At 40.3% G+C, this 57671-nt stretch carries 54 protein-coding genes and 2 pseudogenes (2 of these 56 cut by a window edge); 30 read left to right on the plus strand and 26 right to left on the minus strand.

The features are described 5' to 3' along the window. On the plus strand, positions 1-1204 hold the 3' portion of the coding sequence (locus tag V7L20_RS06175; protein ID WP_334743212.1) for a dihydroorotase. Its footprint begins 92 nt before the window's first position; the window shows 1204 of its 1296 coding nt (coding positions 93-1296); its start codon lies beyond the left edge, outside the window; it ends in the stop codon at positions 1202-1204. Between the two features lie 574 nt (positions 1205-1778). Here the strand turns inward: V7L20_RS06175 and V7L20_RS06180 are convergent. After that, entirely contained in the window at positions 1779-2180 is a 402-nt protein-coding gene (locus V7L20_RS06180; protein WP_334743213.1) for a VOC family protein, read from the minus strand. A 19-nt stretch (positions 2181-2199) separates the two neighbouring features. After that, positions 2200-2997 carry an acetolactate decarboxylase gene (budA, locus tag V7L20_RS06185; RefSeq protein WP_334743214.1) on the minus strand — a complete coding sequence of 266 codons (798 nt, stop codon included), beginning with the start codon at positions 2995-2997 and terminating at the stop codon, positions 2200-2202. Between the two features lie 369 nt (positions 2998-3366). On the opposite strand from budA, the gene V7L20_RS06190 reads away from it, so the two are divergent. From V7L20_RS06190 to hpxZ, 4 genes and pseudogenes are all read left to right on the plus strand, one after another. Then, positions 3367-4314: a zinc-binding dehydrogenase gene (locus tag V7L20_RS06190; RefSeq protein WP_334743215.1), complete on the plus strand. Its 948-nt coding sequence runs from the start codon at positions 3367-3369 to the stop codon at positions 4312-4314. 94 nt (positions 4315-4408) lie between these two features. After that, positions 4409-4510 (plus strand): annotated as a pseudogene (locus V7L20_RS06195) (SDR family oxidoreductase); the annotation flags it as partial. A 230-nt stretch (positions 4511-4740) separates the two neighbouring features. Beyond that, positions 4741-5703: a DMT family transporter gene (locus V7L20_RS06200; protein ID WP_334743216.1), complete on the plus strand. Its 963-nt coding sequence runs from the start codon at positions 4741-4743 to the stop codon at positions 5701-5703. Between the two features lie 192 nt (positions 5704-5895). After that, a complete protein-coding gene (hpxZ, locus tag V7L20_RS06205) occupies positions 5896-6282 on the plus strand; it encodes an oxalurate catabolism protein HpxZ (RefSeq protein ID WP_334743217.1) in 387 nt (128 codons plus the stop codon). Between the two features lie 396 nt (positions 6283-6678). On the opposite strand, the gene V7L20_RS06210 is transcribed toward hpxZ, so the two are convergent. The 4 genes from V7L20_RS06210 to V7L20_RS06225 all read right to left on the minus strand — a co-directional run bounded on the left by V7L20_RS06210 (position 6679) and on the right by V7L20_RS06225 (position 8925). Beyond that, a complete protein-coding gene (locus V7L20_RS06210) occupies positions 6679-6822 on the minus strand; it encodes a hypothetical protein (protein WP_334743218.1) in 144 nt (47 codons plus the stop codon). A gap of 2 nt (positions 6823-6824) precedes the next feature. Beyond that, positions 6825-7361, minus strand: coding sequence for a bifunctional pyr operon transcriptional regulator/uracil phosphoribosyltransferase PyrR (pyrR, locus tag V7L20_RS06215; RefSeq protein WP_334743219.1), 537 nt, complete (start codon positions 7359-7361; stop codon positions 6825-6827). 108 nt (positions 7362-7469) lie between these two features. Continuing rightward, entirely contained in the window at positions 7470-8441 is a 972-nt protein-coding gene (gene cbiB, locus V7L20_RS06220) for an adenosylcobinamide-phosphate synthase CbiB (protein WP_334743220.1), read from the minus strand. A 43-nt stretch (positions 8442-8484) separates the two neighbouring features. Next, positions 8485-8925, minus strand: coding sequence for an Rrf2 family transcriptional regulator (locus tag V7L20_RS06225; RefSeq protein WP_334743221.1), 441 nt, complete (start codon positions 8923-8925; stop codon positions 8485-8487). 490 nt (positions 8926-9415) lie between these two features. Here V7L20_RS06225 and V7L20_RS06230 point away from each other — a divergent pair, with 490 nt between their 5' ends. Next, a complete protein-coding gene (locus tag V7L20_RS06230; protein ID WP_334743222.1) occupies positions 9416-9829 on the plus strand; it encodes an AbrB family transcriptional regulator in 414 nt (137 codons plus the stop codon). Positions 9830-9942: 113 nt separating this feature from the next. Here the strand turns inward: V7L20_RS06230 and V7L20_RS06235 are convergent, their stop codons facing one another. Further along, a complete protein-coding gene (locus tag V7L20_RS06235) occupies positions 9943-11847 on the minus strand; it encodes a chloride channel protein (RefSeq protein WP_334743223.1) in 1905 nt (634 codons plus the stop codon). A gap of 592 nt (positions 11848-12439) precedes the next feature. On the opposite strand from V7L20_RS06235, the gene V7L20_RS06240 reads away from it, so the two are divergent. The 4 genes from V7L20_RS06240 (at position 12440) to V7L20_RS06255 (ending at position 15263) form a co-directional block, all read left to right on the plus strand. Continuing rightward, positions 12440-12826, plus strand: a complete 387-nt coding sequence (locus V7L20_RS06240) for a hypothetical protein (RefSeq protein ID WP_334743224.1) — start codon at positions 12440-12442, stop codon at positions 12824-12826. 295 nt (positions 12827-13121) lie between these two features. Beyond that, positions 13122-13277, plus strand: coding sequence for a transposase (locus V7L20_RS06245; protein ID WP_334743225.1), 156 nt, complete (start codon positions 13122-13124; stop codon positions 13275-13277). A gap of 444 nt (positions 13278-13721) precedes the next feature. Continuing rightward, entirely contained in the window at positions 13722-14606 is an 885-nt protein-coding gene (locus V7L20_RS06250) for a lipid kinase (protein WP_334743273.1), read from the plus strand. Positions 14607-14657: 51 nt separating this feature from the next. After that, the gene (locus V7L20_RS06255) at positions 14658-15263 is read left to right on the plus strand and encodes an exopolysaccharide biosynthesis protein (protein ID WP_334743226.1); all 606 of its coding nucleotides are present in this window, start codon (positions 14658-14660) and stop codon (positions 15261-15263) included. A gap of 254 nt (positions 15264-15517) precedes the next feature. Here V7L20_RS06255 and V7L20_RS06260 read toward each other — a convergent pair whose 3' ends face one another. Beyond that, positions 15518-15763 (minus strand): hypothetical protein, encoded by a 246-nt coding sequence (locus V7L20_RS06260; protein ID WP_334743227.1) that lies wholly within the window; start codon positions 15761-15763, stop codon positions 15518-15520. A 386-nt stretch (positions 15764-16149) separates the two neighbouring features. Between V7L20_RS06260 and V7L20_RS06265 the strand changes: the two genes are divergently transcribed. Beyond that, the gene (locus V7L20_RS06265; protein WP_334743228.1) at positions 16150-16872 is read left to right on the plus strand and encodes an FHA domain-containing protein; all 723 of its coding nucleotides are present in this window, start codon (positions 16150-16152) and stop codon (positions 16870-16872) included. 438 nt (positions 16873-17310) lie between these two features. Here the strand turns inward: V7L20_RS06265 and recA are convergent, their stop codons facing one another. Then, entirely contained in the window at positions 17311-18390 is a 1080-nt protein-coding gene (recA, locus tag V7L20_RS06270) for a recombinase RecA (RefSeq protein ID WP_334743229.1), read from the minus strand. Between the two features lie 501 nt (positions 18391-18891). On the opposite strand from recA, the gene V7L20_RS06275 reads away from it, so the two are divergent. Next, complete coding sequence (locus tag V7L20_RS06275; RefSeq protein WP_334743230.1) at positions 18892-20445, plus strand: HNH endonuclease; 1554 nt, start codon at positions 18892-18894, stop codon at positions 20443-20445. 72 nt (positions 20446-20517) lie between these two features. Here the strand turns inward: V7L20_RS06275 and V7L20_RS06280 are convergent, their stop codons facing one another. Both V7L20_RS06280 and V7L20_RS06285 read right to left on the minus strand, forming a co-directional pair. Beyond that, on the minus strand, positions 20518-20925 hold the full coding sequence (locus tag V7L20_RS06280; protein WP_334743274.1) for a type II toxin-antitoxin system VapC family toxin: 408 nt from the start codon (positions 20923-20925) through the stop codon (positions 20518-20520). 16 nt (positions 20926-20941) lie between these two features. Next, positions 20942-21175 (minus strand): hypothetical protein, encoded by a 234-nt coding sequence (locus tag V7L20_RS06285; RefSeq protein WP_334743231.1) that lies wholly within the window; start codon positions 21173-21175, stop codon positions 20942-20944. Between the two features lie 300 nt (positions 21176-21475). Here V7L20_RS06285 and xseA point away from each other — a divergent pair, with 300 nt between their 5' ends. Both xseA and xseB read left to right on the plus strand, forming a co-directional pair. Continuing rightward, on the plus strand, positions 21476-22744 hold the full coding sequence (gene xseA / locus V7L20_RS06290; protein ID WP_334743232.1) for an exodeoxyribonuclease VII large subunit: 1269 nt from the start codon (positions 21476-21478) through the stop codon (positions 22742-22744). After that, positions 22737-22964: an exodeoxyribonuclease VII small subunit gene (xseB, locus tag V7L20_RS06295; protein WP_334743233.1), complete on the plus strand. Its 228-nt coding sequence runs from the start codon at positions 22737-22739 to the stop codon at positions 22962-22964. Before xseA ends, xseB begins: the two co-directional genes overlap by 8 nt. Before the next feature lie 174 nt (positions 22965-23138). Here the strand turns inward: xseB and V7L20_RS06300 are convergent, their stop codons facing one another. Together V7L20_RS06300 and V7L20_RS06305 are read right to left on the minus strand one after the other, a co-directional pair. Next, positions 23139-24149, minus strand: a complete 1011-nt coding sequence (locus tag V7L20_RS06300) for a chemotaxis protein CheB (RefSeq protein WP_334743234.1) — start codon at positions 24147-24149, stop codon at positions 23139-23141. Positions 24150-24530: 381 nt separating this feature from the next. Further along, a complete protein-coding gene (locus tag V7L20_RS06305; protein WP_334743235.1) occupies positions 24531-24785 on the minus strand; it encodes a hypothetical protein in 255 nt (84 codons plus the stop codon). Between the two features lie 163 nt (positions 24786-24948). Between V7L20_RS06305 and V7L20_RS06310 the strand changes: the two genes are divergently transcribed. Next, positions 24949-25386: a hypothetical protein gene (locus tag V7L20_RS06310; RefSeq protein WP_334743236.1), complete on the plus strand. Its 438-nt coding sequence runs from the start codon at positions 24949-24951 to the stop codon at positions 25384-25386. A 275-nt stretch (positions 25387-25661) separates the two neighbouring features. Here the strand turns inward: V7L20_RS06310 and V7L20_RS06315 are convergent, their stop codons facing one another. The 7 genes from V7L20_RS06315 to V7L20_RS06345 form a co-directional block, all read right to left on the minus strand. Continuing rightward, positions 25662-26276: a Uma2 family endonuclease gene (locus V7L20_RS06315; protein ID WP_334743237.1), complete on the minus strand. Its 615-nt coding sequence runs from the start codon at positions 26274-26276 to the stop codon at positions 25662-25664. A 311-nt stretch (positions 26277-26587) separates the two neighbouring features. Then, entirely contained in the window at positions 26588-27262 is a 675-nt protein-coding gene (locus tag V7L20_RS06320) for a calcium-binding protein (RefSeq protein WP_334743238.1), read from the minus strand. A gap of 530 nt (positions 27263-27792) precedes the next feature. Then, positions 27793-28407 carry a Uma2 family endonuclease gene (locus tag V7L20_RS06325; RefSeq protein WP_334743239.1) on the minus strand — a complete coding sequence of 205 codons (615 nt, stop codon included), beginning with the start codon at positions 28405-28407 and terminating at the stop codon, positions 27793-27795. 70 nt (positions 28408-28477) lie between these two features. Then, on the minus strand, positions 28478-29107 hold the full coding sequence (locus tag V7L20_RS06330; RefSeq protein ID WP_334743240.1) for a restriction endonuclease subunit R: 630 nt from the start codon (positions 29105-29107) through the stop codon (positions 28478-28480). A 151-nt stretch (positions 29108-29258) separates the two neighbouring features. Further along, positions 29259-29807 (minus strand): GNAT family N-acetyltransferase, encoded by a 549-nt coding sequence (locus V7L20_RS06335; RefSeq protein WP_334743241.1) that lies wholly within the window; start codon positions 29805-29807, stop codon positions 29259-29261. Next, complete coding sequence (map, locus tag V7L20_RS06340; protein WP_334743242.1) at positions 29804-30589, minus strand: type I methionyl aminopeptidase; 786 nt, start codon at positions 30587-30589, stop codon at positions 29804-29806. Before map ends, V7L20_RS06335 begins: the two co-directional genes overlap by 4 nt. 10 nt (positions 30590-30599) lie before the next feature. Further along, complete coding sequence (locus V7L20_RS06345) at positions 30600-31610, minus strand: Gfo/Idh/MocA family protein (protein ID WP_334743243.1); 1011 nt, start codon at positions 31608-31610, stop codon at positions 30600-30602. Positions 31611-32286: 676 nt separating this feature from the next. Between V7L20_RS06345 and V7L20_RS06350 the strand changes: the two genes are divergently transcribed. After that, entirely contained in the window at positions 32287-32586 is a 300-nt protein-coding gene (locus V7L20_RS06350) for a ferredoxin (protein ID WP_334743244.1), read from the plus strand. Positions 32587-32785: 199 nt separating this feature from the next. On the opposite strand, the gene V7L20_RS06355 is transcribed toward V7L20_RS06350, so the two are convergent. Beyond that, entirely contained in the window at positions 32786-34525 is a 1740-nt protein-coding gene (locus V7L20_RS06355; RefSeq protein ID WP_334743245.1) for a SpoIID/LytB domain-containing protein, read from the minus strand. 112 nt (positions 34526-34637) lie between these two features. On the opposite strand from V7L20_RS06355, the gene V7L20_RS06360 reads away from it, so the two are divergent. The 4 genes from V7L20_RS06360 (at position 34638) to V7L20_RS06375 (ending at position 37239) form a co-directional block, all read left to right on the plus strand. Then, positions 34638-34901 carry a ParB N-terminal domain-containing protein gene (locus V7L20_RS06360; protein ID WP_012410090.1) on the plus strand — a complete coding sequence of 88 codons (264 nt, stop codon included), beginning with the start codon at positions 34638-34640 and terminating at the stop codon, positions 34899-34901. 155 nt (positions 34902-35056) lie between these two features. Continuing rightward, positions 35057-35548, plus strand: coding sequence for a Dps family protein (locus V7L20_RS06365; RefSeq protein ID WP_334743246.1), 492 nt, complete (start codon positions 35057-35059; stop codon positions 35546-35548). A gap of 106 nt (positions 35549-35654) precedes the next feature. Then, on the plus strand, positions 35655-36329 hold the full coding sequence (gene grpE / locus V7L20_RS06370; protein ID WP_334743275.1) for a nucleotide exchange factor GrpE: 675 nt from the start codon (positions 35655-35657) through the stop codon (positions 36327-36329). Between the two features lie 583 nt (positions 36330-36912). Beyond that, positions 36913-37239 (plus strand): STAS domain-containing protein, encoded by a 327-nt coding sequence (locus V7L20_RS06375; protein ID WP_334743247.1) that lies wholly within the window; start codon positions 36913-36915, stop codon positions 37237-37239. On the opposite strand, the gene V7L20_RS06380 is transcribed toward V7L20_RS06375, so the two are convergent. From V7L20_RS06380 to V7L20_RS06390, 3 genes are all read right to left on the minus strand, one after another. Next, the gene (locus tag V7L20_RS06380; protein ID WP_334743248.1) at positions 37240-38376 is read right to left on the minus strand and encodes a PP2C family protein-serine/threonine phosphatase; all 1137 of its coding nucleotides are present in this window, start codon (positions 38374-38376) and stop codon (positions 37240-37242) included. It abuts the gene before it with no gap. A 154-nt stretch (positions 38377-38530) separates the two neighbouring features. Further along, positions 38531-39298 carry a DUF1350 family protein gene (locus V7L20_RS06385; protein ID WP_334743249.1) on the minus strand — a complete coding sequence of 256 codons (768 nt, stop codon included), beginning with the start codon at positions 39296-39298 and terminating at the stop codon, positions 38531-38533. Positions 39299-39646: 348 nt separating this feature from the next. Further along, positions 39647-40366: a hypothetical protein gene (locus V7L20_RS06390; protein ID WP_334743250.1), complete on the minus strand. Its 720-nt coding sequence runs from the start codon at positions 40364-40366 to the stop codon at positions 39647-39649. Positions 40367-41440: 1074 nt separating this feature from the next. Between V7L20_RS06390 and V7L20_RS06395 the strand changes: the two genes are divergently transcribed. From V7L20_RS06395 to V7L20_RS06435, 9 genes are all read left to right on the plus strand, one after another. Continuing rightward, positions 41441-42004 (plus strand): pentapeptide repeat-containing protein, encoded by a 564-nt coding sequence (locus tag V7L20_RS06395; protein ID WP_334743251.1) that lies wholly within the window; start codon positions 41441-41443, stop codon positions 42002-42004. Between the two features lie 159 nt (positions 42005-42163). Next, positions 42164-43348, plus strand: coding sequence for a M20 family metallopeptidase (locus V7L20_RS06400; RefSeq protein ID WP_334743252.1), 1185 nt, complete (start codon positions 42164-42166; stop codon positions 43346-43348). A 1225-nt stretch (positions 43349-44573) separates the two neighbouring features. Beyond that, positions 44574-46364 (plus strand): translational GTPase TypA, encoded by a 1791-nt coding sequence (gene typA, locus V7L20_RS06405; protein ID WP_334743253.1) that lies wholly within the window; start codon positions 44574-44576, stop codon positions 46362-46364. A 218-nt stretch (positions 46365-46582) separates the two neighbouring features. After that, positions 46583-48247, plus strand: a complete 1665-nt coding sequence (locus V7L20_RS06410; RefSeq protein ID WP_334743254.1) for a DUF4435 domain-containing protein — start codon at positions 46583-46585, stop codon at positions 48245-48247. 366 nt (positions 48248-48613) lie between these two features. Then, positions 48614-49201 (plus strand): Uma2 family endonuclease, encoded by a 588-nt coding sequence (locus V7L20_RS06415; protein WP_334743255.1) that lies wholly within the window; start codon positions 48614-48616, stop codon positions 49199-49201. Between the two features lie 339 nt (positions 49202-49540). Continuing rightward, positions 49541-49951: a hypothetical protein gene (locus V7L20_RS06420; protein WP_334743256.1), complete on the plus strand. Its 411-nt coding sequence runs from the start codon at positions 49541-49543 to the stop codon at positions 49949-49951. A 573-nt stretch (positions 49952-50524) separates the two neighbouring features. Then, positions 50525-51976, plus strand: coding sequence for a glycoside hydrolase 100 family protein (locus V7L20_RS06425; RefSeq protein WP_334743276.1), 1452 nt, complete (start codon positions 50525-50527; stop codon positions 51974-51976). A gap of 188 nt (positions 51977-52164) precedes the next feature. Beyond that, positions 52165-53601: a 16S rRNA (cytosine(967)-C(5))-methyltransferase gene (locus V7L20_RS06430; RefSeq protein WP_334743257.1), complete on the plus strand. Its 1437-nt coding sequence runs from the start codon at positions 52165-52167 to the stop codon at positions 53599-53601. Between the two features lie 57 nt (positions 53602-53658). Continuing rightward, positions 53659-54081 carry a tellurite resistance TerB family protein gene (locus tag V7L20_RS06435; protein WP_334743258.1) on the plus strand — a complete coding sequence of 141 codons (423 nt, stop codon included), beginning with the start codon at positions 53659-53661 and terminating at the stop codon, positions 54079-54081. Between the two features lie 54 nt (positions 54082-54135). Here V7L20_RS06435 and psb35 read toward each other — a convergent pair whose 3' ends face one another. Then, positions 54136-54363, minus strand: a complete 228-nt coding sequence (gene psb35, locus V7L20_RS06440) for a photosystem II assembly protein Psb35 (protein WP_229495704.1) — start codon at positions 54361-54363, stop codon at positions 54136-54138. 189 nt (positions 54364-54552) lie between these two features. Then, a pseudogene (locus V7L20_RS06445) lies at positions 54553-56828 on the minus strand (transglycosylase domain-containing protein). A 351-nt stretch (positions 56829-57179) separates the two neighbouring features. Between V7L20_RS06445 and folK the strand changes: the two are divergent. After that, positions 57180-57671, plus strand: partial view of a 2-amino-4-hydroxy-6-hydroxymethyldihydropteridine diphosphokinase gene (gene folK / locus V7L20_RS06450; protein ID WP_334743277.1) — the 5' portion only. It continues 42 nt past the right edge of the window; 492 of the gene's 534 nt are visible here — the first part of the coding sequence; its start codon is at positions 57180-57182; its stop codon lies off the right edge, out of view.

Raw genomic sequence — 57671 nt, forward strand, 5'->3', positions numbered from 1 at the left:
AGAAGTGGCTTCGCACATTACTGACATCAGCCCCGATACTCCAATCAGAGATTGTCGGGGATTAGTTATTGGGCCGGGGTTAGTAGATTTGTACAGCCACTCCGGTGAACCAGGCTTTGAAGAACGGGAAACCTTGTTGTCTCTCTTACAATCTGCTACTGCTGGCGGCTTTACCAGAATTAGCATCTTACCCGATACATCCCCAGCTATTGATAACCCTGCACTTGTGACACAGTTGCAGCAAAAGAGACACGGGAAGATGAAAGAGAGAGAGAAAATTAATTCGGCTCCCCCTACCTCTCCTCTCCCCCTGCTTTATCTCTGGGGTGCTATCACCCTAGATGTTGCTGGGAAGCAAATGACGGAATTGGCAGATTTAGCGTCTGCTGGAGTTGTTGGTTTTAGCGATGGTAAGCCCTTAGAAAACTTGGCGCTGGTGCGACGAGTGTTAGAGTATGTCCAGCCGTTGGGTAAACCATTAGCATTTTGGCCAAGCGATCGCCAGTTAGCAGCAAATGGTGTAATGAGAGAAGGGGCAAATGCTCTCCGTTTCGGTTTACCCCCAATACCCGCCAGTGCTGAAACTAGTGCGATCGCAGCTTTATTAGAATTGGTTGCAACTATCGGTACACCAGTCCATATTATGCGCGTCTCCACATCTCGCAGCGTGGAACTAATCGCTTCAGCCAAAGCTGCTGGTTTACCCATTACCGCTAGTACTACCTGGATGCATCTTTTACTAGATACAAAAGCAGTTAAGAGTTATAACACTAGCTTGCATTTAGACCCGCCATTAGGAAATCCTAATGATGTCGCAGCATTGCGTGCAGGAGTGCGTGCAGGTGTGATAGATGCGATCGCTATTGACCACACACCCTACAGCTACGAAGAAAAAGTCCAAGCCTTTGCCGAAGCCCCTCCAGGAGCAATTGGTTTAGAGTTAGCATTACCTTTGTTGTGGCAATATCTCGTTGAAACTGAGGAATTTACAGCTTTAGAATTATGGCGGGCATTGAGTGCCAGTCCAGCCGAGTGTTTGGGGCAAAAAGTCAGTGCGATTCTACCTCATCAACCAGCAGAACTAACTTTATTTGATCCCGAGCAAACCTGGAAAGTCGAACGCAAAAGTCTTTATACACTTTCACAAAATACACCTTGGTTAGGACAACAGTTGAAGGGTCATGTTGTGCAAACATGGTGTTGAAAAATGTGAAATACTTTGAAATTCATAACTTTTAAAGAGGTACTAATACATTGGTATTTCAAACTTATATGGCTGATAATTTGTTCCAATAATTTTAAACAAAGCTTGTGTAGCATACTTGAAAACACTGAATTTAACTGATACCTCTAAACACTATTTTCTTAATTTTGCTTACGAAAATACACCTAAGCTTTATTACTAAATTATGTGGTGCTAGCGGTTAAAAATTTTTGAAAATTATTGTTTTAAACTTAAGATAAATTTACCCTTACTACTTGAATTGCTAAATCAAGAATTGATGTAAAGCAGAAAAGGGTGATAGAAAATTGAAGCCTGTAGCTGTGAAGAAAAAGATTAGTCTAGCTGTGATCGCTATCAATACAGTTCGGTTAAGGTTATTGGTTGGGTGTTGTGGTGTGTAGAGACGTTGCAATTGCTAGTCAAGACAAGCCTTATCGATAGACTTTTTATCTTATCCGAACCGTATTGTGATCGCAATTGATTACGCACCTATACCTAAGTCATACTCCAATTCATGCTTAATTCTGACGGCTGACACCTTTGTTCTTTTTTGTTAAACTTCTCTATCGCCTGTATGTGAAGAAGTTAACGTTAATAGATAGCCGTCCGGCCCGGTCAAGGTAAATGAACTGTGGATTCTGCCTGTTTCAATTTCAGAAACGGTCAATCCCCACTTCTTAAAAGTATCTCTGGTAACAAAAACATCGTCTACCATCAGATCAAAAGGGGCATTGATTCCAGAAGCGATCGTCTCTGAACTTGTTCTCAAAACTAAATGCGTTCCTCCCCGTAATTCTAAAACAGCTAATTGTTCTGATTGCGCGATCGGGCGCAGCCCTATCTGAACAAAAAAATCCCTAGCCTCTGCTACATTACTCACATATAATCTCACATGCCCAATCGCCAACGCGGGACGGGTATCCTTTTCTTTTGCAATAGTTTCTGGTAGTGACATAGCTTTAATCCAAAAATCTTTAGTTACGGTTTAACTCTGTTGACTTCAGCAGGTTTACATCTCCCAAATCAGCTTGGTCAAATTCCGCAGTTGTGGGCAAATTTATCTCAACCTTTGATAAAGTATCAAGTTCTACTTTAGCATTTTGAAATTGTCCATCTAAAATATGTCCTCCAGTTTTCCGATTTACAGTTATGAAATGAAAGTGATAGCCATTAAGGTTTATTCCTTGCATATATTTGGGTGTCCGAAAACCCACTAAAGTACCATTAACATTCCTTAACTCAAAAATTGATTGTTCTTTAACCACCTCTGCCAAAGGTCGATAAGGTGGGGTTTGTTTAGGAACGCTTCTAAATTTTAGATAAGGAAAATTACCTTGAATACGAATAGCATAAGGATAATTTTTAGTCGGTAAGTGCTGATCTAATAATTCCTGCAATTGTTGATAATTAATCTGCCCTCCTAGATTAATTAATATTTGTGGTTTAAAAAAGGTTACTGTAGCAAAAGGGCTTGTCATCGAATCAGGAATAACAGAGGCAACTCCATCAGCTTTTACCTGGTAAAATTTACCATCTAATCCAATCATTTCTCCATCAAGATAATTCACTGTGCCCAAACCGAAATTACCGTATTTTTTCAACTGCCTAAAATTAGTATTTCCCTCATAAATACCTATTGACAAAGCACTAATTGTAGATGTTTGAAATAAAGTCTTTGATAAAGGATGTTGCTGAGTTTTCCCTGGAAGAATGATACCTAATAATGCAGTTATGGTTAAAATAGCGATCCATAAATAACGCTTGATTTTCATAAAATAACAATTATTATTTTTGAATACTCCTGTAGTACGTAGTAATATCCCTATATGCCTGGAAGGCAGCTTATCCTAGAGTAGGAGATTGACAGCAACTAGCTTACAACGTAGCAATAAATGCAAGCATTGATGAAACAAATCTTTTCACTGGGTGTTTGATTCTTTTGTCTGTCTTGTGATAGTTTGCTTTCTACGTCCTTTAAGTACTATAAACTAATCGGATTGCCGTTGTTTATTAAATATCATTAACCTAGTTATAGAGACTTGGGTTAAGAAGGACTAGCCAAATCCATCGAGTTTATTCTTGTAGGTAGTACATCGTAAACCATCGCTCTAGAAATTTATCTCTAAGCCAGGGCATTCTCTATGAGTAAAATACGTGCTGTGATTGTTGATCCGAATGTGGTTGGACGTTTGGCACTGAGTCAAGTGACTGCACCGAAGCCTGCTCCAGATGAGGCACTAGTCAAAGTGGCGGCGATTTCTCTCAATCGGGGAGAGGTGAAACGTTCAACTTCTGCTGAGGCTGGTTGGCAGCCTGGTTGGGACTTGGCAGGTGTAGTGGAAACCTCTGCTGCTGATGGGTCGGGGCCTCCCAAAGGGACGCGTGTCGTTGGCTTGCGCCGCGCCGGTGCTTGGGCAGAACTCGTGTCTGTTCCCACCAACGCCTTAGCAGAAGTGCCGCCATCGGTATCCTTTGCTCAAGCTGCCACACTGCCTGTAGCAGGTTTAACCGCATATCATGCTGTGCTAAAAGGTGGTTCACTGTTAGGTCGCCCAGTTCTGGTTACAGCGGCATCAGGAGGTGTTGGTTACTTTGCTATCCAATTGGCGCAACTGTCAGGGGCGCACGTCGTGGCATATATTCGTCAAGCTGGCTATGAAACTCTAGTTAGAGAAGCAGGGGCACAATCCGTGGTGATTGGCGAAGACCTCTCACCCGCCAGCGAGTATGGCCCCTATGATCTAATTGTAGAGTCAGTAGGTGGCAAGACTTTGGGGGTAGCCCTTGGCTTATTGGCACAGGATGGAAAAACTGTGCTGTATGGAGTATCTGGGGGAGCAGAAGTGACATTCAACGCTGCCCAATTTTTCGGGACTGGTAGTGTGAGTCTGTATGGTTTACGTCTGTTCGATGAATTGAGATTTGAATCAGCATCAGTTGGTCTAAAACGGCTTTTGAGTTTAGTAGAAGCAGGTCAGTTACGTCCTCACATTGATTTAGAAGCTTCTTGGACACAAATAGCTGATGTAGCCCAACAATTACTCGACAGGCGTTTTCCTGGCAAGGCTGTATTGCACATTTCTAATTGAGTATTAATAGATGGCATGGGGGATAGTATTGACTTCTGGTTCAAGCTAGATCAGCTTGTAGCTGCTAGTAACCTCAAAATAGAACGCCCAGCCAGAAGAAATTGCTGCGCTGGCGTTATTTTTGGTATCTGATCTAGCTGCATCAATTACAGGAACAGAGATTATCGTTGATGGCGGCTCTACTCCTGGTATTTAGTAGTATGAAGGCAGTACCTTGGGTGAAAATCTTGGTTTGCCCCGTCCGGTAAACCAGTTCACCACGAAAACTGCTCTGAATCTATGAGTGTCGGTTTCTTGGCATCGTTTTGGTTGAACAACTGGCAGTGTTTTTGAAGCGACGGCTTTGATTTCCTCAAACTTCATCTGGTTTGTTATTCAAGTGGTTTTAACAATACAATCAAGTCGTCTCTAAGGAAACTTTTTATCGTGTTGGGCATCCTGACGGTTCTTCTATCCTCTTTTATTTTGACGTTTCACAACGTTACTGTTCGAGTTTTGTTTTCAGAACATCTCGTACTAGGTTTATTTTTACTCGGTGGATACGTTAAACCGGATTTGCAAAATTCTTTCTTGCTGATGTTCATGCGAATGCTGCTAGTGGTGCCACTCATGGCATCTCTATCATTCAAGCTATATCCAGCTGCTTGGATAGAACTCCAATACTTGTTCACCCGTAAAAATAGGGATGTTCTGATTCAAGCTCTTGGCTGTGGTGTGCTAATGTTCGTGTATATTGCATCACTCTACATTGCTATTGGCTTGATTCCCACAGGTATTGCCTTGACCCTTTTCTTCACTTATCCCGTATTTACAGCGCTGCTGTCTTGGAGATTTTTTGGCGATCGCCCCACATTGTTCCGTTGGCTGGTAATGGCTATTATTCTGGTGGGAAGCGCTTTAACCATTCCCCAATCTTCTGCCACTTACAGCAGTCATGTTATTGCGATCGGCATTTTCGCTAGTTTTGGCGCTGGGATCGTTTATGCCTTTTATTGCATCATTGCTCAAAAATGTTTAGAAAAATTCCATCCAGTTCCCTTTACCTGGATCAGTTTTGCCTCCACTTTACTGCTTTCCGGTGTTAGTTTACTTTTTTGGCCGGCTAAGAGCGGCCAACTTGACTGGACACCTCTATGGATTGGCAGTATCTTTTCAGGCCTTGTCAGCTTTCTCGGACATACTCTAAACAATGTGGGGATTAGGATGGTTGGCGCTTCTACCGCTTCCATAATCGGTTCTAGCAGTCCAGCATTGACGGCACTTGTTGCATGGATAACCATTAGCGAAACTTTAAACGTGATTCAGAGTGTGGGGATTGGTGTTGTCACATTGGGGATCGCATTACTTAGTGCAGAAGGCTTTATTAAATCGCTCAAAATAAGGAGTTAAGGTCATCTCACTGTATCGTCGTCGCTTTGCCATCAAGACCTTTTTAGGGAGTTGTATCAATGGTATTGCGATCATTCCATTTATTTTTGCAGGTCTTATTGCTTGGCATCAAGCTATTTTGATGGCAGTAGGTAGTTCTAACTATTTAAAATAGTACATAATCAGCCATAATACCAAAAATTGGTAACAATAATGATTACTATAAATGACCCTGCTATTGTAGCTGAAGTCACTGATTTGTACCTCAAGTATGAAGAAGCTCTTGGTAATAACAATTTGGAAGTGATGGATAGCTTGTTTTGGGATGCGCCTGAAGTAGTGCGGTTCGGCATCACAGAAAACCTCTATGGTAGTGATGAAATTCGTAATTTTCGCCAGAATCGACCAAGCCCAAAAATAGAGCGAAAAATCTCGAATCTCAAAGTTGTAACCTTTGGGAAGGATGCAGCAACAGTAACTCTAGAGTTTCGCCGGATTATTAATGGTGTAGAACGTTTCGGGCGACAAAGCCAGACTTGGTACAGGTTTACCGAAGGATGGAAGGTAGTTTCAGCCCATGTTTCATTATTGCCAATGTAAGTTTCAAAACTATGGCTAATATTACCGAAATTGCCCCAGATATCTAGGGAGCAATGCAAAAAAGTGAAATCGGGGTTCAATTCTCATTTATATAGCTAGATTTTCAATAAAAACAGATGTTTCGCTGCGATGCCTCATCCTTTAAAATTTCGGCCATATTAGACTTGCAAAAATAATTCATAGTACAATGGTGGGCTTTAAGATTTGCGCTCCATTTGAATCAGACATACTAATGAGGTGATAAAAGTTCTCTGGATCAATTTGGATGTGCATTTTTAAGAAAACCTTTAATCATACCACAAAATAATTTTGCAATAGGTCTATTATTGTATGTAGCCTCTATGACAATTGTGACTGATTTATTCCGAAGAAGTGGGAAATCTGGGTTGAAAATTATTATTGTGGCGATCGCACTGCTACACTATCACCTGGTGTCAAAGGCCATCTCATCGTCAGAATAGTAGAGTCAGACTGAGCAACCCAGCAATGTAGCACACCCGCACACCACAGCACATAATCACCCTCACGAGATAGAATCATCTCTAATGACTAATTAACTCCACTGCATCTCGTTCATCGTAATTTTGTAAGTAAACTTTGACAACTTCTTCTTTAGCAGTAGGTAACTTTTTGCCAATAAAATCTGGGTGAATTGGTAATTCCCTATGACCCCTATCTACCAACACAGCTAAACGAATCACCTCTGGTCTACCGTAGTCGTTGACTGCGTTCAAAGCAGCGCGAATCGTCCGTCCTTTGAAAATCACATCATCCACAAGTACAACAGTTTTCCCCGTCAGGTCAAAAGGAATTTCGCTTTTGGCTGGAGTCCGCAATCCAATTTTGTCGAGGTCATCTCGATAAAATGTAATGTCCAAAGCGCCGACTGACACGGCTACATCTTCTAGCGTCTCAATCTGACGCGCCAACAATTCGGCTAATAAAGCACCTCTGGTATAAATACCAAGAAGCACCAGTTGAGACAAGTCACGCGTCCTTTCCACAATTTGAGAGGCAAGGCGATTCAAGGTACGACGGATTTCTTCTGATGACAGAATTTCAACTACTTTGGCGGACATAGTGAGTGATGAGTTATCAGTGATGAGTTAAGAGTTAGGAGTTTTTATTCTTAACTCCTGTACAGATGCGATTAATCGCGTCTCTAACTCCTAACTTTACATTGATCATTACCTGTTTGGAAGTATTAAGAATATTGCGATCGCTATCCCTAACCATACCAAAAAACAATATCGGGTCAACTGTAAAGCATTCTGAATGGAAGTTGCAGTAATCGGATAAATAGCATCTCCTAGCAGTGGTTTGTACTTAGCTACCCCCCGATACCAATTTGTACCCCCCATCTGCACACCCAAAAATGCAGCATAGGCACACTCACTCCAGCCAGAATTGGGACTAGGATCTTTAATCGCATCCCGACGACAAATTTGCCAAACATGTATCGGTTTACCAGATAACAGCGCCAAAGTCACAACTGTTAACCGACAAGGTAGCCAAGTTAAATAATCTTCCAACCGCGCACAGAACCATCCAAAATAAGTATAAGGTGCTTCTCGATAGCCCACCATTGAATCAAGAGTACTGCTGGCTTTATATGCTAAAGCCAAAGGAGTTGGTCCCACAACTGACACAAAGACACCAACAATTGCATAAAAAAGCGGAGCCATTACCCCATCAGTGGCATTTTCTGCAACCGTTTCTAAAACGGCTCGGTAAATTTCTGCTTGTGAGAGGTTTTGGGTATCTCGACCAACGTAATTACTTAAAATCTTTTGAGCTTTTTGCAAATCTCCTGCTGTTAAAGGTTCTAAAACAGCCCCTGCTGCGGCTCGTAAACTTCTGCCTGCAAAACAACTAGCCAAAAGAATGCTATTTATTGCAATTCCTAATAACGGATGAACCAATTTGGCACTTTGAATCATTAAAAAGCCAACAAGTCCACTACCAATTATGAGCATAATACCTAGTAAAATTCCAGCTAGGCGTTGCCTTAGAGAATTTTTGCACAATTGGAGAGAAAATTTGGTCACATGAGAAATTACCCACCCCATAACTTGCACTGGATGAGGCCAATTCCAAGGATCACCAATTAAGTAATCTAAAAGTGCAGCAATAATTAAGATATAGATGCTATTGATCATAAGTTACGAATCAAAAATCAATATTTGGACTATTGACTTTTGACTAAACCACAAAACTAGCTTCTTCTCCAAGAGCAGCTTGCCAGCTACGAGCATCATAATAAAGGTCTGCCAAAGTAATACTGTACAAAGCTTCTTTGAGCTTTTGGTTGAGTCTCTGCCAGAGGCTAAATGTTACCCAATCTTCAGCTTGTGCAGGTGCTGGGGTGTGATGGGGTAAATGGGTAGTCTCGCCAACTGCTTCTAAAATTTGTCCTATAGATATTTGTGCAGGCTCTCTTGCTAATTGGTATCCGCCGATGCTACCACGAATTGATTTAACTATTGACGCACGACGCATTTCTATTAGTAGTTTTTCGAGGTAAGGAGCTGGGATATCTTGGCGTTTAGCGATCGCTCTTACAGATACAGGGCCATATTTTGGCTGTAAACTCAAATCTAGCAACGCCTTCACACTATAGTGTCCTCTGGTAGTTAGTTTCATTTTGGCAAGCTTTGTTGTTTGTCCTGTGTCATTTCTAAATAACCAATACTTCTCTAATGAGAGGCTACGCTTAGGGCGTAGCTATGCCGCAGGCTTTACGACAACGGCTCCATTGACCGAAGTCGAGATGCATTACAAGTGACCAATAACCAATTATCAACGGCTAAGGATCAGTTTTACTTATCATTTTGTGACTCTGTTATCATCCTCAGCAAGTAAATAACTTTTCGAGCGTCAGTTTAGAAAACTTAAAACTTGTATAGTTTAGCAGTGATTCACTAACTATATATAGATAGTTATCAGCATTGCCAGCATTATCTAAAATAGATTGTCTTAGCAATATTGGTAATGGGATAACAATTGTGCCTATGAGTGTAATATACTTGGCTAGGTTGAGATAAAAACTAAAGGATTATGTTCCTATTAGCTCAACGTCAGCTAAAATAAAATCGATTCCAACATTTCAAACATTCATTTTCGACCTAAGTTGATGCCTAAACAGAAAAAAATTGAACCCCTACTCGGTGAAGAACTGCTCAAAAAAGTCAAAGAGCTAGAGAACGAGAGCAAAGAAGACAAAGCCAAAAAGTGCGGCTACTATACCGTTACCAAAAATGGTATAGAGCGCGTGAATATGATGAAATTCTTAAATGCCCTAATTGATGCCGAAGGCATTCAGTTGGATAGTACACCCAGTGCTAATGGGCGTGGTGGACGTAGTGCTAGCTATAGAATTAGTGTGCAATCGAATGGTAATTTACTTATAGGTTCAGCTTATACAAAACAGATGAATCTGAAACCAGGAGATGAGTTTCTGATCACTTTAGGCAAAAAGCACATTCGTCTGAAACAGGTAGACCCAGAAGATCGGGAAGATGATGAAGTCATAGACGCTACAGCTTAATAAATAGTCATCAGTCACTCATCATTTGTCCTTTGTAAAAACCAATGACTATAAATAGTCATTAGTCAATCGTCATTTGTCTTTTGTAAAAACCAATGACCAATGACAAATGACTAATGACTAATAACTATATCTGTGGTCGGTAAGCCTGGTAAATAGTGACGAAGTGCCTTGCGCGTAACAGCTAAATTGCAGGTTAATGCAATTTGCTCTTTTTCTAGTAAACCTAAAATGCGATCAGGTTTATCTCGTGCTACCACTGGTAATTGATGCAAACCTCTAAGACTCATGCGGTCCAAAGCTTCAGATAATAGTTCATCTTGCCATGCATAGAGGATTTCAGTAGTACAAATGTCTATAAGGGTTTGGCTGGATAAATTATCTGGAATTTCAGTTGGCAAATTTGGGTAAGTTTGCCAAAGAGCAAGGGCGCGGTTAATATCTTCCAAAGAAAGTATACCAACTAGTTGCTCTGCTTCATCAATTACTAAAGCACTGCGAACGCGATCGCGGATCATTTCTACAGCTGCATCTAACACTCCAAGAGTTGCAGGTAACTTTTTTGGGCAGGGATACATGGCATCTTCTACTAAAATTTGCTGCACAATTTCCGCTTTTTCATCTTTCAATTCAGAAAGACCAATTTGTTGTAAGTTAGAGTTAGAGCTAAAAGTTGGTTTAATCCTTTCCACTAACCAAACACTCAAACCCACAGCTGCCATCAACGGTAAAACAATGCGATAGTCACGGGTTAATTCAAACAGCATTAAAATAGACGTTAACGGCGCTCTAACACTACCAGCTAACACAGCTGCCATTCCTACCATTGCGTAAGCTGGAGGAGCCGCCATCTGATCGCAAATAGCCGGGAATGCTACAGCCAAAATTTTCGCATAAGCCGATCCAAAAGAAGCACCTAAAAACATTGCTGGTGCAAACAAACCGCCGATGAAACCACTACCTGTACTAATTGCAGTCATCACTAACTTCACCACCAATAGCACCACCAATAGGTAGAGTGGAAATTCTACATCCTGAAGCATTGCTTCTACAGTTTCATAACCCACGCCCAGAATTTGCGGGAAGTGCAAAGCAACTGCACCAATCATCACACCGCCAATAATTGGATGAATCGGCTCAGGAATTTGTCCTAAAAAGGTGAAACCTGGAACTTTCCCAGCAAAGCAGGCTTTTGCTCCCCGAATTGATTGAGTATAAGCCAGAGAAACTAGGCTGGCCCCTAAACCCAAGCCAAGATAAAGGGGTAATTCTAAGGGACTGCGGACTTGGTAAACAGGTAAATCAAAAGCAGGTTGTGCCCCCAAACCAATTTGGGCAATTAATGCTGCTACCACTGCCGCTAACAGCACCACACTCACAGCAGAAGTAGCGAAAGATGTCGCTCCCATCACCACCTCTAGGGCAAAAAATACTCCAGCGATGGGAGCATTAAATCCAGCCGCAAGTCCAGCCGCCGCGCCAGCACCCAATAGCAAACGTTGTCGTTCTTGAGATACATTCAGGATCACAGACAACAACATCCCAAAATTTGCGCCAATTTCTACACTCGGCCCCTCTGGCCCCAAAGAAGCACCGCTCCCCAAAGAAACAGATGCGGCTAACATTTTCGTAACTGGTCGTAATGGTCGCCTAATCTCTTTTCCCTGAGAGGCGGCGATAAGAGATGAAAGTTCAGGGCCAAAATCTTGAGTGCGCCAGCGCATCAAGCCAACGATTAATCCGCCAAGGGTGGGAACGCAGGCTAAAGTCCAAGCACCCCAGACTCCAATTTGACCCATTAAATTTTCCAGCATTAACTGGTGAATCAGCTGGATTGAATAGTGAAAGGTGACTATACCCATACCCGTACCACCGCCAATGAGCATGGCTAAAAACAGGACAACGGTTTCTGGGGATGGTTGAAAACGATTAATTAGGTAGGCTAAACGAGCGGAAGGTGTAGGAAAGGCAGGTTGTTCCGTTACCTTCCTCAGCTGAGTGGGAGGCAAGAGAGTCATTAAGAGGCGGGGTAAATGTAAGAAAAAATTTAAATTTTTATCTGTTACTTATCATTGTGAGCCATTATTTAGCAACCAGACAAGTAGACTTTATTTGCTTGATTTACAAAGATTTAGTAAAAAATGTCATTGTGCAAGTTTTTATGGGGAGAATGGTTACATGGGAGACAATTATTTAAGGGTCAGCGATGCCTAGTTTGGATGTAGCTGCGGTTAGTGGGGTGGAAGTGAGTGCCAACGCTATTCTTTCTAAAGACAACAAGTTTTTGTGGTCTGGGTGGACGCACCCACAAATATTAACGAGTAGTCCACTAAAGAAACTTTGCGAGGGTTTATGGTAAGAAAATCAAGTTATTTTTTTCCCCTGCTTCCCTTCACCCGTCATTTTTGGGTTGGTCGAGTACTAGGAGTCATTCTTGTCTAAATCTAGCTATACTCGTGTTGCGACCATTGAGACATCCTTGGTAGTAATACAATGTATGTGTGATTTATGGCTGATGTCAGACCATACTTGGAAGTCTGCTAAGTATCGATCAAAATTCAGTATAGCTATTGTTATAGAGCGAGTAAATGGACTAGGCGGACGAGGTACATGAATATACACACCTTTGATAATCATTATGTTACTTGCCCAATTTGCCAAAGAAATAATACGCCCAAACTAGTTAAAACGCGCATGGGCTTGTTTTGCTGTCCCAATTGCCAAGAACGGCTAGTAGTTTGCCAAAGCGGTCATTATGTCCGCGATCCGTTTACTTGGAGACAATTGATGGTTGCTTCGTCGCTACGTCGTCAAAGCCGACCTTTAGCTAGGATTATCAGAGATTTCGTCTTGCTGAAGCGTCCTATGGTGGCCTTGGCTGTAGGAAGTGCTATTTTCTTTAGTGCGATCGCCTTAACTCAAGAAAGAACAAACTACGATCATCAAGCATTACCCACGACAGAAAAAGTTAATAAACCAGGAAATAACTCTCAGTAAATGGATTACTTTGGTATAAATCAAATCTTACTTTGATTTTTGTAATATTATAACTAAATATTTTTATAAAACCGTGTCTTATTGCTCCAATAAGACACGGTTTTACATTATGTTCGCTTAAATACACGTCCTGGGTGCAACAGTCAAGTTATTAGGTGGATGTCCACTCCGTAGTACTACTTCGTCCACTGTTTCTGAATAACTTCGTTAGAAGATTCGTTCATCAGGTGGTATATTTCCTCTAGCTTTCATTCGCTCTCATACATCAGCTTACAGAGTTATTACGGCAAGAGCTATGAAGAATTTCCGGCTTCAAGCTTCTTTTAAAGCAACTTTGAAGATTCAACCGATTTTTCAACCTGCTCATAGCCATCAGCTTAATCCAATTGAGCGATTATGGCAGTTTATTAAACACCAGATCAAAGCAGAAAGCCTTTCTAATTTACAATAACTGCCCCAACAGATTCAACACGAGTTAGCTCAAATGTCTTCTCTGATAATCTCCTCTTTCGACAATTTATAATTGTTCTCATGGAAGCTCTTTTTCATGAAGCTTTATTGTATGCATCTTTATAGATAATTTGTATAAAAATATGTATTTATACCAATAAACAATATCTCATTTTCAGGCATTATATTCTGAGTATTATAATATTGACATCAATTCTCTTTGAAAATACATAAATCTAGTCATTTAGGAAGTATCAACACACCTACAGCTAATAGAGATAAACTAGATAAAATAGAAATTAAAAATTCATAAGCATAATATAGTAACCATTTATGAAATTAATTTTTGATAACTGTCATAACATAAACACTTTTTGATAGCCAACTTGAAGCAGAATACATGGATGCGGATAACTGGACATATCAACTACAAAAGGTAATACCCATGAGTTCTCGCGCACTGCTGTTAGTAAATCGTCATGCCCGCCAAGGAGAAAAGGGTATATCGAAAGCGATTGAATATCTGAAGACACTCGGCTTCGATTTAATTGAAGAGTCTACAGAAGACCCCAAACATCTTGCTGAAGTTATACTTCGCTATCAGCATCAAGTTGACTTGGTAATTATTGGTGGAGGAGATGGGACTCTCAATGCGGCAGTAGATGGTTTAGTTGAGACTCAGTTGCCTTTGGGAATTTTGCCTTTAGGAACTGCCAACGACCTAGCTAGAACTTTGGGAATCCCGAATTCTCTCAGCGAAGCTTGCAAAATTATTTCATATAAAAATGTACAACGCATCGACTTGGGTTGTGTGAATGGCAAGCATTTTTTTAATGTTGCCAGTCTGGGATTGAGTGTAAAAATTACCCAGCGACTTACCAAAGAAGCCAAACGCCGTTGGGGAATATTTGCTTATGCTGCCACTGCATTGGAAGTGATTTTGGAAGCTAGACCTTTTACTGCGGAGATTTTAATCAATAGTGAATCAGTTCGCGTGAAAACAGTGCAAATTGCTGTGGGTAACGGCCGCTATTACGGCGGCGGTATGGCAGTGGCTGAAGATGCGACAATAGATGACCAAAGGCTAGACCTTTATAGTTTAGAGATTAAAAATTGGTGGCAGATTATACTATTACTCCCTACGATGCGACAAGGGCGACATATACATTGGAAGACTGTACGCTCTCTTCAAGGTCAAGAAATAAAGGTACAGACTCGCAAACCTCGCCCTATCAATACAGATGGTGAAATCACTACCTATACACCTGCTCATTTTCGAGTTATACCTAAAGCTATAGCTGTTTTAGTACCCCCAGAAATTAGGAATTAGGAGTTATTCTCTCTCATCTCCCTCTACTAAAAATGTGGGAACTTGTACCAAATGCATCTGAGATTTTCTCAAGATATAAAGTCCTTATTGCAACGCCTAGCAGAACAACCGCTAACTCTAGGTGATATTCTCGCAGAAACCTCAGAACGAGGATTCTGCTTGGTAATTACATTATTAATTTTGCCCTTTTTATTTCCTATGCCACCCGGATTAACTGGCCCTTTTGGTGGTGCTTGTTTATTATTGTCAGCGCAAATGGTTTTAGGGAGGCGATCGCCTTGGCTACCGAAAAGAATTGCCAACTACCAATTTCCTCGTCCCTTTGCCCAGTTCCTTTTGCAAAATTTGGGACGGCTTACCAAAGTCTTACAAAAAATCGCCCGTCCCCGATTGGCAAAAATAGCCCATAATCCTTTGATTTGGCGAATTAATGGGCTTTGTATTTCTTTTTTAACAGTATTACTAATATTACCAATTCCTTTTACAAATCCCATCCCCACTGTAGGTATCTTACTTTTGACTGTTGCTACCATCGAATCTGACGGTTTATTAATTTGCATCAGCTACGGTATTACTGTCCTCATTACCTTGCTCTTTGGATTTATTGGTTACGCAGTATGGTTAGCTCCAAGTTTGCTGCCATCTATATTTAAATAATAAAAGCCTCCAGCTTTAGGCTGAAGGCTGTAATTTATTAGGGTGCATCTACCATTTATTAATCCACTTTATTAATTACTATATCCGGAAAGATTTAACCTATAAGCTTCTTTAAAAATCTCTTATTAACGAGGGTCTGAATCCCCTTTTTAATAAAACCTTCTGCCCTCAGCATAGCTGCCTTCTCAACTGAATTCTTTCAAGGGTGCAACCCGTCATAAACATGGCTCTCTTAGCTTTCTTTAAACTATGCATTAGCTGTATGGATTGATGCACTTGAGATGCTCACAGCCAAAAGCTTGAGTCATCATTGCAGATAGCTGTTGAGAAACTTGACCATCAAGGTTGAATTTGAGCATGATTTGGTCACAGGTTTGTCCCTGCGCTATCAGCTTTGCCATTTGCTCAAACTCTACCCAAGTCAAATCACTCTCAACAAAAGCCTTAGCAACGGTGATTACCAGTTCCTCATAATCATTGTCTTCCAGTTTTGTCATCATCCGGCATTTATGCAACACCCAGGATTGTTATAGCTGGGTTAAACGATAGTCATAGTTCTTGCAAATGTTAGTAAATATCTTATTATCTAGTAATAATACGCAGAGAGTTGGCAATTTTGAATTAAATCTTTATAATAATTATCTGTTACAAATAACAAATAATTATTTACAATAAACAATAAAGCATAATAATTTTTTTTGGATGTTTCCATGCTTTTTACGGCTAGGAACAACAGGGAATCTCAAATTGAAAAATTGTAAAATTTAACGCTCTTAAGCATTCAAGTTTCTAGATGGCAGCAGAAAGTTAAAAATTAATTATCCCTGGTTGTAGGCTGAAGCAGAATATTCAGACCCGAAATGAAGTAATACAAGGTTTACGTATAATGACTGACTTTGCACAAATGGAAATAGAACGGAGATTAACTTTATATCAAGTATTTCTTAAGTTGTATGAACACCACAGCGACCTTCTAGATGAAATTCTTCAGCTAGAAAATCTATCTCAACCGTCGTTGGCGAGAGGAAAGGCATGTTACATACATGGTGTAGTGAATAGTTCTGCTGTTTATTTGATGACTAATTTGTGCGACAATCAGACCCAAAGTTTACGGCAGCCACAGCAAATCTGGACAATAGGTCGTAATCGCAGCAGTGGTATTTGCATTGTTGATAGTTATATGTCTCGTCGCCACGCTGCTATTCAATACATTAACGATCAAGGCTTCTACTTTATAGACTTCAACAGTACCAATGGATCATTTGTCAATGGCGATCGCGCTTTTGGGCCGATCAAGCTCAAAGATGGCGATCGCATCCGTCTAGGTAGTATGACTTTTGATTTTTTCATGGATTCTACGTGCCGCGTTTTGCCAACTGTAGCAATAGAGTTATTGATGCAACTTAGGCATCAAAAAAAGGATAATCTAGTAGAAATACTTAATTATCCCCGTAACAGACCAAAACTTTTGACTGAAAAACCAGATGATAATTCAGAAATTTTCAGAAATTCTCGAATAGTTGAGAAGTTTGAAGATTGCGATGATAACTTCAGTTCAGAACAAAAATCAGAAATTTTAGACCGCTTTTTTAGTAGACAAATACCATAGATAGAATCTCAGCTAAAAAATTGAAAATTAAACTATAAACAATTCGTAGGAGCACAATATTTTTGTGCCCCTACTTTGAGTTAATTCCAACGACAAATGCCATAAAATAATTGCTCGTCATAGAGAACTTCTCTCAAAGTAGGGCTAAAGCCCTTTCTACGAGACGCACTCATATTCACTAAACCTTTAATTGCTTGCATCTTCCTACTTAGTGGTAATCACTTTTTTATGCTTACTATATAGCGGTTTTTGTTTGCATAAAGTACATTTTTAAACCTCACCCCTAGCCTCTCTCCTTGCTAAGGAGAGGGGAGTGCTTGCATCAGCAAATACGGGGTGAGGTTCAGACTGCTATAACTCATCAACACTTTGGAAAAGGTGGGTTAGCTCTCTATGTAACCCACTACAGATTAAAAGTTGCAGATAAATCTGCATTCCTTATTCTTCTGGCTCTAAATCAATTTCTTCCTCTTCATCTTCTTCACTAGTTTTAGCTACAGAATTAGCAGAAACAACAGCACCTTTATCTAGCTTTTCACGCACCAGTTTCTTAATTTCGTCAGCAAATTCGGGCTTTTCTTCTAGATACTTAATAGCGTTATCTCGTCCTTGGGAGATATTATCGCCGTTGTAACTATACCAAGCTCCTTTGCGGATGATAATGCCAGTTTCTTCTGCTAGATCGACGAGACAACCCAAGGTAGAAATACCTTTACCAAAAATAATGTCGAATTCAGCAATTCTAAAAGGCGGCGCTACTTTATTTTTAGCAACTTTGACTTTAACGCGGTTACCAAATTCATCTGTACCTTTTTTCAAGGTTTGAATTCGGCGAATATCCAAGCGCACCGAAGCGTAAAATTTCAATGCGTTACCGCCAGTAGTAGTTTCTGGGCTACCGTAGGTAACACCAATTTTTTGTCGCAACTGGTTGATGAAAATTACTGTACAACCAGATTTACCAATATTGCCAGTAATTTTACGCAAGGCTTGGCTCATTAACCGCGCTTGCAGACCAACGTGGGCATCACCCATATCACCTTCAATTTCAGCACGGGGAACTAGTGCTGCTACTGAGTCAATGACTACAATATCAACCGCAGCAGAGCGAACCAGCTGATCGACAATTTCTAAAGCTGATTCGCCTGTGTCAGGTTGGGAAATCAGCAAATTGTCAATATCTACACCTAATGCCGCAGCATAAGTAGGATCGAGGGCGTGTTCAGCATCAACAAAGGCAGCAATACCGCCATTTCTTTGCACTTCGGCGAGGGCGTGTAGCGCTACTGTAGTCTTACCCGAACTTTCCGGCCCATAAATTTCAATTACCCGCCCCTTGGGTAAACCACCACCCAATGCTAAATCTAGGGTGAGCGCCCCACTAGAAATGGTCTCCACCCGCATCCGCGTAGCATCGCCCAGGCGCATGATTGCTCCTTTACCAAAGCTGCGCTCAATCTGGTTGAGCACCATAGTCAGTGCTTTTTGCTTGCCTGAAGTATCGGTGTTGATAGCCATTCTTGCCTCTAAAATATATGGTTTTAAGGAGTGTTGCTCTGGGAGATTGAGTAGAACAGATATACTATTTTAACCAGAAAATTCTGGAATAGGACTTCTCAAATCAAAAAAAGGGTGTGACAAGATCGTAACTCGATCGCTACCAAATTAGGATAGCTCTGCACAATGATACCAACTTGCATTCAGAGATAGCTTTTTTTAGCTAGGTAAGCAAGGGTTTTCAAGGAAAAAATAAATTACCTAAACAACACTGTCAGTAGAACCATACTCGTGAGCATTTGCAGAGGTTGCTAAATTAGGAGTGATCGCCATGCCAATCAGCATATCATCGATAGCAGCTTCATCGGGTCGGGGTTAGATATAGAAAGCTTCTATGGAAGTAGTAAAGGGATTTTCAATGCTTGATGTGACTTTCAGCCTTGAGAGGCTATGATGTTTAGTCGTACTTGCTGCCTATAAGCTTGACGTATAATTAATTGTACCAATACAGGGGAAAACATCATGGCTAAAGTTAATCTAGATGCTCTGATTCCACGAGAAGATTTTGATGTGGAAGAAAATATTAATCTAGGTAAAAAAAAAGAAACAATTTCTATTGAAGACCTTAAAATTGACTCATTCTTCTTTTCAAACATCAGAAAACCTGATTTTCAAAGAGAAACTAACGAATGGGACAAGAATAGAATTTGTGAATTTATCAAAAGTTTTATTGAGGGTGATTTAATACCAGCAATTATTTTATGGCGGAGTACAGGTGGCTATTTGTTTGTAATTGATGGTAGCCATAGATTGAGTGCTTTATCTGCTTGGGTAAATGATGATTATGGTGATGGAAAAATTTCAAAACTTTTTTATGATGGAGTAATTTCTGATGAACAATTAGAAATTGCTCAAGAAACACGAAAATTAGTAAATAAAACAGTCGGCTCCTATGATGATTTTAGGCTAGCTTCCACACACCCTGATAAAGTTAAACCTGAAGTTATCAAATATGCTAAAAATTTAGCAGCTGTGGCAATTCAGCTTCAATGGGTTGAAGGTGATGCAACTAAAGCAGAAAGTTCATTCTTCAAAATTAATCAACAAGCTGCACCAATTGATAAAACTGAGCTAAAACTCCTTGAATCTAGGAAAAAGCCTAACAGTATTGCGGCACGTGCAATTATCAGAAGTGGTAAAGGGCATAAATATTGGTCATCTTTTTCAGATGAAACGCAATATCAAATACAAGAAATAGCTAAAGAGATTAATGAAATCCTTTTTGCGCCTAAGTTAAAGACTCCGATAAAAACTCTGGACATCCCAGTTGCAGGAAAACTCTATTCATCGCAAACATTACCACTAATTTTTGATTTTTTGAATGTCGTTAACAATCTAGATTTTAATAATAAAGGAATTAATGATGACTTAACTGGTGAAGCAACAATACAGATTTTAAAGAATACCAAAAAGATTGTGTATAGACTAAATAGTAATCATCCCTCATCTTTGGGGTTACATCCAGTTATATACTTTTACTCAAAAGATGGACGACATAGAACAGTATCTTTACTCGCTGTAGTTGATTTTGTAATGGAACTTGATAAAAGAAAAAAAATCAATGACTTCATTAGAGTACGAGAACAGTTTGAAGAATGCCTCATAAAATATGATTACTTGATTCAGCAAATTTATTTGAAATACAGGTCTGTTCAAAAAAGCTACAAAGATGTATCAAAACTATTTCAAAAAATTGTAAGTGATTTACAAACAGAAACAAAAACTAATAATATTATCAATAAAATTATATCTAGTAATGATTTTCAGTATTTGACTATCCGTACAATAAATCAAGAAAATTCTTCATCTGCACAAGACTTCAATACAAATAAAAAAAGTGAAATTTATATAAAAGATGCGTTACAAAATGCACAAAAATGTAAAATTTGTAAGGGTCTTATCCATAGAAACTCAATTTCGATTGATCATATCCAGCGTAGAGAAGATGGCGGATTGGCGAGTGTAGATAACGGACAGATAACGCATCCATACTGTAATACAGGATATAAAAATTAAGTAATAAAATACATCTGTATTAGAGCATTTAGCTAATGGCGAAACTTGATGGTACTTTATCCATTACCCTTGTTACTGTAAACGCCAGTTATCTAGTCTTAGTGAATAATCTAAATCCTGAATCCTTTGATAATGAGATAAATTACCAGTAACTAAAGTTAGATTATGACTGATGGCAATTGCTGCAATCATACAATCAGGATAACCAATTCTTTTTCCGGTTGTCTCTAAATCAGCGTATATTTTTCCTGCTAATACTGCTTCTGTCAAATCAAAGGATAATATCTCCTGTGAATTCACGATAGTTAAAAATTGCTGAAGGCGTTGTTCTTGCTTACGTTTTTGCCAACCTTCTACAATTTCCATAACTGTAATTACAGAAATTGTATATTTATCAAACTGGTTTAAGTAACTATTGGCTTTGGCAATAATATAAGGATTTGCTCGTTTAATAATTTCTGATAGAATATCCGTATCAATTAGGAATTTTTATACTTTATTCATCTGATACAATATATCCTCTTTTTTCCATCGCTTCAGCTACAATTTCATCAACAATTTCTGGAACATCCGCATATAATCCCATTAATGGATCTTTTTTTTCCTGAATTTCTGCTAAACGTTCAATTACATCAGTAATCAATTCTGATAGAGTTGATTGATTGACTATTGCTAAAGTTTTTGCTCGTTCAAAGGTGAGTCTATCTAGTTCAAGTTCTATCTTTTCCATGATGGTTTTAAACTCCCATATAAATTATTAGGGTTTATTATAATGTAACTCAGCATTAATGGTGGTGCAGTGGGGCACCAATATTTGTTAAAAGTGCAAAGTTGTTTGCTTGTAAGGAATAAATCGGTGAATAAGTTTATTATCTACCTATTAAACTTAAGCAATTCCTTGGATGATTTACTAAATTAATTTATGTCTAATGGAATTTTGGAGTATTTACAATTTGATAATTCAACACAATAGCTATCAATTAACGTTATTTGCTAAGATTTGACTAGGTTTTGCCCCCACGCATCTTTAATGACTTTCGACCTTCCCGACTCTCTGATTCTCGATACGGCGCTTTCAGTATCTGGATTAACTGACTATATCCGCTTGCTGTTAGAGCAAGATGAACAATTGCGGCAAGTTTGGGTAACTGGCGAAGTTTCCAGTGCTAACCACCATCGCAGTGGTTTATTTTTCACGCTGCAAGATACCGATCGCACTGCCGGAATTAAGTGTGTAGTATGGAATAGCCAATTGCCAAAACTTGCCCAGATACCCGTTCCCGGTGAGCAGATAATCATTTTAGGTAGTATTCGCCTGTATCCGCAACGGGGAGAGTATCAGTTATCAGTTTGGCAGACTTTACCTGCTGGTGTTGGTTTACAGGCGTTGCGCTATCAACAACTCAAAAATCGCTTGCTGGCTGAGGGATTGTTCGACGCGCAAAGAAAGCGATCGCTCCCCACTCATCCCCAAACGATCGCTGTCGTCACTTCACCAACGGCTGCTGCTTGGGGTGATATTCAAAAAACTCTCAAGCAAAGGTATCCAGGTTTACAGGTTTTATTTTCTCCGGCTACAGTACAAGGTGAGCAAGCGCCGGAATCTATCGTCAAAGCAATTGAGCGGGTGGAAAGAGATGGACGCGCCGAAGTGCTAATTTTATCGCGGGGTGGTGGCGCGGTGGAAGAGTTGGCTTGCTTTAATGATGAACGAGTGGTGCGATCGCTCGCTAGTTGTTCTATTCCTGTAATTACTGGTATTGGTCATCAACGAGATGAATCTTTAGCAGATTTAGTTGCAGATGTATGTGTGCATACACCAACTGCGGCCGCGGAAAGAGTTGTGCCAGCACTTTCAGAGTTGTATACTGAGCATCGGGGGCGAGTTGTGGCTTTACATGAGGCGGTGCATGACTTTGGGGAAAATTCTCTTAATAAACTGCAAGTATTGCAAAATCGTTTGCGACGTTTGCGGTTAGATCGACAAGTGCAGCAGGAGGTGGAAAAGCTAGCTTGGAAGCGTCAGCATTTGGTGCAAATTACGACAGGGCGATCGCAGCAAGCAACGCAGCATTTAGAGTTGTTGCGGCAAAAGTTGGCTAGTCTTGACCCGAAAGCGGTGTTACAGCGTGGTTATGCAGTGGTGAGACGGGAAGATGGGGCGATCGCTCGTTCTGCTGCTGAGTTGGCTGTGGGAGAAGATTTGTTCATTCAGTTGGGGCAGGGTGGGGTTAAAGTGAAGGTTATGGAAGTGAACGAACCGCCAAGACGCCAAGGACGCCAAGAGTTGAATGGTTAAACGTAAGAGTGCTTTTAGTTCTGAGGAAGGTTGGAATTATGAGGCGAAGGTTGCTGAAATAGAGGGAATAATTGCTCGTATTGAGGCGGGTGAGTTGGAATTGTCAGATGTGTTTGAGCAATTCGCAAGTGCTGTTGAGTATTTGCGTCAGTGCGAAAGTTTTTTGCAGCAGCGACAGCAACAGGTAGAGTTGTTGATTGAAACGTTAAGCGATGAGTAGAAGTTAGATAAGCTAAACCACATCTAGTTTGCATAATCTGAAATTGTACATTTATTGTAGGGTGGGCGTCTCGCCCACCCAAGATATGCAAGGTTATTTGTGGAACAGCTTAGAGGCGGCTAGTGCAGTTCTTCGGGTTTAATTACGCGATACAATCCACGCAGATACACACTTTCAATCAACATCTGTGTTTGAATCGTTTTTCAATAGCACTTCTCGAATAAGGGCGGAGCGCTCAAGAGCAGAGTGCGCCTCCTCTTTCAATCTTTGTGCTGCCAATGGTAGGTTGCGAGCCTCCATCCTTGAAGCCATGCGATGTGATAAAGAAGCTTTCTCTTCCAATGCCCTCAAAGCGAGCCATAGCGCATCCTCTATGGCATCAGACTGGGTGGCTAGCAAACTTTTTGCTGAAAAAGCATGACCTGTGCGGCACCGGAAGCGCAACAAATTTCCTTCTTCGGCTTCCCAAAGGATACCGCCGCAGTCAGGACAGGCGAAGACTGATGGTTTACCAGGTCGGTCGCTTTCGTTTTCTACTGCTTTTAAATTCAATTGCACTATTTCAGTTTCAAACTCCATCTTACTAGGTATGGGGTTTTCTGGTTCTATTTCCATTGGCATATTAACTAAACCTATCAAAATAGAAGGAATATCTGAAAGTGGTACAATATGATCAATATCCTCTATATTATCGATCGCATTACGTGGCATATCAGGATACAAAGCATCCTCGGGATTTTGGACAATTGCCACACCGCCTCGCATTTTTACAGCCATTAGTCCGGCAGTGCCGTCGTCAAGCAGACCTGTTAGTAGCACAGCAATGACTCGCTGTCCATAAATTCGGGCTGCACTGCGAAACAATGGATCAATGGCGGGACGAGAACGGTTTTCTTTTGCTCCCCGCGTTAAACGTAAATATCCTTGTTCTACCAGTAAGTGGTGGTCAGATGGAGCGGTATAAATCCAACCATTAACAATAGCTTCCCCATCCTGAGCGTGAGACGCTGGTAAGTTGCCAACGCGACTTAATATTTTTGGCAAAACACTCGTGCTGTGACTAGATATATGAAGAACTATAATCACGGCAGCATTGAGATCGGGCGGCAAATTCTTGACTAGATAAGTTAGCGCTTCAACTCCACCTGCTGATGTTCCAATAACAATAATATTTTGTTCAACCATTAATTAATGTAACCATTCCATTAGTATAGCAGCGTGGGTAACAAAAGCATATTTACTGCCAGTACTTAAGAATAACGCAGCTAAGGAATTTCCTCGCCTAGCTTTGAGATGATTTATTGTTTATTTAAGGAATAAGACTGTCAAATCTGAAATACTTTGTATCCGATTTGGGGTTGAGAGCGATCGCTTAAAATAGTTATGAGCTAGCCCCAATAAAAATCTATGGCTCAAACCTTCTTACATTCGCATTTGTTGATTTGGCGATCAATACCGTTCGGATAAGATCCCCCCGCCTGTGGCGACCCCCTTTTTAAGGGGGTAATTAGAAAAAAGCCCCCCAATTTATCGGGGGGTTGGGGGGATCTTCGAGGAATAAACACCTTAACCGAACCGTATTGATTCAGCATTGGCATTTGTTGATTCGGCGAACGCAATTGTTGATTCGGCGAACGCAATTATTGATTCGGCGAACGCATTTGTTGATTCGGCGAACGCATTTGTTGATTCGGCGAACGCATTTGTTGATTCGGCGAACGCAATTGTTGATTTGGCGAACGCAATTGTTGATTTGGCGAACGCAATTGTTGATTTGGCGAACGCAATTGTTGATTCGGCAAACGCAATTGCTGATTGCACTTATTCTCAAACAACAAATCGATATAAAAAATGAGTATAAACACAGACAAACTCGTAATTATTTCGTTGAACTTTTAATCAAATAAATCCACAAAACTACCCATCTCAGGTAAAAGGATACTCCACTATGTTGAAAAAGGAATTATAAAAAAAAGGATATCTCATGTCTTTAAGAACTCGTGGTTCTGCTGCTGTTGACAAAGCCCAACTTCGTCTCGCCTTGCTTAAATCCGTTGATGAAAATCTGGATTTAGGACATGGATTAACCATTGAAGCCTACAACCACCTGATCAACACTACCCGTGCTGTACTAGAAGCTCATAACACCCTTGTGTCCAATCTTGAAGAATCGCGTAAGACAGTAACCCAGATGGATAAAGCCCTCTCTGAAATGTCAGAACGAATGCTAAGTGGAGTTGCAACTATCTACGGCAGAAACAGTATAGAGTATTCCAAGGCTGGCGGCTCTAATGGAAAAAGAAATAAACAATCTAGTTCAAAAGTTGCTCCAATTGTAGCGGTTCTTGCCAGTCAACCTGCTCAAGCTGGAATTGCCAATGCGTCAACTAACGGTAACGGCAAAACTCCTTTGCTACAATAATCCACTTTCTGCTTGAAGAAGCCCACATTTCTTCAGTCAACTCCACTGTACTTCTGTTTACTTCTTGCATAAGCCAAAAATAAGAACCCCACTTCTAAGAATTTGCTTTTAGAAAGGGGAGTGTTAAAGACTTTTGCAAGAAGTCTATTAAACGATAATATCGCTTGCCACTAGTAGTGGTGATCCTTCAAGCTGAATCTCGAAATAAGCTGTATTGGTGGTTGTGAAGATATTCCTAATAAATTGGGACGATAGTTATAAGACTAGATAAAAAATTAGTTAGCTGCATTAAAAATCTGCTGTGCAGTTAAATTTAATTGGGGAAAGGTAGGTGATGAAATTGTGGTGTTACCTTGAAACGCTATCATTTGATATTCACCATCAACTAATTCGCATACAAAAATAGTAGGTTGCTTGGGATTGCCGATGAACTTTCTTGCACCCAATGCAGTATAATCAGCAATCCAATATTCGGGAATGCCCATTTCTTCATAATCCCTAAATTTATTGTAGTAATCATCTCGCCAATTGGTTGAAACAACTTCAATAACTATTGGAACCGATGCTGCTTGGCTGACTGTTGACTGTTTTTGAAAAAGCGGTTCATTGTCGAGATTATCAAGATTTAGCAGCAACACATCAGGCGAATAAGCGGATTCCGCAGAAGGAGTTTGGATCAATGCAGTTTTGGGGATTCCATAGGGTAAATTAAGACGATCAAACTCCACGGTTAATTTCCGCGACAAAAACGCAACAACTTTTTCATGCGAACCGGTTGGAGGCGGCATTTCAATAATTACTCCTTTGTGCAATTCATAGCGTTTTTCATCGTTGGGATACCATTCGATAAATTCATTAAAGGTTAGTAATTTGGGCAACGCTTGGGTCATAATCTTACCTCCATATATGTTTTACTTTATCATGCAATAAATGTTGATTAGGATTACAAATATATTAAATGGCTTTATGTAAATTCTTGGGGGTTGCCTAAATTCAATCAACGACTGCCCGAATTCAATCAACAACTGTCCAAATTCAATCAACGACTGCCCGAATTCAATATAGGAAGTTAGCGCAAAAACGTTGGGTTTCGCTTTGCTTAACCCAACCTACAGTTAGTATTTCTAACGCAAACGCTCCCCTCCCCTTACCAAGGGGAGGGGTTGGGGGTGGGGTGTTAAGGACTTTTGCAATAAGTCTATTAAACGATAATATCGCTTGCCACTAGTAGTGGTGATCCTTCAAGCTGAATCTCGAAATTAGCCGATAGATTACTATCAGTGTTACCTTGGAGAATATCTTTTGAATAACGGATCTGACCGGGTGCGGTGAATGCGCGAGTTCCAATGTAAGTGAAGGCTTGGTCGCCTTTTATAATTGTGTTAGCGTCTATGCGAGATAAATCGATTCTGTCACCGGGTAAGTTACCGTTTCCAACAAAGTCTTTGATAATATCCCGTGACAAACCAGGTTGACTATCTGAAACTGAGTCAAACTGGAAAACATCGTTGCCAGTATCTCCGTAGAGAATATCAGTGCCACCACCCCCTATTAGGGTATCGTTGCCACCAAGACCAAAGAGGGTATCGTTGTCCTCACCCCCACTGAGGTAATCGTTACCAGCAACACCATCGAAATCATCCCCTATGAGGACATCACCGTTAACACCGCCAACGACTACATCGTTGCCAGCACCCCCAAAAATATTATAAATAGTAAAAATATCTTCCCCACCGATAAGATCGTCACCGCCAAATCCGTTGATGGTAACTAGATTAACTTCAGGAAAGGAGAACGGATAATCATCAGGTAAAGGGCGATTGTAGTCAATTAGAGTGTCAGCATCATTAGTACCGTTAAGAGTTATATATGCCATTAATGAGTTTCTCCTAAACTTACAGGGTAAAAAAATTACCTCATCACTTCCCCATCAGAAAACAGCGTTGCTGATTAAAAGTATGAATTTGGTTTCCTCCAAAGATGCAAAGGAAACAGTTTCAAACATGGAGTTTCACACTTTCATTCAGCAACACCGAGAAAATAAGGTGGAAAAATAACGAGTGGGAAGAGATAACAGAAGCATAAGTAGTCGGACAGAATTAATTACATAATGTCATTGCGAGTGTAACGAAGTGAAACGAAGCAATCGCAAGGGGTTGGGATTGCTTCACTTCGTTCGCAATGACTGTAAATATTTTTGTTCAGCTACTTACCTGATTGGAACAGGTCTTTGCTATTAACTCTGAAGATTTGAGAAGCACTGTTTTGATGATGTTGACATCAAAATAGTGCCAAGAGTCATGTTATATCGTTTTTGCACTTTTCTAACATAACCCCCACTAAATAATTATTAAGCAGTTCAAATACTTATCCTCAGAGAGCGTCACCTGTTCCCCAATCCTAACTCTAGCGACCTGCAACAAATATCTGTTCTGCTGTCAAATTCAGGTCTGGAAATGTTTGGGAGATGAGGCGTTCTGTTCCCCTAAATTGTTGTCCTTGATAAGTTCCATCGACTAATTGATAAATTGTGATTACAGGTTGTTTGGATAAGCCAATGTAGCGTTTGCCTCCTAGCCCTAGATAATCTGCGATCCAATACTCCCCAATGCCTAAAGCTTCGTAGTCTTCCACTTTCCGGGCATAGTCATTCTGCCAATTGGTACTGACAACCTCCACGACCAATTTAACAGATTTGCCTAATGTAATCACTGGCTCAGTTTTCCATAATGGCTCATTCGCCAAAGCCGTCTGATCAAGAATCACAACATCAGGTCTAAAAGCTGAATTTTGACCTAATGGTTTAATCTGGCATTTCATGGGAATAAACCAAGGCAAGTTGAGCAGATCAATTGCTACATTGAGCTTACGATTAATTAACCCAGCTACCTGTTGATGAAGTCCAGTGGCTTCCAAGTCGATTAGTTCTCCGTCAATTAACTCGTAGCGTACATCATCCAGATAGCCAGCAACGAATGCCTCAGAGCTAATATTGCCTGTATTAATAGTGGCTGAAACCATAGATATTTATCCTTCCAGGTTCAGAACTAGAGCAGGTATTGCTGCTCTTAATTATTTTAACTAGCTTTGATCAGGCAAAAGTCAATTGACTAATACGCTTCAAAATCCGCAGTACATTATATAACTCATTACCACGATTACGGACATCAAAAATATCTGAAGTGGCATAGCGAGGAGGATGACCTTTGAGCAGTTTAATAAACATAAAACTGCCACCAGAAGTAATCATGCCAAATACTACATCTTGTGACTGGGGAGCAGCCAGCATATATGCCAAAATTTGGTCAAGTCCTGCTTCTACAGAATAAGCAACTTGTTTAGACTCAATAACTGTTACCCAGAATTTTTGATTTAGAAGTAAGAAGTCAATTCGTCCTTTGATGATAGTTTGTTTGTCTGGTGTTTCAATCTCGATAGATTTCTCTAATTTGAGGTGAAAAGGAGGTAAATAAAACTTGCCAATGAATAGCAGTGGCGATAAAACAATCGTGTTAACTGTATTTTCTAATAAAGGCGGATAGTTTCGTAAATTTATGTAACCTGCCTTTATTTGATCCAATAGTTGTTTTTCTAAGCTTGTCAGTTCTGGTAGGTCATCTTGCCACTCTTGAAAGAATTCTTCCGAATCAACTAACTCTAATCCATAGAGTAATATTAATTGCTCAAGTGTGACGTTTTCCGCAGCAAGAGTTTGAGTCATTATGTTAATCAAGTAGTAAAAAATCTACTTAATATTTGGGAGAGATTTTCATCAACCTATTGTTCTTCCTTCCTATTTAGCAAGGCCAGCTTTTTTAAGCATAATCTATTCGACAAAAGTCTAAGTTAAATGCCTATTAGATAGCCCCTCCCTATAAAGGGCGTTGCCAGGGTGAACTAAACTGGCGATAACCGACATCTTGGAAGGCTCTAATCATTGGTGCATTCAGGATATCTGTATCACAAAATATCTGCCAAACACCAATTTTTTGCAGAAGATGGGTGGCTTGGCACAGGAGGTCGTAAATGTAACGCTTCCCTCGCTGCTTGGGGACAACACCAATATAGTAGATTGTGCCTTCTTCCAGATTCTCTCTGCGGCATCCACGATATATTACTGGTTGGATAAACCCCACTAGTTCACCTATATTGTTGTAGCCAAGTTGCCACCATTGTGGTTCATAATCAAAGTCATTGATTACTTGTGCCATTAACTTTGCCACTGCCTGATCTGCTCCCAATTCTCTAACTGTCTTTTGATCACTTCGGTCTAATGATGAACTGATAGTACAGCTAACGGCAGCAGTAAAATCTTCTATACTGACATCGTTGAGTGAACGAAATATAAGTCTTTCAGGTACTGGGATTAATGGCTTTGGTTCCTCCCAAACGAAAGGAATTTTTTCATATTGTGTTGTCATACACCATAGTAATTCTCGCCTTCAGGTAAGGTGAGGATTTCAACGCCATCTTCAGTTACAGCTAAGGTATGCTCACATTGAGCAGAAAGCTTGCGATCGCGCGTGACCGCAGTCCATTTATCAGCCAGAACCTCGACTTCGTAAGTACCTTCGTTAATCATTGGCTCAATAGTAAAAACCATCCCTGGTCTAAGGCGCTTACCCTTACCTCGTGTACCATAGTGCGGAACATCCGGCGCAGTGTGAAAAACGTTACTGATACCGTGTCCAACGAAATCTCGCACTACAGAAAAGCCTTGTCCTTCAGCATACTCTTGAATAGCTGCACCAATATCGCCAATGCGTCCCCCAGGTTTAACTTCAGCAATACCCAAGCGCAAACACTCTTCTGTCACCTCTACCAACTTTCTCGTTTTTGGGGAAGGAATACCGACAAAGAATGTCTTGGATGTATCGCCGTGATAACCTTCAATAATTGGCGTTACATCAATATTAATAATGTCACCATCCTTGAGAATTTGTTTGGCATTGGGAATGCCGTGACAAATTACCTCATTTACACTGGTGCAAATTGATTTAGGATAGCCCTTATAACCAAGGGGGGCGCTTTTTGCTCCATGTGCTTGCGTCCAACGTTCGGCTTCATCATTTAGTTCAAGAGTGCTAACCCCTGGCTTCACGAACGGTTCGAGATGCTGGAGAAGTTTAGCTGCTAAACGCCCAGCTTGACGCATTTTGTCTAATTCTCGTTGGGATAAAATAACAATTAGTTCGGTTTTCATTAACTTTTATCTAGATATCTTCCATAAACATAGTTAACCCTGTTTGTGCAGCTCTTTGTGCAGCATCAGCAACATGCAGGGTATACAAGCTCTCCTCTGGTGTAACATACAAAGGAGTTCCATCAAAAAGATGGTCTAAAACCATACTTGTGTCTTTGGCGAATAAACCCCGGCGAGGGGCAACCTCTATAGGTGTTGTTTCCCCTGGCTGGATAAATATTCCGGTGTCACCATCAAAAATTAAACCACCTTTTTCACCGTGAACTTCAAACTTGCGTTCTGATTGCCAAATACTTTCGCCTTTGCCATAGACTACTTGGGCTAAAAGTCCACTGTTAAAGCAAAGTTGACTTGTACACAAACAGGTTTGGTAATATTCCGGTTCTACTTCCCAATATCGCTGGTGACAGTTAACACTAAATACTTTGCCAAATAAATCTGTGAGACGATGTAGCCGAGACAGCGCTCCCATTAAGGGAAAACCGAACAACTCGTGGTTATAAGTCCATTTGCGGGGTGCAGGATTCTGGGGATTTATGGTGCTGTAGCGAACATAAAAAACTTCACCAATTTTGGCTAAGTTTTGCTTCAAAGCTTGATGCAAACCACCCAAAAGTTCCAGGTGTTCAACGTGCAGGAGTTTTTGTTGTGCTTTGGCTAAGGCAATCAGTTCTTCAGCTTCGACTACATCCAACGAAAGAGGATATTCTACAATCACATGTTTGCCGTTAGTCAGTGCTGCACGAGCGATCATACCATGATCTCGATTGATAGTGGAAATCACAATCAGGTCTATATCTTCATGTTTTACTAGGTCTTGCCAAGAACTCAACGCTTTAATCTCGTACTTTTTGGCAAAGGTTTCTGTTGTTTCTGCGGTATGACCAACAGCTGCGATTAACTGCGATCGCATTCCCTCATTATGCAGTAATGCCTCAGATCGAAACTTTGCCGCATAGCCAGTACCCACCAAACCTACACGCACTTTTGCTTTTTCCAAAGCTGCTTCTGAATTATACATGATCCTCACTAGTTCTGTTTTTGATTCTTTCATGCTTCTAGTGGTGAGATTCTCTCTTGATCAGGAATCAAAAAACTTCACCAGTTTAGACTTTACAACATTCGTACTAAGGAATCTTTTCAAAACTATAACCATAAAAGAATGAAGGCGATCGCGCAGCCAACGTCTTCTATTACGTTCGCTATGCGTAGCTGGCTTTTGAATAGGGATACGGCAAGGCTTTTCTACAAGAGGTTACGTTAACGTACTTAAATTTACGGTGTTGCTACGGTATTTTTTAGATTACCAACTCAATCCTGATTTCTTGCTCATGATATTGAGAAAATCTCTACCTAATTAATGATACAGCCCTGCTTTTTAAAGCAAGTTGGGGATCTCTTCTGGGTAAGTCCTAGACAATATAGGTGGCATTAATCCTATTCATATTTTTCATCGATTTATATAAGTTTTTATAATTTCAGCCTGACTAAGGACAAAAATAATATAAATAAAACTTATCAGGATTAAGTAACTAAATTTCATTACTAATCGGGTTCAATTTCCAGTCACATCGTTTAATTTTTCTCGTAGTATCAGAATTGAAGCAAATTTGAACGAGCGGCTAGTTTCATAAAACAGCCGTTACCTTTGCCTAAAGATAACTTATACTGCTGTTTTCAAAAGAGAGGATTACTCAATGGCTACTTATAAAGTGACACTAAAGAACGAAGCCGAAGGGCTGAACGAAACACTTGATGTTGATGACGATACTTATATTTTAGACGCTGCCGAAGAAGCTGGTCTTGACCTGCCCTACTCTTGCCGCGCTGGTGCTTGCTCGACCTGTGCAGGTAAACTCGTATCGGGTACGGTTGATCAAGGTGATCAGTCATTCTTAGATGACGATCAAATACAAGCTGGATATGTACTGACCTGTGTTGCTTACCCAACTTCTGACGTGACAATTGAAACTCACAAAGAGGAAGAACTCTACTAAGAGTTAAACCTCTCAACAATAAACCTCTTGCAAGGGTTAGAGATGTTGAAAAAATAGAAACATCACATTTAGTGTCAACGCCTTTCAATGCCATGTCTATAAAGCGACTTTGACAAAAAGTCTAATTTCGTGTTGAGCAGGAACACAGTAAATTTTGTGTTCCTGCTTGATTTTTTAAGTATGGAGTTTTCTGATTAGCTTAAAGTTTAGTCTCTTTGCTGAAAATCTGAATCTGAGTACCAGGATAGTAGAATTGGAGAATTTTTGGACTTGACCAACCTAATTTAGCTAAATTTTGAGCGCCAGTTTGACTCAAGCCGACTCCATGTCCTAATCCACCACCAATAAAGGCGTATCCCCACAGTTCGGGTTTTCCTTTATTCAGGGGTTCTATGTAAAATAGCGTACTTCTAGGAGCAGCAAAGGCACTACGAACTTCGTCTTTGTAAAGAACAAAGGTGCTGTTATCAGTTTTAACGGCCAGTTCAAGGATACGCCCACTCTGGCTTCGCTTTACTACTGACATAGCCTGAATTGTCTTAAATTTGGCATAAGGACTGTTTTTCACCTGCAAAAATTTCTGCAAGTCCTTGGTAATATCGGTTAGAGGGGTTTCCTTATGCCAACGAAACATATCCCACTTACTTTCATTAAATCCTTCTTGGATATTAATAAATTTTTGGAAGTTCTCTTCATCTGCTAAACTCTGCTTAGACAAGTCCCAAAAATTAGTTGCAGCATCCAGTACAGGGCGCAGATAGGGACGATCGTCACCATTCCAGACATCGCTGAAGGAGGCGGTAACGCCACCAGTGGTAGAAGAATAAAGGGCATCTACTAATTCATTTTTATAGGTTACTACCTTACCCCTAGTTGAGGCGATCGCTCGGTCTGTTTTGGCAGCTGCTCCATTCAGTCCATAGTAAACTTGACAGTGAGTATCAGCACACAATTGATAGTTATCTGCGGCGAACCTGCGTAAATTTCTTAAGACGTAAGTCCGCGCGAGAATTGCTTGGGCTTCCAGCGCTGCTGTTGGTGCATCTGTGCCTATTTCGTAAGGCACAACCCCACGCAAATAAGTTTCTAAAGGAACTTGGTTAACTAAAGTGTATGTGCCATAAGCATTTGGCTGCAAATTCATTCGCCCAGCATAAAGACGAGCAAACTCTTGTTTTTCGCTTTTATTTACCCGAATCAAGTTTCTATCAGTGGTGATTTCTAAATCATTTGGGCTGTAGCGTTTACCATCCACCACCCAACTAACTCGTGGGACTTGTTTAAAAACTTTAGTATCAAGATATACTTTTTCTTTGGTAGAAGCTTGGATGTTTTGCAATAGCAAGCGTCGCAGTAAAGGAGTGCTATAAACATCGCGTTTCGCCCAAACCTGCCAGCGTTCTGGCTGGGCTATTTCCACTTCCATTCCTTGAGAACGCCATTTATTAGCACTATCTTCCGCAGTTTCAAAGGTGCGGTATGTGCCTAAAACTACCACTTCCTCAACTGTTGGCTGGGGTAAAGCTTGCATGACTGTTTCCAGCTTTACAGGATTTTTGGTGACCAAGGTTTGTTGCTTGTTGCCCACAATAAATTTTAGCTTTAAGCGATCGCCTTTTGTGGGTTCTAATTGCAGCTTGGCTGTGGGTTGTGAGCCAAATCGCTGCACAATCCCAATTTTCAATTCCATACCCTGGATGTTACTCTCAGGCCCTGATGCAGCAGTTAGTCCCAATAGACAAAATGTGGTCAGCACAGTGTGGGAAAAACGCCAAAGCGAAAATTTCATAGCTACCTGATAGCGTACCCCTACGAGGAAGGAAGCTAGCAAGAGCGTCTCCAAGAGTTGCGATAGCGAGTAATCGATTGTCTTCTGCCCCTTAATGCGGTGTTGGAGCTGATTTTCTAATTGCTTTGTAGTGCGGTTTTTTTGTCGCATGAGTGCTCCAATGATACCATTAACAGTTTTGCCTAAAGGGGTTGCAAAACGTAGTCATAACGACTATGATTTAGTTAGAGACACAAAACAGAACTAGTTGGATAAACTCCTTATGGTTAGAGTCCAAGAAATTCCATTAAATCAGATAAAACGGCCGTTGCCTCGTGCAAACGATCCAAACAAAGTGCAAGCCTTAATGGAATCGATTGCGGAGATTGGGCAGCAAGAACCTATAGATGTCCTAGAAGTAGATGGACAATATTATGGCTTTTCTGGTTGCCATCGGTATGAGGCTTGCCAGCGTTTAGGCAAAGAAACCGTTTTAGCCAGAGTTCGTAAAGCACCCCGCAGCGTTTTAAAGATGCACTTGGCGTAGAGAATGGGGAACAGGGGAGAAATCAATTCAAAATTTAAAACTTGTACTGAGCGCAGTCGAAGTATTCAAAATTGAAGAACTCCTGCCTCCTATGCCCAATGCCCAATGCCCAATTTCCAATCCCCAATTACATATAACCTAATTAGGAGAAAATTATGTCATCGAAAGTAACAGTCAAAAATGTAAATATAGGCATTGACGAGGCGAGTAGGGCTAAAATTGCCGAGGGTTTATCTCGCCTGTTGGCTGACACTTATACACTTTATCTGAAAACTCATAACTTCCATTGGAATGTAACGGGGCCGATGTTTCAAACATTGCATTTGATGTTTGAAACACAGTATACAGAATTAGCTTTAGCAGTTGATTTAATTGCCGAGAGGATTAGAGCGCTTGGCTATTCTGCACCAGGAACCTACAGCGAATATGCCAAACTAAGTTCGATTCCAGAAACTCCTGGCGTTCCGAAAGCTGTGGAAATGATCGGTTTACTAGTGGAAGGACAAGAAGCCGTAGTCAGAACTGCACGCTCTATTTTCCCCGTGGTAGAGGAAGTTAATGATGAACCTACCGCCGATTTATTAACTCAACGGATGCAAGTACACGAAAAGACAGCTTGGATGTTGAGAAGTTTACTGGAAGAATAGGAAATAGGGCATGGGGCATCGGGCATAGGGAATAGAAAGGGATAGAGAAGAAACTTAATCACTAATGCCCAATCCCCAATCCCCAATCCCCAATCCCCAATCCCCAATGCCCAATTCCCAATGCCCAATTCCCAATTCCCAAAAGTTGCAAAATTTAATGCAACAGGCGGGGATTCCTAGTTTCAAAGCGCTCAGTCGCGCTGCTGGTGTTTCAGAGCGTCAACTTTTGCGGTTACGCCAAGGAAAGCTAGAGCAGATGCGGGTAGATGTACTGCTCAAGCTGTCGCCAGTGCTACAAATTTCATTGAATGAATTAATCGCAACTTTTTCAACCGTAGAGTTGTTACCAGAGAAAGCAGCGCCTACTCAGGAATTATTAGAAGAAATTGCAGATTTAAGAAAAGAGTACCAGCGATCGCAACTTCAATTAGGACAACAGCGAGATATATTACTACAAGAACTCCAGCAGTCGAGTTTGCAACTGCTGGAGTCTTTATTATTGCAATGGCCAACCGCAGCACAGAAAGCGCAAGAGAATCCCCAGCTAGCAGCAGTCAAAATAGTACCGTTGGTGCAAAAACCTCTAGAAAAGCTTTTACAGGCGTGGGGAGTGGAAGCGATCGCACCCGTGGGAGCAGAATTACCTTATGATCCCCAATTGCACCAATTGATGGAAGGAACTGCACAACCCGGAGAAATAGTCAAGGTGCGCTACACTGGTTACCTTCAAGGTGAGAAGCTGCTTTATCGAGCTAAAGTAAGTCCTCTTAGAGAAAGCTAGAAGGCAAATTTTCGTCTTCCTCTAATGCCCTTATTTGAACCATATTGCTGCTAAAACCAAATTTTTTTGCTAAAGTTTCTTAATCTAGACAGAAATTATTGCAATTCTGTAAGTAATCGGACATTAATAAATGTAAATGCTAATTACTATCATACAAAGTTGCACATCAATGCCTTCAGGCTGCAAGTCTCTAGGGTTACATAAACAAAGCCTGTCTTTGCAGGCTATTTTGATAATGTTTATTGAACAAATTTCAATTTTGCAAAAATCTTTAACAAATTATCCGAAAAGTTGGAACTTTTACTTGTAGTTCAATATTAAGCTCTAAAGAGAAGATATATCTCTGTTATTTTTAGTCAGTCACTTGCTACTAATCAGACAATATTTAGTTAAATAAAAATTAGTTTTTGATTAACAAATAATATAAATATGTTTAGATTTTCTTATTCTCGGAGTACTTATCAATAAGTCTTCAGTAGCAAACTATCATTTTTTATTGTAAGCATTTTTAAATTTTCTATGATGGGTATATAATAGCAAAATCTAAGAAAGCATCATTTACACAAATCAACATGACATAATTATGATAGAACAAGTGAAAATTATTAAGCTCGTCGGCAATTTAAACGCCACAACTTCACAAGACTTTCGACAAAATATTACTGAAAGTTTAAAAGTTGGTACAAAAATTGTGTTAGTTGATTTCCAAGATGTAACATTTATGGATAGTTCCGGTTTGGGAGCTTTAGTATTAGCTTTTAAAACCTTACGTGCAGCAGATACTAAGCTTGTTCTATGCTCAATTAATGAGCAAGTCAGGATATTATTTGAACTGACTAATATGGATAAAGTATTTGAAATATTTCCTAGTCAAGACGCATTTAATCAGGTTTTAGTCTCAAATACTTAATTAATCAAACTTAATTTGCAAGATAGATAAATCATCATCAAAAGCATCTTTGGAGTTCAGAGCGATTAAATAACTCAGTACGTGATCGAGTTGGCAATCAACGGGATTTTGTAAGCTAACTAGTAACTGAATAAAAGCATCCAAACTCCAAAGTATGCCATCTGATTTAGTGATTTCATAAGCACCATCACTAAAAATGTAAAGAGTACTGAATTTTTCAATATTGCAAAATCCATCAACATATTTTGCTTCTGGAAACATCCCAACTGGCATACCGGGGGTTTTCAAAAGTTGAACTTTAGACTTTCTTGGAGATGTGCCAGTTACTAGAACTGCTGGTGGATGACCTGCACTAGCATAAATTAACTGGCCGTTGGTTCGGTTGTAAACTCCATACCAAATCGTAAAGTATTTGTCATTTTGATAATTCATCTGAAAGGTGTCATTCAAAGCCTTCAACACATCGCTAGGTTGATAATAATTTAGGTCTTTGAGCGCACGGGAACGCAGTAGATTTAGGACTGAAACAGACGGAAGAGTAGCTTTGAGTCCATGCCCGGCAGTATCAAGTAAGTAAATTGCTAGATAATCAGCATCAAGCCAATAGTAATCGAAACAGTCACCACCGAGTTGCCGCGAGGGAATGAATCGGAAATTTATATTGAAGGGTTCAGTCATGGCAAAAGGCAGTAGCGATCGCACATATTCTGCGGCTTCTGACATTTCTGATTCTAAAAGCAACTTTTGAGCCTGCAAATCTCTACTCAACTGATGCAGACGTAATCCCGCTCTTACCCGTGCTTGTAATTCATTATGCTCGATAGGTTTAGAAATAAAATCATCAGCACCAGCATCTAGACCTTTGACGCAATCAGCAACTGAATCTAAAGATGTTAATAAAATAAAGAATGTGGTGGAAAATTTGGGATCTTTCTTAATGTGGTGGCAGACTTCCAGACCAGTTAACCCCGGCATGATCCAATCACAAATAATTAGTGCTGGACGATAAACCAGTGCTTTTTCTATTCCTTCTTCACCGCTACTGGCAGTAACTACCTCATAACCCTGTTTTTCCAGCATCCTTTTCAAAAGTATTTTTATTGAATAATCATCATCGATTATTAATATTTGAAACATAGAAGGTTTAATATACACTAATTAATAAATTGCTGTAAAAATAGAATATAAAAATATTTTATGGGCTAATGAGTTAGTAATATATGTATATTAATACTACTAACTCATTTTTATTTTTTTGTCGAATTCATGACTTTTCAATAGCCATAAAACATTATGGGGGCGCAACAGGGTTCACCCACAACAGGATAGTATTTTTTAGCTGGTTCAAGTCGCGGTATGCTTCTTGTTTGAACCATTGCCCTAAGGCATCAAAGGCGGTGAAAGATGTTCCAGTTTGCCATTTAATGTCTTGACCTAGAGGTGTTGTATGAGTTCCTGGTAAGGTTTGTGTTGTCACCATTTGATCAAAGCGTTCTTGTAAGATTTTGGTTAAAGCTGCAGATTGGTCAATGGTGTCATTGCTAAATTTTATTAATAAATTGCGCCTGATGTCATAACGCTCTTGGATAAGTTGGTTGGTTTCTAATGGTGACGGGGTAAACTCGATTTTCAAAGTAGAATTGAATTGTTCTACTAAGGGGATAGCTTCTTTAGCGGCGTAGTTGTTGAAGGATATTAAAATATTGCCTGCACGTTCTACTTTAAAGAGGCTACCAATCAGCAAGTGAAGTTTACAGCCCATACTGTGCCCAATGCCGTAAATAGGGTAGTAAAGCTTGCTTAATGCACCAGAATCGTGTAAACGTTCGAGGGTGCGGTCAAAATTTAGCAGCACAGATTTTGCGATCGCAGTATGATCCAATGTGTTGACGAAAGGCGTAGCAATTACAACATAACCTTTACTTGCCAATTGTTCGAGTAACCAGCGATAAGTGATGTGCGGTGCAGTGGCGACAAATGCACCTCCTAAAAAATGGATGATACCTATGGGATTTCGGGGAATGATTACCCAGTTGCCTCTAACTTCTTTCCAGTCCATGCTGATAAGCGATCGCTTGCTTGATATTCTTTATGTTAGACCGGCGATCGCAACCCTGGGAAAGATTATAGAAAAAGCCACTGAGGATATCTGGTGAGTAGGTTGGAAGTCAATAAAAGGAAAAGGGCAGTTTTTGATGAGAGCAGGGGGGAATCCCCATACATAAATTTAGGGCTGCTAAACCAAGGATGTATTATTTCTTGTGCTACACATCTCGAAATAAATATTTTTACTTTTGGGCATAAATAAATTTATTTGCTCTCAAACCCTTGTGGCAGTTTAATTTAAATCTCTTTCCTCCAGCAAAAACCCCCTGTCTAGAAAGATCATTACGAATTACGAATTATCTTAACGCTGAGTCTGTAATCTTTTCATTTCGTGTTGCACATCTAATGCAATCTGTAAAGCTTCATTGAGTAATCTTCCATGCTCAGTAGCCTGTTCATTTACTTGCATGGCTGTTAAGGTTGCTAAATTGTTGACGAATAGCTCTGTATTACTAAGGATAAAGCTTTTATTTTCTCTCAAAATTCTTTCTGTCTTCAAAGCGCGAACTAAATCTGATTTGGTGAGCTTTAGCGCTTCAATAACATTCTCTCTTTCCTTTATAAGCACTTCTGGATTACCTGCTTCTTCTATTTGGTCATTGATATCTATTGCTTTAATAACAGTATTATATCTTTCAACATCGCTTAACAGAATTTGCAGAGAATTTGTCATGTTATATTTAACAATTTTACTTCTACTTTTCCAGATTAAATATAATATAATTTGTGTAAAACCACCAATCCAAAGACATAAGATAATTAATAATGTCCAGGATGAAATTGTTATCCATGATACAAATAGTTTTATAAAAATATCAAATAAAAGATAAGCAAAAACAAATAAAGAAAACCCAATAAAAATTACAGTTGCTCCTTCGGAGCTTTTAATTTTTTGAATGTATATTTTTACTAGTTTTCTCAGAGGGTTTGTAATGATTAAAAGTTGATTATTGACAGGTAAATTAGTCAGCTTTTGCAGTTCCTCCTGACTAATTTCCAAGCCCTGTAAATCATCCCGCACAGCTTTTTAATCCTTGCCAGAATAGTTGTTTAATCTAATATAGCAATCAATTTTCTGGAATGCTGGTATTTTGTCTAAACTTTTTCAAGTAAGTTAATACTGTTAGGCAAGTCCCAGATTTTTTGTACAACATGATACTCTTTTTTTAGATAACTATTTATACTATAAGAGTAAAAAAAGCGAAAATAAATCAATTGCCTGTAAATGCAATGAAAATTTAACCTAGTTTGGGGGTTTGAGTTACATAGCTTCTATCAAGCAGCGCGAATGGAAACCTAAATCTAAATCCCCGTCACAAAACGTAATTCCAAATTGCGTAAAGCCTGCGGCATAGCTTTGCTTAGAGCGTAGCGGGGCGTTCGCTTTTAGTGTATCCAAAAGTTGCCCATTGCAAATTGGTTTAATAGGTTATTGTCTTGCTAAATAAACATTTCCAACTACAATAAACAATTAAGATAAAATTCCGCAACAACTGAGATTTTGCAACATTCTCGATTAGTATCATCGTCCACCTAGAAATAAATTTTAGCGGATTAGAGCTACTGTCCACTCAAGTGGACTAAAACCTTTGTTCAGTCTTTTTTAATCTCTGTTATTGCATTACCTGCTTTTCTCACAAGCTTGAGGTGCAGAGGTGTAGAGGGGCAGAGGGGAAAGAACTTGTACAAGAACTCTCCCCCTGCTCCCTTGCCCCCCTGCGACCTCAATGTGCTTGCTTAAATAATTAACAGTTAATCCAATGTCCAAAAACAAGATCCCCCTAGTCGTGTTTTTCATCGAGCTAGGGGGATCACATATATAGTAGTCTATAAGAGATTCGGTATAGTTCCTTACGACTTGATTCTATAGCCTATATTTCAGTTTGAGTAGTCTTACCATTAGAATTTATAGTATTTTTACAGCTTCTTAATCAATGCTTCATCCCTGTTGTTCCTTGGAGAGGCAGTATATGTAAGTATGACAGTACGCAATATGCGTCACTTGTCATTTTTGTGGATATCTGTAAAAAGATATGTAACTATGGCAATACATAATATGTGTCACTTGTGATTTATTGTGATATCTGTAAAAAATATGAAACTTAAGATTGTTGCTACCGTTGCCCTGTTAGCTTGTTTTGGGTTTGCAGAGCAAGCCCTTGCATTAAATCAGCTAGATTTGGATCAGCTCAAGGCAACAAGTACCTGTCCTAGATGTAATTTGAGTGGTGCTGACCTTACTACACTGAATCTAACTGGAGCAAATTTGCGGGGGGCTGACTTGAGTGGTGCTACATTATCTCAAGCTAATCTTACAAATGCCGATCTTACTGGTGCAAATTTAGAAGGTGCGGTTTTAAATTCGGTCAATCTCACTGGTGCTTCCTTGACAGGTGCAAATTTGAAATCAGCATCTCTGGAAAATGCCGATCTGTCTAATGCCGGTTTCATCAGCGCTAATTTGGAAGCAGCAAACTTAAAAGATGCCAAATTGCAGTTTACCAATTTTCGGGGGGCTAACTTCCGACTAACAACTATGGCTAATGGTGTCGTTACCTCCGACAAACCCTATAGCTGGTCGTTAGAACGTCAAAATCTTAGAGCATGTAACGAGTTTAAGCCCGAAAATACCTTAGGCACAACCTGTTATTCAAAATAAACTCAGAGTAGGGAATGGGGCATTGATTATTTCTCCCTTATCTACCTCATCTTTCCCTGCTCGTCGGCTTCTTGCTTGGCTTATCGTTGTATAGCAAAAGCATTTTATTTGTTAACAGTTCTTTATCATGGGAAAAAAGCCTATAGATTAATTAAATCGATGCTTACCCGTATTAAAGACTTAGCAGCAAAACTAGCGCCCCGCTTAATTGAAATTCGCCGCCACATCCACTCTCACCCAGAACTCAGCGGCCAGGAGTACCAGACAGCAGCTTTCGTGGCTGGTGTTTTGTCTTCCAGTGGTCTGCACGTACAAGAAGGAGTTGGCAAAACGGGCGTCATTGGAGAACTACAAGGTACTAGCCAAAATGAACGTTTATTGGCAATTCGCACAGATATGGATGCCTTGCCAATTCAAGAGGGCACTAATTTAGAATATGCCTCTCGTGCAAATGGTATTATGCACGCTTGCGGTCACGATGTCCACACCACAGTGGGGTTAGGAACGGCAATGGTGCTATCTCAAGTGGCACAGGAGTTGGGTGGCAAAGTGCGGTTTTTATTTCAACCAGCGGAGGAAATTGCTCAAGGGGCAAGCTGGATGGTGAAAGATGGAGCGATGGAAAACGTCTCAGCTCTATTAGGGGTTCATGTTTTCCCTTCTATACCCGCAGGATCTATTGGCGTGCGTTATGGGGCTTTGACAGCCGCTGCTGATGATTTAGAGATTCTGATTATGGGAGAATCTGGGCACGGGGCGCGTCCCCATGAGGCGATTGATGCAATTTGGATTGCTTGCCAAGTGATTACTGCACTGCAACAAGCCATTAGCCGGACACAAAATCCTTTGCGTCCTCTAGTCTTGAGCATAGGGAAATTTAATGGTGGCAGAGCGCCAAATGTAATTGCTGATAAAGTGCAGTTATTGGGAACCGTGCGATCGCTCCATCCCGAAACCCGTGCCTATCTCCCCAACTGGATTGAAAACATTGTATCTAATGTTTGCCATACCTACGGGGCAAAGTATCAAGTCAATTATCGCCAGGGTGTACCCAGCGTCCAAAATGATTACACCTTGACGCAATTGTTGCAATCAGCCGCAGAAGAAGCTTGGAGTAGCGATCGCGTTCAAGTCTTACCCGAATCCTCCCTTGGATCTGAAGATTTTTCTATTTATTTGGAACACGTCCCTGGTTCGATGTTTCGCTTGGGTGTAGGCTACAAAGAAAGAATGATTAACTACCCATTACACCATCCCCAATTTGAAGTCGATGAATCTGCCATTCTCACCGGTGTTGTAACTATGGCATACACCGCTTATAAATACTATCAGCAAAATTTGTAAACAAAAACTCCCAGCGCTTATTTATGTGCTGGGAGTTTTTGTTTAACTAACTTTTTTTAGCGGATATAGAAAGTCCGAAAATCCTAGTTATCCTCGGCAAAGTGTTCGTAATTCTTATTGATATAACCTTGGCACATAGATTAGGGAGATTCCATCTTTCTTTTGAGCGATCGCTTTCAAAACTCAGGGTAGATAAACAAAAACTTTTGTTCCGATTTATATTTTTATATAGATATTATTTAAATCTGCATTCTATTCACAGATAGATAAAGTTAAAATTATAGTTTTATAGTTTATTTATCCGTTTGATTCCTTTTTCAAGGGTCAAAAGGATAAGCTAGTATTTGTTGAATTGAAATTTTGATTAGTGCCAAAATCTTAATTCAACATATAATAATTAATTGGCAAAGTTACGCCTTAGTTAGGAATAACGTAACCAGCAATACCTTCAAACATATACCCATTTCTACCACCCAACTCACTAAAATTAGTAGTGTAGAAGTAGTCTGTATCTGCTGAACTATAATATTATCTATATTCATATCTTGCACCTTTACGTACAACCACAGGTAAAGTAAAAAGATGCGCGATAAAGCTACCTCATTTTTATCGCTGACTCAAGGATTTTATTTTTTTACTGCATAATAAATTACATCAATTTTTATTGGTGCAAGATGTATGTTAAAATGTAGTTAAAAATCGTGATGAAAAATACAATTTTTTAAACCTGTTTTTACCACTTTTAAATTGCTGTCCTAATGCTTAAGTAATTATTCAAAATTTCAAAATACCGATATCAATTATTGATTAAATTAAATTAATCTACGCAAGAGAAGATATTTAAGTACACAGTTTCATAAATTTGTGACCAATTGAGAGTTTAGTTTAAAGGCAGAGGGGTGCAGAGTTTGTTAGAGTCTATTCGCTACGAACTTAGGCAAAGCTGTATTTAGAAGTTTTAACCATAAATTTATTTACTCTTCAACTACCTAAGTTAATTTTTCTAAGTAGATCGCGTAAATAATTAAATATCAAGCAGATGATTCAGGCTGCCTAACTTTCTGCGTTATGCCGCGTTTACAAACCTCACCGCAATTGTGACAATTACGCTATAATTGTTAAAGGTTCTTTACAGAATTTGCCGATCATCCTCAATTCTGTTAAAACAGCCTAGCATTCAAATGTAAATCTTATAAACCCCCTGTAGAGTTCACTAAAAGCTTCTATGACGCTCCCAATTCGCAACGTCGCCATTATCGCCCACGTTGACCACGGCAAAACCACGCTGGTTGACGCACTCCTCAAACAATCCGGCATTTTCCGCGAAGGCGAAGACGTTCCGGATTGCGTTATGGACTCCAACGCCCTAGAACGGGAACGGGGTATTACTATTCTGTCCAAAAATACGGCGGTTCGTTACAAAGAAACACTAATTAATATTGTTGATACTCCGGGACACGCTGACTTTGGTGGCGAAGTTGAACGGGTACTCGGCATGGTTGACGGATGTCTGCTGATTGTCGATGCGAACGAAGGCCCCATGCCCCAAACACGCTTTGTTCTGAAAAAAGCTTTGGAAAAAGGGCTGCGCCCCATCGTTGTAATCAACAAAATTGATCGTGGACAAGCTGACCCCCACGTTGCTGTTGATAAAGTATTGGATCTGTTCTTGGAATTAGGAGCAGATGAAGACCAGTGTGATTTTCCTTATCTATTTGCTTCTGGAATGGGAGGTTTTGCTAAGGAAACTTTAGAAGCAGAATCGGTAGACATGCAACCTCTGTTTAACGCGATTCTGAAACATGTTCCATCACCAGTGGGCGACAGCAATAAGCCTTTACAATTACAAGTCACAACCCTAGATTATTCTGAATATCTGGGACGGATTATCATTGGCAGAATTCACAATGGTACTATCCGCTCAGGACAACAAGCGGCTTTGGTAACAGAAAATGGCACCATTGTCAAAGGTAAAATTACCAAGTTGATGGGCTTTGAAGGACTTAAGCGCGTAGACCTGGAAGAAGCAACCGCAGGTTATATTGTGGCGGTGGCTGGTTTCGCTGATGCTTATATTGGGGAAACGATTACTGACCCCAACGAACCCCAAGCTTTACCACTAATTAAAGTGGATGAACCAACCTTGCAAATGACCTTCTGGGTGAATGATTCGCCCTTTGCTGGTCAAGAAGGTAAATTGGTGACATCAAGACAAGTACGCGATCGCCTTTTCCGCGAACTTGAAACCAATGTGGCTTTACGTGTCGAAGAAACCGATTCTCCCGATAAATTCCTCGTTTCCGGTCGTGGAGAACTCCACCTGGGTATCTTAATTGAAACCATGCGCCGCGAAGGGTTCGAGTTTCAGGTATCTCAGCCACAGGTAATTTACCGCGAAGTCAGTGGTCAACCTTGCGAACCTTATGAACTCTTGGTGTTAGACATTCCTGTTGATGGTGTAGGTAGCTGTATTGAACGCCTGGGACAACGCAAAGGCGAAATGCAAGATATGCAACCAAGTAGTGGCGATCGCACCCAGTTAGAGTTTGTCATTCCCGCCCGTGGACTAATTGGTTTCCGGGGTGAATTCATGCGGATGACTCGTGGTGAAGGCATCATGAACCACAGCTTCTTAGACTACCGTCAACTAAGTGGTGACATTGAAGCCCGTAACAAAGGCGTTTTAATCTCCTTTGAAGAAGGCGTTTCTACCTTCTACGCCATGAGGAACGCCGAAGATAGAGGAGCATTCTTTATTACTCCCGGTACAAAGGTTTACAGAGGCATGATTGTAGGCGAACACAATCGTCCGCAAGATTTGGAATTGAATATCTGTAAGACCAAACAGTTAACCAACCACCGCGCGGCTGGTGGCGATGAATTGGTTCAGTTGCAAGCCCCGATAGACATGAGCCTAGAGCGTGCTTTGGAATACATTGGCCCCGATGAATTAGTGGAAGTTACACCCCAATCGATTCGTCTAAGGAAGATGTCGAAGAAGTTGGCGAAACGGTAAGCAAAGCAATAACTTAATTGATTTGCAAAGCCCACGCAAGTGGGCTTTTTGTTTTTTATTTATCTTGGATTACGCATCTACATGATTTTAGAGAATGATATCCAGAAAAATTATGGATATGATTTTTAATAGAGTGTATATACGGTAATTTTACGTGTAATAGCTACTTAGGCAGTGTAAACTCGTTAACATTAACTCATATATTGAATTAGCTCATTATGCAAACAGATATTAACTTGCTCGGAACCCGCAGCCTGAGTCTGCCATCAACGATTTCAAATTCTCAGGCTTCGACAGAAGTACAAGTTAAATCGAGTGTTGTCATAGTTGGGGCTAACGGTTCAGGTAAAACACGTTTTGGCGCTTGGGTTGATTTGGAATCACCACAAAAATCTTTGGTACACCGAATTGGAGCGCAAAAATCCCTTTCGATACCAGAATCCTGTTCTACTTCTTCGATTGATGCTGCTGAAAATAACCTTCGTTATGGCTATTATCAGCATAATATAGAGCCTGAACAGTTAGAAAATTACAAAATTGGACATAGATGGCAGTCTAAGCCCAGTACATTTCTTCAGAGTGATTATGATAAATTGCTCACCTATTTATTTACAGAAGAGTTTGATAAAAGTACGAAATATCGGCAACAGAGCAGAATTAAAGGGCAACCAGAAATACCTCCAGAAACTAAGCTTGATATCATCAAACGCATTTGGGAGTTTGTTCTTCCACATCGTGAGCTTATTATTGGCGCAGGAAAAATAGAAGCCCGCCCTAAAAATGGTGGAACTTCGTATCATGCCTCTGAAATGAGTGATGGAGAACGCGTAATCTTTTATCTTATTGGGCAGTGCCTTGCTGCTAAAGAAAACGGCATATTAGTTATTGATGAACCTGAACTTCATCTACATAGAGCATTACAAAGTAGTTTGTGGGATGCAGTCGAAGCTGAAAGACCAGATTGCATATTTGTATATTTGACCCACGACTTGGATTTTGCAGTAACTCGCGTGAGTGCTACAAAAATCTGGCTTAAGAGCTATAACAGCAATCAGTGGGATTGGCATTTAATTCCTGAGAATGAAGATATTCCTGAACGGCTTCTTCTAGAAATTCTAGGAAGCAGAAAACCGATTTTATTTGTCGAAGGTGATAGAAATAGCTTGGAGTACTTCTTCTTCTCGCATTTGTTTAAAAATTATACTGTGACTCCATGTGGTGGTCATGAAGAAGTGATTCATTCAACTTGCTCATTCTTGAAACTTAAAACTCTCCATAATCTTGAATGCAAAGGAATTATTGATCGTGACTTTAGAACAGATGAACAAGTCCAATATTTAAAGCAGCGAGATATATTCTGTCTTGATGTCTCAGAAATTGAGAATCTTTTTCTTTCAGAAGATGTATTGCGTACTGTGGCAATAGACTTAAACAGACCTGAAGATGCAAATAGCCTCGTTGAGCAAACCCAGAAATTAGTATTTACTCACATGGAAAAAGAAAAGGAACGTCTTGTATCTGCTATTGTTGCAGCTCGTATTGAAGAAAATTTCTTAAAATTCAACGCCAAAGCTGTTGGAGAGTCAGAACTTGTAAAAGCATTGAATGATATGGTTAGCAGTATAGATATTCCGTCTTTATATGCAGAGACAAATAATTTAGTAGATTCTATCCTAATCCAGCAGAATTATCCCGCTGCACTACGCCTGTACAACAATAAAGGCTTGTTGCCTCAAGCATCTAGTATTTTTGGATTCAAGACTAATAAAGATAGCAACGAGTTAATGAACTATATAAAACGGCTGGTTAAAAGTAAGAAAAGTGAAAGGATTATAAGGGCATTTAAAAAATCAGTTTCTGAGTTGGCAGACCTAACTTTTTAAATTTTTTGGTATAAATTTAAAGTCCTGTATCTGCTGAGAAGCGATTGCTCAAGACAAGTTAAGGCTTCAGCCTATACTATAAACAGGGCAAACGCATCATGTCAACAAGACCCTTTTATTATCAATAAGCTGAAAAATAGTCGCATTAATTACTGCTTATTGACAAAGCTTTTGGCGATCGCTTTAGGCTTAGAAAACAAATCAAACGAGAAATGCAGATTTTTTCTTTGGTTTTTAAGATTGGTCGTGATCAGGAGTAATTTAGATGCGTTTGCCCTGATACTATAAAGGCAAAGCTACAACAATCTTAATCTTAAAATGTTACTTGTTCCAAAGACTGACCCGCTTTTACTTATAATCCGAATTATGAAAAATATTGGGTTGACGCAAGGAAAAATTACAGTTCCAGAAATCACCACTCTAGAAGAGTTCTTAAAACTTCCATACATTGAGGAGTCACCAGCTTGGGAATATATTAACGCAGAGGCAATTCAGAAACCAATGGGAGGGGCTAAACACAGTTTATTGCAAAAACGTTTAGTTACAGCAATTGATGCATTGGGCAGTAACTACGAAGCCTTTCCTGAATTGCGCTGTACCTGCGGTAATCGTTCAGTAGTTCCTGATGTAGTTGTTATTTCTACCAATCAACTCCCACTGGATGAAAACGGTGAAATTATCAGCAGTGGTATTGATTTTGCACCCGCTTGGGTAATAGAAATTCTTTCTCCGGCTCAAAGTCAAACTAAAGTAACTGGAAATATTTTACACTGTTTGAGAAATGGCAGTCAGCTAGGATGGTTGATTGATCCAAGTGAACGTTGTATTTTAGTTTATCAGCCTAATTCTTTACCAGATTTATTATCAGGACAAGATATATTACCAGTGTTAGAAGATTTGAATTTGACGCTTTCTGTTAATGAAGTCTTTGCTTGGTTACAGAGGAAAGTTTGACAGCAACTCACAATCACCAAAAAATCAGCATCTTGTGTGAATATGACTTACTGTGTTTCCTAAATAAATCCTAACTGAACGAAAAAGCAGGGTATTTTCTACAGATTATTAGATGATGGTATCAAAATTCTACTGGTTGTGAGTGGTCGTCGTAACTTTCCGTCTCTTTTTGAGGAATCCAACTAAAAGTTTTTTAGCCAAGCGCGATCGCCATTGCCACATTCTCATAAAATGTGATGTCTACGACGGGCTATTCGGCGTCGCCCCTGCCGTACATTTAGTCAAATTTTTGAGTAAAAATTCAAGAGAACTGAAAAAGGATTATTCCCATGACTATTTGTGAAACTGCGATGCCTTCGGCGAGCTTCGCTAACGCAAAATTGTAGCATCAGCCCTGATGGAAAAACTCTCGCCAGTGCCAGCAGAGACGGTATTATCAAATTTTGGAACCTTTACACTGAGGAACTACTACAAACTCTCTCTGGTTGTAGTCCTGTTGCTTTCAGTTCTGATGGCAAGACGCTGGTAAATGGCGGTAATGGCGGAAGCATCAAAATTTGGAGTCAAATACCAAGCTTTGATAAATTTAATCTTGATGTACTATCTGGGGAATGGTCGGAAGTCTTGAGTGTAAATCAGAGCGATCGCCCCAAAGATGTCAAACTTGCCTACCTTCGATTAGCAAGATTGTATCATCATGATATCAACAGTTCTGTGATTGCAAAAGCTTCAATGCAAGCAATTAATTAAGCTTATAAAGAATTCCAAGAGTAGTTAAACGCTCACAAATGTCAGTAAGGTAAAATATATAACTCTTGAGAAGTATTGACATCTGAACTTTTCAAGTATTTATCTTGCATATTTTGAAAAAACGTTATAAATTATTAGTTTATAGGGGAATAATCTGATCTCTTAGTGTCAAAAACTAATCCTGCTCAAGTAAATATACTGCAATCAGTTTTAACTTCATGCAAATCTTAAACAGCACTGAAGATATATTTTTATTTGATAAAGCAAAGATTCTGTATATTAAACAGAACAATAAATAATCTAAAAATATATCTTGTGTAACTGTTTTTAAAATCATGTTACTGCTTGCGGTGATAAATAACTAAAATTCACCAGAAGAGTAATCTATTATAAGCAAATTAACTAGCAATAAAGCTGCATGAGTCAGCAGATTTATTTGTTTTGAGTTGATTAATTTATCTCCAAATTATATTTGCTATTCAAAGAATCGTTTTTGTTATGCTGAAAATGGCAAAATAATAAATGAAGACGCATCTACCACAAATTCACAATCCAAATGGAGCTATTCTGGCGATGCACATAAACGAATTGGAAACTACTGAAAATTTCAAAGAAGTTGAAGAGGCGTGGCGAACACTAGAAAAATCAATTCTCTATTATCAGGGGCGTCCCGTTGGGACAGTAGCCGCTTATGATGCATCTGTAGAGGCGCTCAATTATGACCAATGCTTTGTTCGAGATTTTGTATCTTCAGCTCTAATTTTTCTGATCAAAGGTAGAACAGATATTGTTCGTAATTTCTTAGAAGAAACCTTAAAGTTACAACCTAAAGAAAGGGCATTAGATGCCTATAAACCTGGACGAGGATTAATCCCAGCTAGCTTTAAAGTTGTATCAGATAATGGACAAGAATATTTAGAGGCTGATTTTGGTGAACATGCGATCGCTAGAGTTACACCTGTAGATTCTTGCTTATGGTGGATTATTTTATTGCGTGCTTATGTAATGTCCACAGAAGATTTTTCTTTAGCATATCAACCTGAATTCCAAAATGGCATCAGGTTAATTATGGAAATCTGCTTGGCAAATCGTTTTGATATGTACCCAACGCTGTTGGTTCCAGATGGTGCTTGTATGATTGACCGTCGGATGGGCATTTATGGGCATCCTATAGAACTACAAGTTCTCTTTTACACGGCATTGCGTGCATCTCGTGAACTGCTAATTTGCCAAGGAAATTCTGATATTGTTGCAGCCATTGATAACCGTTTGCCTCTTTTATGCGCTCATATTCGCCAGCATTATTGGATAGATATTAATCGCCTGAATGCAATTTATCGCTTCAAAAGTGAAGAATATGGTAAGGGTGCTGTTAATCTGTTCAACATATATGTAGATTCTGTTCCCTATTATGAATTAGATAAGTGGTTGCCAAAAAAAGGTGGTTATTTAGCAGGTAATGTCGGGCCGTCGCAGCTAGATACTCGCTTCTTTTCGCTCGGAAATTTAATGGCAATTATTTCAGACTTAGCCACTGAAGAACAGTCACAAGCAATTATGACTCTCATTGAAGAACGATGGGATGATTTGGTGGGAGATATGCCAATGAAAATTTGTTTCCCAGCTTTGGAACATGAAGAATACAGAATTGTAACTGGATGTGACCCCAAAAATATCCCCTGGTCGTATCATAATGCTGGTAGTTGGCCAGTTTTAATGTGGATGTTAGCGGCGGCGGCGGTGAAAACTAACAGAACAAGTCTTGCACAAAAGGCTATTGAAACTGCCCAAGGTCGCCTCAGTACAGATGAATGGCCAGAATATTACGACGGTAAGAAAGGGCGACTAATTGGCAAACAAGCTCGAAAATATCAAACTTGGACAATTACTGGGTTCTTATTGGCAAAAGAATTGATGGCAAACCCCACTTATTTACCATTAATCAGTTTTGGCAAATTACCAGCAGAACAGGTTTCTAGAGCATGTGAGCTTGAAATCGCCACTGTAGACCCGTATATGCAATAATTCGTAATTTATAATTTATAATTCGTAATTAAAAGACAGTTCCAAACAGGAATTTAGACTCGGACTGAAACAAAACTACCTATAAACAAGAGAAAATTAAATCCGACAATTACGAATTACGAATTACGAATTAGTAAAGAGTTGGGAGTTAGAATACAAAAGCCTTTTGACTCCTGAATCAAGTTTCCATGACAAACTCCCGTCAACTAGCTTTTATTGCCCTGCGAGATGTTCATAAGGGGGCTTATGCTGATATTGCTCTAGATAGAGTGCTGCAAAAAGTTAATTTGGCTGATAGCGATCGCCGCTTGCTGACAGAATTGGTTTATGGCAGCGTCAGAAGGCAGCGCACGCTTGATACTCTCATTGATCAACTTGCTAAAAAGAAATCTCATCAACAACCACAAGACCTCCGCACTATTTTACATCTGGGTTTCTATCAACTGCGTTATCAAGAGCGTATTCCCCCCTCAGCTGCTGTTAACACCACCGTCCAACTCGCTAAAGAAAACGGTTTTTCTGGACTCACGGGTTTTGTTAACGGTCTATTACGCCAATATCTTAGAAAAGCAGGGGAAGCAGGGGGAGCAAGGGGAGCAGGGGAAGCATGGGAAGCAAGGGGAGAAAGCAGTCCCTTATCTCCCTCATCCTCCTCATCTCTCCACACCGATCCGTTACAACTTCCAGAAAACCCAGTGGAACGCTTGGGTATTTTACACAGCTTTCCTGATTGGATTATTCAAGTCTGGTTAGAACAACTGGGTTTGGTTGAGACAGAACAATTGTGTGAATGGATGAACCAATCACCAACAATCGACTTGCGTATCAACCCACTTCGCACTTCCATCGAAGAAGTTGAGGCGGCTTTGCAATCTGCTGCTATTTTGGTGAGACAAATTCCTCATTTACCCCAAGCTTTACGATTGATTGGTAGTGCTGGGTCAATTCAAAAACTACCTGGTTTCAAAGAAGGTTGGTGGACTGTACAAGATAGTAGTGCCCAATTGGTAAGTCACTTGCTTGACCCCCAACCAGGTGAGTTGGTAATTGATGCCTGTGCTGCACCAGGGGGTAAAACAACCCACATCGCTGAGTTAATGGCGGATAAGGGTAAAATTTGGGCTTGCGATCGCACTCCTTCTCGTCTTCGCAAACTCCAACAAAATTCGGGGCGGCTAAATTTACAATCCATTCAAACTTACACTGGTGACAGTCGTCACTTCAACCAATTTCAAAATACCGCAGACCGCGTATTGCTTGATGCTCCATGTTCTGGTTTGGGAACTATGCACCGTCATGCTGATGCTCGTTGGCGACAGACACCAGAATCTGTCCGGGAACTTTCGGTACTGCAAAAAGAATTATTAACACATACATCAACTTTTGTCAAACCTGGTGGTGTACTAGTTTATGCCACTTGTACATTGCATCCAGCAGAAAACGAAGAAGTAATTTCGGCATTTTTAGCTGGGTCACCCGATTGGCAAATTGAGTCTCAGAGCGGCGTTGAGTTGCCTACTTCTGCACATAGCACGCCTCAAGGTTGGTTTCAAGTCTGGCCCCATAGACAGGACATGGATGGCTTTTTTATGGTGCGCTTAAGAAAAACCAATGATTCCGAATGAATACTGTTTAGGATTGTACGATTTGGTGGAGGCCTGAATCTACCAGAGGAGGCAGCAATGGTTACCCCTAACAATGTCAAAAACTTAGTTAAAATCCTGATTGGAGCCGCCTGGATCGATGGCAGAATCCAACCAGAAGAACGGCAATATCTCCGCGAAATCGCTCAAGCAAAAGGTTTAGCTAACGATCCAGAAATTAAGCCTTGGCTGTACGAATTAGTTCCTGTACAGCCAAAAGAATGCTATGACTGGGTGCGGGAGTATTTAGGCGATCGCCCCAGTCATGAAGATTGTGAAAATCTAATTGAAGCCATCAGTGGCTTAATTTATAGCGATGGCGAAGTTGCCGTCGAAGAAGCCAGACTCCTGACCCAATTGCAGGATATAGCCAAACCGAATGATTCAACTCAACCAGCTCATACTGCACTTCTTAAACAAATTCAAAAGCTTTATCGGCGTTGGGTTGACGTGCAAAACTAATCATAGTCAAAAGTGCATAGTCTAATAACTAATGACTAATGACTAATGACTAAATTATGACTTCGGATCGCCCAGACCCGGAGTTTCTTCTTTATCAACCTTAGGCACAAAATCAGGACGTTCTTTGCTTTCCCAACCTGCGGGACGTTTAGAGTTGTACCAAGCTATTGAACCAATGGTTACAGCAGCAATAAAACCAACGACATACACTAAGGTGAAAGCAAAAGGAAACTGACCACCACCTGTTGCAACTGAATCTGCTGCCTGCATCAATATATGCATGAGTATATTCTCCAATGTTAAGTAACACTACTTGACACACTATAGAATGAGGAGCGTATCACTTAACATCCCTCTGGAGTTTAGTTTCAGCAACTTCATATTGCATAGAAAAGTCGATGGGGAGCAGGGGGCAGGGCAAGAGGGGAGAATTACTCCTAACTCAGCACTGTTTTGCCCAATGCTCACTTCTCAATTAGAAGGTCTAAGTCTATCCCGCCAGGATGGTTGTGATGATGAAGAATCTGAAGAACCGGAACTATTTGCCGGAGGCAATGATCGCCTAGTTCTTCGAGGCGGGGGAGAGGAATCAGATTGTACTCTTGTAGATCGTCGCCGTGGAGGAGATGATTCTGAGGAAGAGTTATTGGAACTTGATTTTTCGGTGCGATCGCGCCTTCTCCGTCTTGGGGTATAATCGCTCGATTGCTGTTCTTCTTGAGAATAGCTCCTTCTTCTATGTCTCCTAGATGAACCACTATCTTCAGAATTAGAATTTCTAGCAGTTTCCCTTTGGCCTTCTGAGTCATCATCATCTGAAGAAATAGAATGATTCAGCACTTGTTTGGGCTTGAGAGGCTGGGCTTTGATAATGCCTTTACGACCTTCTAACTTGGGACGTTTGGGAAACTTTTCTACAGGCATCCCCTCTGCCGCTTTTTCCATAAATTCGTGCCAGGTGTAAGCAGCACTACCACTACTGCCATCTGTGGGGTGGTTATCATCGTTACCTAGCCAAACGCCTGTTACCATCTGGGGAATGTAACCAATAAACCATAAATCGCGGGCTTCGTCGGAGGTGCCGGTTTTGCCTGCAACTGGTCTATTACCTAATTGAGCAGCAGCACCAGTCCCCTCTTCTACGACGTTGCGTAACATCCAAGTCATGATGGCGGCACTGTCAGCGTCAAGGGCCCGTTCTGGCTTGAAATTAGCTGACCAGATCACCTTGCCTTGACGGTTGAGGATGCGGGTAATACCATGAGGTTCTGAATGCAATCCCTGAGTGGCAAAACTGCCATAGGCGCTAGTCAACTCTAGCAAATTCACTTCATTTGAGCCAAGAGCCAAAGAATAGGTAGGCTTGAGTTCAGATTTTATTCCCATATCATGGGCAAGTTTAATTGTTGGCGTAAATCCCACATCAATCAACACCTTTACCGCAATAATATTAACAGAGCGGGTGAGGGCATCTCTCATGTTCATTGAACCGTGGAAGTTTTCGCTGTAGTTTTTCGGTTCATAACCATCTACGACAAAGGGCGCATCCTCGTAGCTATCATACGGGCTTTTACCGCTAGCGATCGCAGTAGCATATACAAACCCTTTAAATGTCGATCCTGGCTGCCGTTGTGCTTGAGTAACCCGATTAAACTGGTTTTTACCAAAATCTTTTCCCCCAACCATTGCCTTAATTTCACCGTTGCGGGGGTCAATGGCTACCATTGCTCCTTGCTTAAAGTTCTCCCAGCTTCCTTGATTTCGCAGCGTTTTGGCAACTGCCTCTTCTGCGACTTTCTGCCAAGTCGGGTTCAGCGTGGTTTCTACTACTAATCCCTCACTTTTTAGCACGTTAGGAGAAACGTACTTCGGCAATTCTTTTTGGATGTAACTGGTAAAGTAGGGTGATTCTACTTCCAGTCGCTTGGGTAAACTGCTTTTGAGAATCAGTGGTTCTTGGACTGCTGCCTGCCTTTGTTCTGGCGTAATTATTTTATCTTCTTGCATCCGTTGCAATACCAAGTCCCGCCGCCGTTTTGCCGCTTCAGGATTCTTGTCTGGAGCGTATAAGCTAGGAGCAGGTGCTAATCCAGCAATCGTTGCCATTTGGGCTAAAGAAAGCTGGTCTGGCGTTTTACTAAAGTATACCCAGGATGCATCTGCCACACCATAAGCTCCACCTCCCAAATAAACCAGATTTAGGTAACGCTCTAAAATCTGATCTTTGGTTAATTCATTCTCCATTTTTTGTGCTAGGCGGACTTCCTTGAGTTTGCGCCAGACCGTCTGTTCTTGTTTCAAAAACAGAATCCGCACTAGCTGTTGGGTGATGGTGCTACCACCTTCAACCACACCTTGCGATCGCAAATTATTCAAACCCGCTCTCACAATCCCTTGGGGATCGAATCCATTGTGTTGCTTAAATCTTCTATCTTCTGAGGCGATGAAAGCTTTTTTTAAATTATCTGGTATTTGTTCCAGCTTTAGCTGTTCTCTACCCGTTTCACCTTGTTGTTGTAATATGGTTCCATCAGCAGCTTTGATGGTCAGTGTTTGTTCTCGAGCCACGGCATTCAACTCGGACTGATCTGGCAAAGTCCGATCTATTAAACTGATGCCGTAAATAAAGGCGACTATCCCACCACCTAAACCCAAGCCTGCCCAAAACCAGATGCGACGATAGAGTGGTTTACCGCGACTTGCCTGATTAGCTTTCATCCTAGATGGAAAAATTTTCATTTGCTCAGTAACTGCCTCGCCTGCGCCAGATGTGCTGGTGGTAAGCTCTCATTTGTTCCTCCTTGCCAGAGTCACTCAAATTAGTTGGTCTTCGCTTGAACCAGGAGATAAGCTTCCCCACGTCAGTTCCTCGCTCAAAGTAGTAACTGTATAACCACCATTAATCAGCTTTGGGGTTATAGCACTACCTCTGTGTTAGTATAATATCCTATAAATAATTAACTAAATTTACTATAAGAAAATAATCTCTTTTAAATTTGGTTAATTGGGTTTTGTAAAAAAATTGCAATTTTGATAACTATATCGGAATATAAAAATTATTGGCATTTTCTGTAACAGGTATACCTGAGTATCCGAGAATACATACTAAAAACAGCTTATTTAAGGCAAGCTACGCTGAAGTAGAGCTAAAAAGAAGCGCCGTTGCCCTTGGTAGTAATATCGGCGATTCCCAAACAATTTTAGAAGCAGCTATAGAAACTTTAGCCCAAACGCCAGGTATTGTCTTAGAAGCCAAATCCAATTGGTACCAAACCAAAGCCGTAGGGCCACCACAACCAGATTACCTAAATGGCTGCGTCACATTGCAGGTAGAAATGCTACCCCAGCAGCTATTAGAAATTTTGTTAGGAATTGAACAACAATTTGGGCGTGTGCGTCAGGAACGCTGGGGCCCACGAATCCTGGATTTAGATTTGTTATTATTTGATGACATTGTTATGGATACACCCAATCTCCAGATTCCGCATCCACGAATGCGGGATCGTGCCTTTGTCTTAGTTCCACTGGCGGAAATTGCCCCAGATTGGATAGAACCAGTATCCGGGTATGTTATTAAAGAACTGGTGAAA

Origin of the sequence: Nostoc sp., from assembly GCF_036916735.1 — a bacterium.
Lineage (GTDB): Bacteria > Cyanobacteriota > Cyanobacteriia > Cyanobacteriales > Nostocaceae > Nostoc.

Excerpts from the sequence above, each read along its gene's own strand:
- V7L20_RS06275 (WP_334743230.1), top strand. The coding sequence starts at position 18,892 with ATGGCTAAAGTTAATCTAGATGCTCTGATTCCACGAGAAGATTTTGAT.
- V7L20_RS06310 (WP_334743236.1), top strand. The coding sequence starts at position 24,949 with ATGTCTTTAAGAACTCGTGGTTCTGCTGCTGTTGACAAAGCCCAACTT.
- V7L20_RS06230 (WP_334743222.1), top strand. The coding sequence starts at position 9,416 with ATGCCTAAACAGAAAAAAATTGAACCCCTACTCGGTGAAGAACTGCTC.
- V7L20_RS06285 (WP_334743231.1), bottom strand. The coding sequence starts at position 21,175 with ATGGAAAAGATAGAACTTGAACTAGATAGACTCACCTTTGAACGAGCA.
- V7L20_RS06400 (WP_334743252.1), top strand. The coding sequence starts at position 42,164 with ATGCTTACCCGTATTAAAGACTTAGCAGCAAAACTAGCGCCCCGCTTA.
- budA (WP_334743214.1), bottom strand. The coding sequence starts at position 2,997 with ATGAAAATCAAGCGTTATTTATGGATCGCTATTTTAACCATAACTGCA.
- psb35 (WP_229495704.1), bottom strand. The coding sequence starts at position 54,363 with ATGCATATATTGATGCAGGCAGCAGATTCAGTTGCAACAGGTGGTGGT.
- V7L20_RS06330 (WP_334743240.1), bottom strand. The coding sequence starts at position 29,107 with ATGACTCAAACTCTTGCTGCGGAAAACGTCACACTTGAGCAATTAATA.
- V7L20_RS06240 (WP_334743224.1), top strand. The coding sequence starts at position 12,440 with ATGAATATACACACCTTTGATAATCATTATGTTACTTGCCCAATTTGC.
- grpE (WP_334743275.1), top strand. The coding sequence starts at position 35,655 with ATGCCCAATTCCCAATGCCCAATTCCCAATTCCCAAAAGTTGCAAAAT.
- V7L20_RS06300 (WP_334743234.1), bottom strand. The coding sequence starts at position 24,149 with ATGGTTGAACAAAATATTATTGTTATTGGAACATCAGCAGGTGGAGTT.
- hpxZ (WP_334743217.1), top strand. The coding sequence starts at position 5,896 with ATGATTACTATAAATGACCCTGCTATTGTAGCTGAAGTCACTGATTTG.
- V7L20_RS06235 (WP_334743223.1), bottom strand. The coding sequence starts at position 11,847 with ATGACTCTCTTGCCTCCCACTCAGCTGAGGAAGGTAACGGAACAACCT.
- typA (WP_334743253.1), top strand. The coding sequence starts at position 44,574 with ATGACGCTCCCAATTCGCAACGTCGCCATTATCGCCCACGTTGACCAC.
- xseB (WP_334743233.1), top strand. The coding sequence starts at position 22,737 with ATGGTTAAACGTAAGAGTGCTTTTAGTTCTGAGGAAGGTTGGAATTAT.
- V7L20_RS06255 (WP_334743226.1), top strand. The coding sequence starts at position 14,658 with ATGCATCTGAGATTTTCTCAAGATATAAAGTCCTTATTGCAACGCCTA.
- V7L20_RS06355 (WP_334743245.1), bottom strand. The coding sequence starts at position 34,525 with ATGCGACAAAAAAACCGCACTACAAAGCAATTAGAAAATCAGCTCCAA.
- V7L20_RS06415 (WP_334743255.1), top strand. The coding sequence starts at position 48,614 with ATGAAAAATATTGGGTTGACGCAAGGAAAAATTACAGTTCCAGAAATC.
- recA (WP_334743229.1), bottom strand. The coding sequence starts at position 18,390 with ATGGCTATCAACACCGATACTTCAGGCAAGCAAAAAGCACTGACTATG.
- V7L20_RS06210 (WP_334743218.1), bottom strand. The coding sequence starts at position 6,822 with ATGATTCTATCTCGTGAGGGTGATTATGTGCTGTGGTGTGCGGGTGTG.
- V7L20_RS06190 (WP_334743215.1), top strand. The coding sequence starts at position 3,367 with ATGAGTAAAATACGTGCTGTGATTGTTGATCCGAATGTGGTTGGACGT.
- V7L20_RS06245 (WP_334743225.1), top strand. The coding sequence starts at position 13,122 with ATGAAGAATTTCCGGCTTCAAGCTTCTTTTAAAGCAACTTTGAAGATT.
- V7L20_RS06410 (WP_334743254.1), top strand. The coding sequence starts at position 46,583 with ATGCAAACAGATATTAACTTGCTCGGAACCCGCAGCCTGAGTCTGCCA.
- V7L20_RS06425 (WP_334743276.1), top strand. The coding sequence starts at position 50,525 with ATGCACATAAACGAATTGGAAACTACTGAAAATTTCAAAGAAGTTGAA.
- V7L20_RS06260 (WP_334743227.1), bottom strand. The coding sequence starts at position 15,763 with ATGATGACAAAACTGGAAGACAATGATTATGAGGAACTGGTAATCACC.
- V7L20_RS06320 (WP_334743238.1), bottom strand. The coding sequence starts at position 27,262 with ATGGCATATATAACTCTTAACGGTACTAATGATGCTGACACTCTAATT.
- V7L20_RS06250 (WP_334743273.1), top strand. The coding sequence starts at position 13,722 with ATGAGTTCTCGCGCACTGCTGTTAGTAAATCGTCATGCCCGCCAAGGA.
- V7L20_RS06395 (WP_334743251.1), top strand. The coding sequence starts at position 41,441 with ATGAAACTTAAGATTGTTGCTACCGTTGCCCTGTTAGCTTGTTTTGGG.
- V7L20_RS06360 (WP_012410090.1), top strand. The coding sequence starts at position 34,638 with ATGGTTAGAGTCCAAGAAATTCCATTAAATCAGATAAAACGGCCGTTG.
- xseA (WP_334743232.1), top strand. The coding sequence starts at position 21,476 with ATGACTTTCGACCTTCCCGACTCTCTGATTCTCGATACGGCGCTTTCA.
- cbiB (WP_334743220.1), bottom strand. The coding sequence starts at position 8,441 with ATGATCAATAGCATCTATATCTTAATTATTGCTGCACTTTTAGATTAC.
- V7L20_RS06435 (WP_334743258.1), top strand. The coding sequence starts at position 53,659 with ATGGTTACCCCTAACAATGTCAAAAACTTAGTTAAAATCCTGATTGGA.
- V7L20_RS06315 (WP_334743237.1), bottom strand. The coding sequence starts at position 26,276 with ATGACCCAAGCGTTGCCCAAATTACTAACCTTTAATGAATTTATCGAA.
- V7L20_RS06385 (WP_334743249.1), bottom strand. The coding sequence starts at position 39,298 with ATGGACTGGAAAGAAGTTAGAGGCAACTGGGTAATCATTCCCCGAAAT.
- V7L20_RS06375 (WP_334743247.1), top strand. The coding sequence starts at position 36,913 with ATGATAGAACAAGTGAAAATTATTAAGCTCGTCGGCAATTTAAACGCC.
- V7L20_RS06265 (WP_334743228.1), top strand. The coding sequence starts at position 16,150 with ATGACTGACTTTGCACAAATGGAAATAGAACGGAGATTAACTTTATAT.
- V7L20_RS06350 (WP_334743244.1), top strand. The coding sequence starts at position 32,287 with ATGGCTACTTATAAAGTGACACTAAAGAACGAAGCCGAAGGGCTGAAC.
- V7L20_RS06180 (WP_334743213.1), bottom strand. The coding sequence starts at position 2,180 with ATGTCACTACCAGAAACTATTGCAAAAGAAAAGGATACCCGTCCCGCG.
- V7L20_RS06380 (WP_334743248.1), bottom strand. The coding sequence starts at position 38,376 with ATGTTTCAAATATTAATAATCGATGATGATTATTCAATAAAAATACTT.
- V7L20_RS06365 (WP_334743246.1), top strand. The coding sequence starts at position 35,057 with ATGTCATCGAAAGTAACAGTCAAAAATGTAAATATAGGCATTGACGAG.
- map (WP_334743242.1), bottom strand. The coding sequence starts at position 30,589 with ATGAAAACCGAACTAATTGTTATTTTATCCCAACGAGAATTAGACAAA.
- V7L20_RS06345 (WP_334743243.1), bottom strand. The coding sequence starts at position 31,610 with ATGTATAATTCAGAAGCAGCTTTGGAAAAAGCAAAAGTGCGTGTAGGT.
- pyrR (WP_334743219.1), bottom strand. The coding sequence starts at position 7,361 with ATGTCCGCCAAAGTAGTTGAAATTCTGTCATCAGAAGAAATCCGTCGT.
- V7L20_RS06335 (WP_334743241.1), bottom strand. The coding sequence starts at position 29,807 with ATGACAACACAATATGAAAAAATTCCTTTCGTTTGGGAGGAACCAAAG.
- V7L20_RS06430 (WP_334743257.1), top strand. The coding sequence starts at position 52,165 with ATGACAAACTCCCGTCAACTAGCTTTTATTGCCCTGCGAGATGTTCAT.
- V7L20_RS06325 (WP_334743239.1), bottom strand. The coding sequence starts at position 28,407 with ATGGTTTCAGCCACTATTAATACAGGCAATATTAGCTCTGAGGCATTC.
- V7L20_RS06225 (WP_334743221.1), bottom strand. The coding sequence starts at position 8,925 with ATGAAACTAACTACCAGAGGACACTATAGTGTGAAGGCGTTGCTAGAT.